At 60.7% G+C, this 57,671-nt stretch carries 47 protein-coding genes and 1 tRNA gene (1 of these 48 running past the window's edge); 30 read left to right on the top strand and 18 right to left on the bottom strand.

What is annotated here, in order from left to right; genetic code table 11:
* Nucleotides 1-584 carry the 3' portion of a DUF2130 domain-containing protein gene (locus AAAX72_RS07365; RefSeq protein WP_349129782.1) on the top strand. The gene continues 1,174 nt to the left of window position 1, outside the view, so the window shows 584 of its 1,758 coding nt (coding positions 1,175-1,758); its start codon lies off the left edge, out of view; it ends in the stop codon at nucleotides 582-584.
* 79 nt (nucleotides 585-663) lie between these two features.
* Here AAAX72_RS07365 and AAAX72_RS07360 read toward each other — a convergent pair whose 3' ends face one another.
* The 3 genes from AAAX72_RS07360 to AAAX72_RS07350 all read right to left on the bottom strand — a co-directional run bounded on the left by AAAX72_RS07360 (nucleotide 664) and on the right by AAAX72_RS07350 (nucleotide 5,485).
* Entirely contained in the window at nucleotides 664-3,345 is a 2,682-nt protein-coding gene (locus tag AAAX72_RS07360; RefSeq protein ID WP_349129781.1) for a DUF3516 domain-containing protein, read from the bottom strand.
* Nucleotides 3,346-3,654: 309 nt separating this feature from the next.
* Entirely contained in the window at nucleotides 3,655-4,494 is an 840-nt protein-coding gene (locus AAAX72_RS07355; RefSeq protein ID WP_349129779.1) for a methyltransferase, read from the bottom strand.
* 118 nt (nucleotides 4,495-4,612) lie between these two features.
* Entirely contained in the window at nucleotides 4,613-5,485 is an 873-nt protein-coding gene (locus AAAX72_RS07350) for a hypothetical protein (protein ID WP_055250686.1), read from the bottom strand.
* 267 nt (nucleotides 5,486-5,752) lie between these two features.
* Here AAAX72_RS07350 and AAAX72_RS07345 point away from each other — a divergent pair, with 267 nt between their 5' ends.
* The 4 genes from AAAX72_RS07345 (at nucleotide 5,753) to AAAX72_RS07330 (ending at nucleotide 10,256) form a co-directional block, all read left to right on the top strand.
* Nucleotides 5,753-6,475, top strand: coding sequence for a helix-turn-helix transcriptional regulator (locus tag AAAX72_RS07345; protein WP_349129778.1), 723 nt, complete (start codon nucleotides 5,753-5,755; stop codon nucleotides 6,473-6,475).
* On the top strand, nucleotides 6,475-7,371 hold the full coding sequence (locus AAAX72_RS07340) for a DUF4097 family beta strand repeat-containing protein (RefSeq protein ID WP_349129776.1): 897 nt from the start codon (nucleotides 6,475-6,477) through the stop codon (nucleotides 7,369-7,371). The genes AAAX72_RS07345 and AAAX72_RS07340 overlap by 1 nt, the downstream gene beginning before the upstream one ends.
* Nucleotides 7,372-7,469: 98 nt before the next feature.
* Complete coding sequence (locus AAAX72_RS07335) at nucleotides 7,470-9,377, top strand: tRNA uridine(34) 5-carboxymethylaminomethyl modification radical SAM/GNAT enzyme Elp3 (protein ID WP_349129774.1); 1,908 nt, start codon at nucleotides 7,470-7,472, stop codon at nucleotides 9,375-9,377.
* The gene (locus AAAX72_RS07330) at nucleotides 9,378-10,256 is read left to right on the top strand and encodes a fused MFS/spermidine synthase (protein WP_349129772.1); all 879 of its coding nucleotides are present in this window, start codon (nucleotides 9,378-9,380) and stop codon (nucleotides 10,254-10,256) included.
* Between the two features lie 26 nt (nucleotides 10,257-10,282).
* Here AAAX72_RS07330 and AAAX72_RS07325 read toward each other — a convergent pair whose 3' ends face one another.
* The 9 genes from AAAX72_RS07325 to AAAX72_RS07285 all read right to left on the bottom strand — a co-directional run bounded on the left by AAAX72_RS07325 (nucleotide 10,283) and on the right by AAAX72_RS07285 (nucleotide 20,029).
* Nucleotides 10,283-12,727 (bottom strand): DEAD/DEAH box helicase, encoded by a 2,445-nt coding sequence (locus tag AAAX72_RS07325; RefSeq protein WP_349129770.1) that lies wholly within the window; start codon nucleotides 12,725-12,727, stop codon nucleotides 10,283-10,285.
* Between the two features lie 116 nt (nucleotides 12,728-12,843).
* Nucleotides 12,844-14,148, bottom strand: coding sequence for an ATP-binding protein (locus tag AAAX72_RS07320; RefSeq protein ID WP_349129768.1), 1,305 nt, complete (start codon nucleotides 14,146-14,148; stop codon nucleotides 12,844-12,846).
* Nucleotides 14,141-15,901, bottom strand: coding sequence for a TerB N-terminal domain-containing protein (locus tag AAAX72_RS07315; protein WP_349129767.1), 1,761 nt, complete (start codon nucleotides 15,899-15,901; stop codon nucleotides 14,141-14,143). The genes AAAX72_RS07320 and AAAX72_RS07315 overlap by 8 nt, the downstream gene beginning before the upstream one ends.
* A gap of 87 nt (nucleotides 15,902-15,988) precedes the next feature.
* The gene (locus AAAX72_RS07310) at nucleotides 15,989-16,705 is read right to left on the bottom strand and encodes a DUF554 domain-containing protein (RefSeq protein ID WP_192923920.1); all 717 of its coding nucleotides are present in this window, start codon (nucleotides 16,703-16,705) and stop codon (nucleotides 15,989-15,991) included.
* A gap of 118 nt (nucleotides 16,706-16,823) precedes the next feature.
* A complete protein-coding gene (locus tag AAAX72_RS07305; RefSeq protein ID WP_349129766.1) occupies nucleotides 16,824-18,254 on the bottom strand; it encodes a hypothetical protein in 1,431 nt (476 codons plus the stop codon).
* 18 nt (nucleotides 18,255-18,272) lie between these two features.
* Complete coding sequence (locus tag AAAX72_RS07300; RefSeq protein WP_035137055.1) at nucleotides 18,273-18,554, bottom strand: hypothetical protein; 282 nt, start codon at nucleotides 18,552-18,554, stop codon at nucleotides 18,273-18,275.
* Complete coding sequence (locus AAAX72_RS07295) at nucleotides 18,538-19,137, bottom strand: hypothetical protein (RefSeq protein WP_349129765.1); 600 nt, start codon at nucleotides 19,135-19,137, stop codon at nucleotides 18,538-18,540. Before AAAX72_RS07295 ends, AAAX72_RS07300 begins: the two co-directional genes overlap by 17 nt.
* A gap of 89 nt (nucleotides 19,138-19,226) precedes the next feature.
* Nucleotides 19,227-19,736: a hypothetical protein gene (locus AAAX72_RS07290; protein WP_227790243.1), complete on the bottom strand. Its 510-nt coding sequence runs from the start codon at nucleotides 19,734-19,736 to the stop codon at nucleotides 19,227-19,229.
* On the bottom strand, nucleotides 19,733-20,029 hold the full coding sequence (locus AAAX72_RS07285) for a hypothetical protein (protein WP_035137058.1): 297 nt from the start codon (nucleotides 20,027-20,029) through the stop codon (nucleotides 19,733-19,735). The genes AAAX72_RS07290 and AAAX72_RS07285 overlap by 4 nt, the downstream gene beginning before the upstream one ends.
* Nucleotides 20,030-20,374: 345 nt before the next feature.
* Between AAAX72_RS07285 and AAAX72_RS07280 the strand changes: the two genes are divergently transcribed.
* The 3 genes from AAAX72_RS07280 to AAAX72_RS07270 are packed head-to-tail and all read left to right on the top strand — an operon-like array spanning nucleotide 20,375 to nucleotide 24,000.
* Nucleotides 20,375-21,976, top strand: coding sequence for an FAD-binding oxidoreductase (locus tag AAAX72_RS07280; protein WP_349129764.1), 1,602 nt, complete (start codon nucleotides 20,375-20,377; stop codon nucleotides 21,974-21,976).
* Between the two features lie 2 nt (nucleotides 21,977-21,978).
* Entirely contained in the window at nucleotides 21,979-22,794 is an 816-nt protein-coding gene (locus AAAX72_RS07275) for an electron transfer flavoprotein subunit beta/FixA family protein (protein ID WP_349129763.1), read from the top strand.
* Nucleotides 22,795-24,000: an electron transfer flavoprotein subunit alpha gene (locus AAAX72_RS07270; RefSeq protein WP_349129762.1), complete on the top strand. Its 1,206-nt coding sequence runs from the start codon at nucleotides 22,795-22,797 to the stop codon at nucleotides 23,998-24,000.
* On the opposite strand, the gene AAAX72_RS07265 is transcribed toward AAAX72_RS07270, so the two are convergent.
* A complete protein-coding gene (locus tag AAAX72_RS07265; RefSeq protein WP_349129761.1) occupies nucleotides 23,997-24,809 on the bottom strand; it encodes an HD domain-containing protein in 813 nt (270 codons plus the stop codon). The two genes, AAAX72_RS07270 and AAAX72_RS07265, sit on opposite strands and share 4 nt — an antisense overlap.
* A 126-nt stretch (nucleotides 24,810-24,935) precedes the next feature.
* On the opposite strand from AAAX72_RS07265, the gene AAAX72_RS07260 reads away from it, so the two are divergent.
* The 4 genes from AAAX72_RS07260 to AAAX72_RS07245 all read left to right on the top strand — a co-directional run bounded on the left by AAAX72_RS07260 (nucleotide 24,936) and on the right by AAAX72_RS07245 (nucleotide 28,446).
* Nucleotides 24,936-25,628 (top strand): AzlC family ABC transporter permease, encoded by a 693-nt coding sequence (locus tag AAAX72_RS07260; RefSeq protein ID WP_195521012.1) that lies wholly within the window; start codon nucleotides 24,936-24,938, stop codon nucleotides 25,626-25,628.
* A complete protein-coding gene (locus tag AAAX72_RS07255) occupies nucleotides 25,618-25,941 on the top strand; it encodes an AzlD domain-containing protein (protein ID WP_006234452.1) in 324 nt (107 codons plus the stop codon). Before AAAX72_RS07260 ends, AAAX72_RS07255 begins: the two co-directional genes overlap by 11 nt.
* Before the next feature lie 150 nt (nucleotides 25,942-26,091).
* Nucleotides 26,092-27,114, top strand: a complete 1,023-nt coding sequence (locus AAAX72_RS07250) for a 2-keto-3-deoxygluconate permease (protein WP_195521014.1) — start codon at nucleotides 26,092-26,094, stop codon at nucleotides 27,112-27,114.
* Nucleotides 27,115-27,303: 189 nt separating this feature from the next.
* Complete coding sequence (locus AAAX72_RS07245) at nucleotides 27,304-28,446, top strand: GGDEF domain-containing protein (protein WP_196032221.1); 1,143 nt, start codon at nucleotides 27,304-27,306, stop codon at nucleotides 28,444-28,446.
* Nucleotides 28,447-28,636: 190 nt separating this feature from the next.
* On the opposite strand, the gene AAAX72_RS07240 is transcribed toward AAAX72_RS07245, so the two are convergent.
* Together AAAX72_RS07240 and AAAX72_RS07235 are read right to left on the bottom strand one after the other, a co-directional pair.
* The gene (locus AAAX72_RS07240) at nucleotides 28,637-29,572 is read right to left on the bottom strand and encodes a DMT family transporter (RefSeq protein WP_349129760.1); all 936 of its coding nucleotides are present in this window, start codon (nucleotides 29,570-29,572) and stop codon (nucleotides 28,637-28,639) included.
* A 101-nt stretch (nucleotides 29,573-29,673) separates the two neighbouring features.
* Nucleotides 29,674-33,420 carry a phosphoribosylformylglycinamidine synthase gene (locus AAAX72_RS07235; RefSeq protein ID WP_349129759.1) on the bottom strand — a complete coding sequence of 1,249 codons (3,747 nt, stop codon included), beginning with the start codon at nucleotides 33,418-33,420 and terminating at the stop codon, nucleotides 29,674-29,676.
* Between the two features lie 184 nt (nucleotides 33,421-33,604).
* Between AAAX72_RS07235 and AAAX72_RS07230 the strand changes: the two genes are divergently transcribed.
* A complete protein-coding gene (locus AAAX72_RS07230) occupies nucleotides 33,605-35,167 on the top strand; it encodes a cation:proton antiporter (RefSeq protein WP_349129758.1) in 1,563 nt (520 codons plus the stop codon).
* A gap of 271 nt (nucleotides 35,168-35,438) precedes the next feature.
* Here the strand turns inward: AAAX72_RS07230 and AAAX72_RS07225 are convergent, their stop codons facing one another.
* A complete protein-coding gene (locus AAAX72_RS07225; RefSeq protein WP_346963605.1) occupies nucleotides 35,439-36,782 on the bottom strand; it encodes a homoserine dehydrogenase in 1,344 nt (447 codons plus the stop codon).
* A 250-nt stretch (nucleotides 36,783-37,032) separates the two neighbouring features.
* On the opposite strand from AAAX72_RS07225, the gene AAAX72_RS07220 reads away from it, so the two are divergent.
* From AAAX72_RS07220 to AAAX72_RS07185, 8 genes are all read left to right on the top strand, one after another.
* On the top strand, nucleotides 37,033-38,199 hold the full coding sequence (locus tag AAAX72_RS07220) for an ABC transporter substrate-binding protein (RefSeq protein WP_349129756.1): 1,167 nt from the start codon (nucleotides 37,033-37,035) through the stop codon (nucleotides 38,197-38,199).
* A gap of 271 nt (nucleotides 38,200-38,470) precedes the next feature.
* A complete protein-coding gene (locus AAAX72_RS07215) occupies nucleotides 38,471-39,658 on the top strand; it encodes an ABC transporter substrate-binding protein (RefSeq protein WP_138375195.1) in 1,188 nt (395 codons plus the stop codon).
* Nucleotides 39,659-39,797: 139 nt separating this feature from the next.
* Nucleotides 39,798-40,679 (top strand): branched-chain amino acid ABC transporter permease, encoded by an 882-nt coding sequence (locus AAAX72_RS07210; protein ID WP_349129755.1) that lies wholly within the window; start codon nucleotides 39,798-39,800, stop codon nucleotides 40,677-40,679.
* Between the two features lie 9 nt (nucleotides 40,680-40,688).
* Complete coding sequence (locus AAAX72_RS07205; RefSeq protein WP_117821257.1) at nucleotides 40,689-41,768, top strand: branched-chain amino acid ABC transporter permease; 1,080 nt, start codon at nucleotides 40,689-40,691, stop codon at nucleotides 41,766-41,768.
* Nucleotides 41,758-42,618 (top strand): ABC transporter ATP-binding protein, encoded by an 861-nt coding sequence (locus AAAX72_RS07200; protein ID WP_055310550.1) that lies wholly within the window; start codon nucleotides 41,758-41,760, stop codon nucleotides 42,616-42,618. Before AAAX72_RS07205 ends, AAAX72_RS07200 begins: the two co-directional genes overlap by 11 nt.
* A gap of 12 nt (nucleotides 42,619-42,630) precedes the next feature.
* A complete protein-coding gene (locus AAAX72_RS07195; protein WP_349129797.1) occupies nucleotides 42,631-43,332 on the top strand; it encodes an ABC transporter ATP-binding protein in 702 nt (233 codons plus the stop codon).
* Nucleotides 43,333-43,507: 175 nt separating this feature from the next.
* Entirely contained in the window at nucleotides 43,508-44,185 is a 678-nt protein-coding gene (locus tag AAAX72_RS07190; RefSeq protein WP_349129754.1) for a copper homeostasis protein CutC, read from the top strand.
* A 3-nt stretch (nucleotides 44,186-44,188) separates the two neighbouring features.
* A complete protein-coding gene (locus AAAX72_RS07185) occupies nucleotides 44,189-44,986 on the top strand; it encodes a DUF4931 domain-containing protein (RefSeq protein ID WP_349129753.1) in 798 nt (265 codons plus the stop codon).
* 30 nt (nucleotides 44,987-45,016) lie between these two features.
* Here the strand turns inward: AAAX72_RS07185 and AAAX72_RS07180 are convergent, their stop codons facing one another.
* A complete protein-coding gene (locus AAAX72_RS07180) occupies nucleotides 45,017-46,015 on the bottom strand; it encodes a bile acid:sodium symporter family protein (protein ID WP_349129752.1) in 999 nt (332 codons plus the stop codon).
* A gap of 275 nt (nucleotides 46,016-46,290) precedes the next feature.
* Between AAAX72_RS07180 and recJ the strand changes: the two genes are divergently transcribed.
* The 9 genes from recJ to rplT all read left to right on the top strand — a co-directional run bounded on the left by recJ (nucleotide 46,291) and on the right by rplT (nucleotide 57,231).
* Entirely contained in the window at nucleotides 46,291-49,578 is a 3,288-nt protein-coding gene (recJ, locus tag AAAX72_RS07175; RefSeq protein ID WP_349129751.1) for a single-stranded-DNA-specific exonuclease RecJ, read from the top strand.
* Nucleotides 49,579-49,593: 15 nt separating this feature from the next.
* Nucleotides 49,594-51,954 carry a bifunctional (p)ppGpp synthetase/guanosine-3',5'-bis(diphosphate) 3'-pyrophosphohydrolase gene (locus AAAX72_RS07170; RefSeq protein WP_349129750.1) on the top strand — a complete coding sequence of 787 codons (2,361 nt, stop codon included), beginning with the start codon at nucleotides 49,594-49,596 and terminating at the stop codon, nucleotides 51,952-51,954.
* Between the two features lie 84 nt (nucleotides 51,955-52,038).
* The gene (locus AAAX72_RS07165) at nucleotides 52,039-52,722 is read left to right on the top strand and encodes an MBL fold metallo-hydrolase (protein WP_349115232.1); all 684 of its coding nucleotides are present in this window, start codon (nucleotides 52,039-52,041) and stop codon (nucleotides 52,720-52,722) included.
* 195 nt (nucleotides 52,723-52,917) lie between these two features.
* The gene (gene fba / locus AAAX72_RS07160) at nucleotides 52,918-53,784 is read left to right on the top strand and encodes a class II fructose-1,6-bisphosphate aldolase (RefSeq protein ID WP_035137086.1); all 867 of its coding nucleotides are present in this window, start codon (nucleotides 52,918-52,920) and stop codon (nucleotides 53,782-53,784) included.
* Between the two features lie 255 nt (nucleotides 53,785-54,039).
* A complete protein-coding gene (locus AAAX72_RS07155; protein WP_349129749.1) occupies nucleotides 54,040-55,473 on the top strand; it encodes a transglutaminase-like domain-containing protein in 1,434 nt (477 codons plus the stop codon).
* A gap of 39 nt (nucleotides 55,474-55,512) precedes the next feature.
* Nucleotides 55,513-55,599: transfer RNA gene (locus tag AAAX72_RS07150), tRNA-Leu, on the top strand.
* A 432-nt stretch (nucleotides 55,600-56,031) separates the two neighbouring features.
* Nucleotides 56,032-56,601 carry a translation initiation factor IF-3 gene (gene infC, locus AAAX72_RS07145; protein ID WP_006234423.1) on the top strand — a complete coding sequence of 190 codons (570 nt, stop codon included), beginning with the start codon at nucleotides 56,032-56,034 and terminating at the stop codon, nucleotides 56,599-56,601.
* Nucleotides 56,602-56,633: 32 nt separating this feature from the next.
* Nucleotides 56,634-56,825 (top strand): 50S ribosomal protein L35, encoded by a 192-nt coding sequence (gene rpmI, locus AAAX72_RS07140; protein WP_006234422.1) that lies wholly within the window; start codon nucleotides 56,634-56,636, stop codon nucleotides 56,823-56,825.
* A 46-nt stretch (nucleotides 56,826-56,871) separates the two neighbouring features.
* Complete coding sequence (rplT, locus tag AAAX72_RS07135) at nucleotides 56,872-57,231, top strand: 50S ribosomal protein L20 (protein WP_006234421.1); 360 nt, start codon at nucleotides 56,872-56,874, stop codon at nucleotides 57,229-57,231.
* Between the two features lie 103 nt (nucleotides 57,232-57,334).
* On the opposite strand, the gene AAAX72_RS07130 is transcribed toward rplT, so the two are convergent.
* Nucleotides 57,335-57,671: hypothetical protein (locus tag AAAX72_RS07130; RefSeq protein WP_349129748.1), on the bottom strand; the 337-nt coding region annotated here is incomplete at its 5' end.

The raw sequence follows: 57,671 nt of genomic DNA, 5'->3' as shown, positions 1-57,671 counted from the left end.
AGCACAAAAACGAGGACTTCTTTAAGAAACTCGATCACGATCGTCGCCAGAAAAGCTGTGAGTACGCGGTGCTCTGCACACTGCTCGAGCCCGAAAGCGAGCTCTATAACGCAGGGATAGTCGACGTGAGCTATCGCTACGAGAAGATGTACGTGATTCGCCCGCAATTTTTCATTCCCATGATTACACTTCTTCGCAACGCCGCTATGGGTTCGTTGCGTTATAAGCAGGAGCTGGCGGAGTACAAACAGCAGAATATCGACGTCACGAACTTCGAAGCCAAGATGGAAAAGTTCAAGAATGATTTCGGTCGCAACTACGAGATCGCGAGCCGTAAGTTCCAAACGGCGATCGATGAGATCGACAAGACGATTAGCCATCTGCAGAAAACCAAGGAGGCGTTGCTGTCCTCCGAGAACAATCTGCGCCTAGCCAACAAGAAGGCCGACGATCTTACCATTCGCAAGCTCACGTGGGGCAACAAGACCATGAAGGCGGCGTTTGACGAGGCACGCGGGGCTGTGCCAGAGACAAACGATGAGCCAACCGAGGCGGATTCGTATGAGGTCGAGGATGCCGAGTAAGGCATAGCGTATAGTGCAAAAGTGGGGCCGCTGGCGATGTTGCCAGCGGCCCCACTCCGTTTCGTTCCGATAAGTTCGGCTAGTCCTCGAGCAGGTCCTCGATAAAGCCGACGCGGTAGTTTTTGAAGATGACCTCGCCGCCGTCTTGCGTGGCGTCCAGATCGACATCGCCCATGATGCCAAAATCGTGGTCGCCATCCTCGTCGGCAAAGATCTGGTGCACGTGCCATACGTGCGCGGTCTTCTCGTCGGACTCGTCAATGGAAAACATCGCGGCGCTGCGGGCATCTCCGTCGGTGAGGATTTCCTCGTGCTGCTCGTGGTAAGCGTCGAGTGCTTTTTGCCAGCGGATCTCGCTCATGCCCCAGTCGTCGTCGAGCTCGCCCAGGTCGCGAACGTGCTCGCGGGCGGCAAGGGTCACGCGGCGGAAGAGCGCGTTGCGCACCAATAGCGTGCAGCCGCGACGGTCCGCCACGACCTCGTCGATGCCCTGCGGCGGCGCAGCATCGAGGGCTGCCGGGTTGCCGGCGTTCTCCCACTCATCCACCAGGCTCGAGTCCACCGAGCGCACCACAAAGCCCAGCCACGAGATAATGTCGCGCAGGCGCTCGTCGCGCTTCTCGATGGGCACGGTGCGGTCGAGTGAACGGTAGGCCTCTGCCAGGTAACGCAGCAAAATGCCCTCGGAGCGGGCGATGCCGAGCTTTTGGATATAGCCCTTAAAGTCGCTCGCGCTCTCCAGCATGTCGCGCAGGACGCTCTTGGGCGAGAGCTGGTAGTCGTTGGCCCAAGGTACTTCTTGGCAGTACTTGTCGAAGGCGGCATCGAGCAAGTCCTCGAGCGGCTTTTCGTAGGTGACATCCTGGATGCGCTCCAGGCGTTCCTCATATTCGACGCCGTCAGCCTTCATTTCGGCCATCGCGCGGTCGCGCGCGGCGCGCTCCTGCGCGCGCAATACCTGCTTGGGGTCCTCGAGCGTTGCCTCGACCATCGAGATCAGATCCATGGTATAGGTCTCACTCTCGGGGTCGAGCAGCTCCAGCGCGGCAAGCAAAAACGGCGAGAGCGGCTGGTCGAGCGCAAAGTCCTCGGGCAGATCGACCGTCAGTGCATAGTCGATGTCTGGCGCGGCGTCAGTCGGGGCGTCGGGCGCGGGCGGCACCTCGGTGCGAACGACGACGCCGGAATCGATGAGCGTGGCGAAGATTTCGTCGGCGCGAACCTCGAGCTTGGCCTTTTCCTCGGGGGTCTGCAAGCTCGTCTCGATGAGGTCGTGTACGCGGGCTCGGGCATCGCCGCCCTGCTCGACCACGCTAATCACCATGGAGTGCGTGATGCGAAGGCGCGGCTTGAGCGTCTCGGGCTGCGTCTCGATCAGGCGCTCAAAGGTCTGCTTGTTCCAGGTGACAAAGCCCTCGGGGGCCTTCTTCTTTTTAATCTTGCGGAGCTTCTTGGGGTCGTCGCCCGCCTTGGCCATGAGTTTGGCGTTCTCGATCTCGTGCTCCGGGGCCTCGGCGATGACCATGCCCTCGGTATCGAAGCCCGAGCGGCCGGCGCGACCGGCAATCTGATGGAACTCGCGGGCGCGCAGGCGACGCATCTTGTAGCCGTCGAACTTGGTGAGCGCGGTGAGTACCACGGTGTGGATGGGTACGTTGATGCCGACGCCGAGCGTATCGGTGCCGCAGATGACGGGCAGCAGGCCCTGCTGCGCCAGGCGCTCCACCAGCAGGCGATAGCGCGGCAACATGCCGGCATGGTGCACGCCGACGCCGCATCCAAGCAGGCGTTTGAGAATCTTACCAAAGGCCGTGGAGAAGCTCGTCCCCTTTGCCGCTTCTTTGATGGCCTCGCGCTGCTCCTTGCTGGCGATGCCAAAATTGGCGAGCGACTGTGCCGTTGCAAGGGCGGCATCCTGGCTAAAGTGCACGATATAGAGCGGGGCCTCGCCGCGGCGCATGGCGAGCTCGACCGTGCCCTCGAGGGAGGTCGTCACGTAGTCGTAGCTCAGCGGCACGGGGCGCGGGGCATCGACGACCAAGTCGCAGGTAGCACCGGTGTGTTCCTCGAGTGAGGCGGCGATGGCAGTGACATCGCCGAGCGTGGCGCTCATGAGCATGAATTGCGTGTGGGGCAGGGTGAGCAGCGGCACCTGCCAGGCCCAGCCGCGGTCGGGGTCGGCAAAGTAGTGGAACTCGTCCATGGCCACGCAGCCCACATCGGCATCCTCGCCCTCGCGCAGCGCATCGTTGGCAAGGATTTCGGCCGTGCAGCAGATGACGGGAGCCTTGGTGTTGATATGCGTGTCGCCGGTGATCATGCCAACGTTATCGCGGCCGAGTACCTGTACCAGATCGAAGAACTTTTCGCTGACCAGAGCCTTGATAGGAGCCGTGTAGTAGCAGCGCTTGCCCTGTGCCATGCCCATAAAGAGCATGCCCAGCGCGACAAGCGACTTGCCCGATCCGGTCGGTGTTCCCAAAATGACATGGTCACCGGCGGCTAGATCCATGAGGGCCTCTTCCTGGTGGTCCCACAGCTCAATACCGCGATCGCTCGTCCATTCAAAGAAGCGCTCGAAGGCCTGATCGGGCGTGAGCCACGGTTCGGGCTCGCTGCCGTCCTCGGGCTCCCACCAGGTGGGGGAGAGCGCGCCGAGCGAGCCGAATTCGGCTTCGGTTCCCGTGCCGCCCGAGAATGAGCTGGCGGCGCCGGCGCCGGAGACGGTGCTGGCGGCGGTATCTGTCGTGGTCTGTGCCATGTGTTTGCTTTCTCTCGCGATTGTCCGCCAACTATTATGGCGTAGCGGCGGCGCGGGGTGCCAGCGCGCGAGAAAATGCAGGAAATGGGCGTTCTGTCCGGCCGTTTGGTGCGGTTGCCAGCTAAGTGAGTAGACTTTTTGCGATGTCGCGAGCACATGGCTTTTGCGCAAGGGCTCTACCTGCGGTTTAGTTTTCGTTATGCGGGTTGTGCTTGGCTATTGCAAAAAAGTCTACTCACTTAGGTTTGAGGGTCGTTCGCTGACGCCTATTTTCACTTGTTTGCCGACGCCGCGACCATCAGAAGCCCCCTAGGACTCCTGCGGCAGGCGCTTCTTGCCTTTGCGGGCGCGGTTTCTAAAGTTCTCGACGGCCTCTTCCATGCCCAGAGGTACATAGGTGAGCTCATCGAGGTTATCGGGCAGGTAGCAGGCAAGGCTTTGCTCCTGCGCTCGGCCTGCTGCGAGCTGTTCATCGCTGGGCTGCGCGCCGGGTGTGGCGCAAATGCCATAGACAGCGGCACCCATCTCGCGCGTGCGGCATTCATACTCGGTCTCGGGATGCTCGGGATGGTCGCGGCGAACGTCGTCACTTACCCAAAGTGTGTCGTAGCCGGCCGCGGCAAACTGCCCCAGGGCATAGTCGCGCAATGGCTTGCTGTCGGTTCGCAGCGTGACGGTGGCGCCGGCTGCAAAGAGCGGGCGGTAGAGCATCAGATGGTCGACATGGACGAGTCGTTTTTTGGCGTACTTGGCCTTGGGCTGTGGCGTGGGAAAGTTGATGGTGATGGCATCGAGCTCGCCTGCGGCAAACAGCTTTGGCAGCGATGCGGCGCCTCGGGGCAGGACGAGTGCGTTGGATAGCTCCTGCTCGCAGATTTTCTGTGCGGCATAGGCGATGCAGATGGGCTCCTGGTCCATGCCGATAAAGAGCGTGTTTGGCTCGTGGGCCGCGCGCTCTACAAGGTACGTTCCCTTGCCGCAGCCCAGATCCAGGTGAAGGTGCTCGAAGGGCTTGCCGCCTGCGGGCGCACAGGCCTTGCGCCAATCTCCGGCATAAGCCTCGGGGTTCGTCTCAATCGCATCGGCGTAGCGCTCCAGGCGCTCCTCGAGCACAAAGTTCTTAGGCGTGCGAACGTGGACGGCTCCCATGAGGCTCCTTGGTCATAAATATGGAACGCGTAGCTGCGCGTTCCGTCAATGGGTTGAAAAAGGGTGGGCATAGTTTGCCCGAAAGATGCGGTACGGCTCGACGGCGAGTCGTCGGTGCCTACAGGCGCTTGAGGATCACATAACGGTTGAGCTCGCCGCTGCGACCGTCGGCATGGAAGCGCTCAAGCTCGCGCACGGGGACCTCGCCGCTCTTGTAGAACGTACGGACGCCGCGCACCAGGTCGGTGATCTGCTGATCGTCAAAGTGATGGCAGTAGCGGTAGGCGTGGCGGTCGTTTTGCCAGCCAATGAGGTGGTCGCCGGCTTCAAACTGCGCGGAATCGTAACCCTCAAACGGCGGGGTGAGCTCGGCGCGGGCTTCGGCTCGAACGGCCTTGCGCGCCATGCGCTCGTCGTTCATAAACTCCCAAAAGCTGATGGCGATGATGCCGCCCGGGCGCGTTTGCCGCACCAGGGCGTCGAGCACGCGTACGCGGTACTCGCACGACGGCACGTGGTGCATAAAGCCAAAGCAGACCGAGATATCGGCGAGCGGGGCGTCGAAAAGCACGTCGGGCGTCTCGGCGGGGTTGAGCTTCATAAGGGCGTCAAGCACGTCGAGTTCCTGGAAGTGCAGGTTGGGAATGCGCAGGGCGTGGCCATGTGCATCGATAGCCAAATCTTGACACGAGTCGACACCATAGAACTCAAACGGGCAACTGGCATCTGCCGAGGGGTTTGCGCCGTCGACGCCCTTGGCGGCAAGTGCGCCGCCGGCGGCAAAGTTCTCGAATCGCATATTGCCGCAGGCAAGATCGAAGACGCGGACGGGATGCTCGATCGTGGCGACGTCGAGCTGCCCGAGTGCGATATCCATGGTGCGCACCCAGCCGGGCCACGGGGCCTGGCGCGTATCGGAGAAGGAGGCAGAGTGCTCGCGATAGAACGTGTTGTTGAGCTGGATGAGCGATGAGGCGAAATCGCGGTTCACGGCGCGGAACTCCTTCCGTTGGCGGTGCGGAATTAACAGTACGACCATACTACCGTTAACGCTGCAACGGGGACAACCGAGCTAGGTGCCATTGCTTTGTTTGGACACATTTCCGCAGCTCATATGTACCCGCAACCGGCGGTTGTCAAAAATCTCACTAGAATAGGTGGCATGCTTTTGGCGGTGGCGGATAGATTTTTAACTGTGCAAGGCGCCTTAAGAACAAAAGCGGTCCGGCGGCACGGCTGGCATCACATAGGAGGAACCATGAATGTAGAAACTGCGCAGCGGCTCGCCGACCTTCGCCGCAGCAAAGGCTTTAGTCAAGAAGGGCTGGCGCGAAAGCTGGGGCTGTCGCGCCAGGCGGTCAGTAAATGGGAGCGCGCGGAGAGTTCGCCCGATACCGAGAACCTGATCTCGCTTGCTAAGCTCTATGGCGTGAGCCTGGACGAGCTGCTCAATCCGAGCGATGAGATCGAGGACGATATCGAGTTTGAGAACGAGGACCGCGCTCGTCAGCGCGAGGCCGAGGCGGCAGAGCGTGCACGCACCCATGAGGCGGCGGCACGAGCTACCGAGGCGGCGACACAGGCGAGTGACGCCGCCGCCAAGGCGGCGCAAGCGGCAAGCTGGAGTGCACAGGCTGCCAATGCGGCGACGGCTCAGGCGACGAGTGGCGGCGTAGTGGGCTCGACTCCAGTGAAGGGCCCGTTCCAGTCGTTCCCGTATTGGGCCGTGTGTTGGCTGCTGTTCTTTTTGCTGATGTTCTCGTTTGGTGCCGGCCCCTTTGCCGCGCTGATCTTCTTTACGATTCCCATCTATCACTGGGTGGCACGTGCGCTCGATGGTGATTGGGCGCGCGGGGATATTCAGGTTGGTCCGGCACCGGTGGCGGTCAGGGCCCAGGGGAAGGATACTTCTGCGGAACCTGATGCTGACGTGGCTACCGCGGCCACCGCTGAGCCATGTGCCAAAGAAGGTGACGAATGATGAGGCTTTCGCATGAATCCAAGCTGCGCCTGGGCGTCGGCATCGGAGCGTTTGTGCTCATCATCGGACTTGTCTTTGGCATTTCGCGGGCTTTGATTCATTTTGATGGCCCGTGGGACCTCGACGATGTTGTATCCGGCTTGTCTGGTATGGACGATGCGGTTGACGAGGACGATCTTTTGGATGGCGGTAACTATTCCGCTCGGCCTCAGCAGCTTTCGAGCACGACTTTTGATGCCGATGAGTTCCGCTACCTCGATTTCGATATCAATGCGGCTTCGGTGGACGTCAAGGTTGTTGATGGCAACAAGGCTCGTGTTATCGAGCGGGGGTGCGTTGCCAAGGGTATGGATGCCTCCAAGGCCGCGACGCAAAACATCGCATCCGTCGAGGACTCGACGCTCAAGGTTTCCCAGTTTGGAAGTGATGACGATAAGGCAATCGATCGCTCAGTTACGGTCGAGCTGCCGCGCCGTGTTGCCGAACATCTGAAGGGAGTCAACGCGCACGTGGGCTCGGGTGATCTGCAGATTGTCGGTGTCATCTGTGACGGTTTCGACCTTTTCCTGGGTGCGGGAGATGTAGAGTTTACGGGCAGCGTGACTGATGCGCTCAGCGCTGAGGTCGGTTCGGGCGATGTGACGTTCGAGTTCTACCAGGCGCCCGCGAAGTCGATGGACGTGAGTGTGGGCTCGGGTGATGTGGAGATGACGGTTCCGAACTCGACGGGCTTTAAGGCGAGCCTCACCTTGGGCAGCGGCGACTTCGAGAGCGATTTCCTTCCGCTTGGCTACGACGGCGAGACCATTTTGAATTTTGAATTCGATAACGGCGATAAGTCTGCTACGTATCGTTTTGAGGTCGGTTCGGGCGACATGTCGTTTGATCCAGAGTGACATGCGGTTTTCGGAGATCGGTACATATAGGCATGCTCTTTGATGGAGGCGCCGGGGCCGTGGTCGGCTTCGGCGCCTTTGCCTTTACAATGGGGGGCATGGAACAGATTATCTTGAACATACTCGAGGCTCTGCGTCGCGGCGAGACCGTGGACGACAAAGCGCTCGTCAAATTGATACATGCCGAGGCGCGCCGTGAGGGTGCCGACAAACGCGATTTGGCCAAGCGCCGTTTGCTGCCGTTCTACCAGCGGGTTAAACGTGAGGAGCCGGCTCGGTGGGCTGCGTGGAATGTCGATTCCGATCTGGAACGTCAACTGCTGCAGGTGCTGCGTATGAAGCCGCGCCGAACGGCCTCGGGCGTGGCGACCATTACCGTCATCACCAAGCCCTGGCCGTGCTCGGGCGATTGCCTGTTTTGTCCCAACGATCTGCGCATGCCCAAGAGCTATCTGCACGCCGAGCCGGCGTGCGCCCGTGCGGAGCAAAACTGCTTCGACCCGTATCTGCAGGTGAGTGCCCGTTTGACGGCGCTTTCGCAGATGGGGCACGCAACCGATAAGATCGAGCTCATCGTGCTCGGCGGTACCTGGAGCGACTATCCGCAAGGGTATCAGACGTGGTTTATGTCGGAGCTTTTCCGTGCGCTGAACGATGACGCCGTTGCTGGTGTGGCGGCTAACCCCATGTTGGCGCGTCCGGGCATCAGCCGTGCCGAGGCGGGGCGCCTGCTCGATGACGCTCCCGCCGATGCCCTGCCGCCGGTGGTGGCGGAGCGTCGCGAGCGCTATCGGGCCGCCGGCATTGCGACCGACGAGGCCGAGCTTACGAGCGGTGTTGCCGGCGAACAGGAGTGTGTGGATGCTGCCGTGGGCGGCTACAGCCGTGCGGTGCGTCGGCTGTACGGCCCTGGTACGCCGTGGGGTGAGGTTGCCGAGTGGCAGACAGCAACGATGGAGGAGCTTGAGCGCCAGCAGCGCATCAACGAGACGGCGAAGCATCGCGTGGTGGGACTCGTTATTGAGACACGCCCCGATGCCGTGACGCCACAGGCGCTCACGCTCATTCGTCGCCTGGGCTGCACCAAGATTCAGATGGGCATCCAAAGCCTTGACCAGCACCTGCTCGATATCAACGAGCGTCGCATTTCGGTGGCGCAGATTGAACGGGCGTTTTCGCTTGCGCGCCTGTTTGGCTTTAAGATCCACGCGCATTTTATGCTTAACTTGCTGGGCGCCGCGCCCGAGGGGGACAAGCTCGACTACGAACACTTTATGACCGAGGGCGCCTTTATGCCCGACGAGGTCAAGGTCTATCCGTGTGCGCTCATCGAGGGCTCGCGTCTGGTGGGCTGCTATGAGCGCGGCGAGTGGCGTCCCTATACCGAGGAAGAGCTGCTCGATGTGCTGGCCGACGACATCGTGGTGACGCCGGCGTTCTGCCGTATCAGTCGCATGATCCGCGACTTTAGTTCCGACGACATTATGGTGGGCAACAAGAAACCCAACCTGCGTCAGCTCGTTGAGAACCGCCTAGCTGCTCGGGGTGACGGTGCGACGGTGCGCGAGATTCGCTATCGCGAGATCAGCACGGCGGGCGCCGACTTGGATGAGCTGACCCTTGACGAGGAGGTGGCGTACGAGACGCCGGTGACGCACGAGCGCTTTTTGCAGTGGGTGACGCCGCAGGGCAAGATCGCGGGCTTTTTGCGGTTGTCGCTGCCCGACCATTCGTTTGTTGCCGCGCATGCGGACGAGTTGCCGACGACGCCGGACGAGGCGATGATTCGCGAGGTGCACGTGTATGGCATGGCGGCACGCGTTGGTGATCAGGGCCAGGCGGCCCAGCACCATGGACTGGGTCGGTCGCTGGTGGAGCGTGCATGCCATATTGCTCGGGACGCGGGCTATACGCACATCAACGTGATCAGCGCAATTGGTACGCGCGAGTACTATCGTCACCTGGGTTTTTGCGACCATGGTCTCTATCTGCAAAAGGAGCTCTAGATGAACAAGCCAAGTGTTTCTGCCGGCGTCGTTGCCGGCGTTGCCCTGGGAGCCGCGGCGCTTGGTGCGGCCGCCGTTGCTGTTCGTGCTGCCTGTCTGCAGGTTGCGCGAACCCGCAATGGGTTGGCGCGTGTAAAGCGCGTGCACGATGAACGCGGCGATGAGATTCGCGTGTTGGTGCAAGGCGGCGTCTACCAAAGCGCAAGCTACGTTGGCGAGCGTTGGGCAGAGCCCATCTTTGCGTACTATCGTGCGTTTGACGATGTGTTTGAGGCCGAGGGCGCGATGCGTGACGCTTATGGTCACGGTATCGACCGCATGCTTATGATGGGCGGTGGTGGGTTTGCCTATCCCAAGTTCGCGCTGATGTCGCACGAGGGCTTGCGCATGGACGTCATCGAGTATGACGGAGAGATTACGCGCCTGGCGCGCCGCTGGTTCTACCTAGACGAGCTGGAGCGCGCGGCGGGCGATCGCCTGCGGGTGATAACCGCTGAGGCTCGCTCGTATCTGGGTGTGACGAGCGTGGGCCATCGTCGCTACGACGTGGTCGTGAGCGATTGCTTTGGCGGTGCCGAGCCCGTGCGCGAGCTGGCGACCGTTGAGGCGTTGCGTCTAGTGCGGGGCGGCCTGAACCCCGGGGGTATCTACGTGGCCAATATCGTGAGCGCAAACGAGGGGAGCGATGTGACGTTCCTGCGCGATTGCGTTGCCACGGCACTCGAGGTGTTCGCTCGCGCCTGGGTGGTGCCTTGTGGCGATACGGAGTTCGGCGGCGAGGAGAATTATCTACTCATCGCCAGCGACGGCGACTACGCCTTTGCCGAAGCTGTGCCCTTCGACACCGACTTCCTCGGCACCGTCCTTCACGACAAGTAAGTCTCCCCGTCCCAAAAAGACTGGTCTTAGGCGTGGTCGCGCCAGCTGCGGACACGCTGCTTCATGCCTTCGATGTCGAGCACACCTTCGGCGAAGCCTTTGCGCACGAGCTCTTCGGGAACAAACTCGTCGTACCGATCAAAGTAAGGTACCTCGCCGGGATAGACGAGCTCGATAGGGTCGAAGTCCTTTTCGGCCTCGGCTGCGAGCACCTCAAAGAACGTCTCCTTGTCGGCCTTCATCTTGAACTGCATAAAGTATGGACGCGACGGATCGAGCCCGCGAAGGCCCAGCTTTGCGGCGCATTTAATCTTAAGCAAGCGCTCGAGCGCCAAAAAGGCGTAGCTGCCCAGCCAGGGGAAGAGCGCCCAGGTGTCGCCGCCCAGGTTAATGAGCGGCTTGGCCCCCGCGCCCGAAATCTCGGCCGTATGGCGAGCCTGTGCAAGACGTGCCCGTGCGTTGCCCATGAGATACGGATATGCCGCATGCTCGTTGAGCGCTTTGCGCATGCGCTCGAGTACATGCGTATTGATGTCTCCGGGGCAGTCGCCAAAGTAGGCCGGCACCCGGCCCTTGACCTGCGTGGCAAAGACAGTGTGGCGCTTCCAGTCCACTTCCTCGACAATCCAGCAGTGTCCGGCGATGGCGATGCGCTCACCGGGCGGGGGCGGATTGACGATCGTGCCCAGCTCGGCCGACTCGCTGCGAACGGTGAACTCCTCGTTTTCCTGGAACACGGCGTAGAACTTAAAGTTGTTGATGATGCGCTCGCCCGCGAGACCCACGATCAGCCCGCCGCCCTCGGTGACCTGGATGTGGTCGATCTTGATGAGGTGGCGCAGCAGTACGCGATAGTCATCGGCTGAGACGCGGTGGAAATAACTGAGCGTGAGCACGCGTTGGGCAAGTTCGGCCGGCGTGAGCTCGCCGGTGCTGGCGAGGGTCGACATAGTCTGGTGATAGAGCAGACTGTAGGGGAGTCGATCGAGCTCGGGCGGCTCGACCCACTTTTCCTCGCGATAGAGTTGTACGAGCGCGATACCCTGCAGGAGCTTCCAGGGAATGGTTTCGGGCATCATCGTGCGCGGCTCGGGTTCTTCCTCGCGCATGACAAACCACATCTCGGGCGGAAGGTCGCGACGGCCTGTGCGCCCCATGCGCTGCAAAAAGGAGCTGACGGTAAACGGCGCGTCAATCTGGAAGGCGCGCTCCAGGCGGCCGATATCGATACCGAGCTCCAGCGTAGAGGTGGTGACGGTTGTCTGCGCCTGCTCCTCGTCGCGCATGAGCTCCTCGGCCGTCTCGCGCAGCGATGCCGAAAGATTGCCGTGATGGATGAGAAAGCGGTCGGGCTCGTGTCGACTTTCGCAGTAGCTGCGCAGCATGGAGCACACGGCCTCTGCCTCCTCGCGCGAGTTGGCAAAGACCAGGCACTTGCGGCCGCGCGTATGCTCAAAGATATAGCCCATACCGGGGTCGGCGTTGTCGGGCGCCGTGTCGGTGGGGTTGAGAAGCGCCTGTTCGGGTGCTCGGGGGATGTCGACTTCGCCCTCGGGGGCCGACGAAGTGCGGCGATCCCTGGAGGTAGCCTTGTCCCGTGCCCGCTCACGACGTTGACGTCGCTCCTCTTGTGTGAGCTGTCCGCTGTGACGCATGTCTTGGGCGCCGGCGGGCAGTGCCGCGGGTGCCGCTGCCTCAATGCGCTCGCACGCAAGCACTTCGGCCTCTTGAGGGCCCGTGCTCTCGAATCCTCGTTGCTGCGCCTGGGGACCCGAGTTGTAGAAGTGCTCCATGGAGATACGCCACACGCGGCGCGGTTCCTCAAAACGGGGGATAACGCAGTCTCGTCCCGTTCCCTGCGACAGGAAGGCACCCGTGCGTTCCGGGTCCCCGATGGTGGCCGAAAGACCAATGCGGCGGGGCTGCACGCCTGCCATGCGCGAGAGGCGCTCGATAAGACAGAGCGTCTGCCCGCCGCGGTCGCCGCGCATGAGCGAATGAACCTCGTCGATGACGACGTAGCGCAGGTCGCAAAACATGCGCGGGATCGCCATGTGCTTATGGATCAGGAGCGCCTCGAGCGATTCGGGCGTAATCTGAAGGATACCACTCGGCTTTTTGATGAGTTTGGCCTTGTGTGATTGCGAGACATCGCCATGCCAGTGCCAGACGGGGATATCGGCTTCTTCGCACAGGTCGTTGAGGCGGACGAATTGGTCGTTGATGAGCGCCTTGAGGGGGCCAATGTAGAGGGCGCCCACGCTTGCGGGTGGGTTCTCCCAAAACTCGGTCAGGATGGGAAAGAAGGCTGCCTCGGTTTTGCCGGAAGCCGTGGATGCCGTCAGGAGCACATTGTCCTGCGAGTTAAAGATGGCATCTGCCGCCGCAACCTGGATGGAGCGCAGGCTCTCCCAATCGTGGGAGTAGATGAAGTCTTGGATAAACGGGGCGTAGCGGTCAAAGGCGTTCACGAGGCCTCCTTTCAAAAGCGAATCTCTCAACGCGGCGGGCAGTGGCTTGCTGCATTACCGCTTCAACGTTTGCCCAGATAAAACCTACCAAAATAAACCTGTCCCTTTTTGGTAGGTTAGATGGTGAACTCGGCGAAGTTGCGGTCGCCGCCTGCGGTATCGGTGTCGCCTGTTGCTGCCGCCGGCACCAGCGCGTCGCCGCCGACGCTTTGCAGCAGCTCGGCTACGTTGGCGTCGGGGTTCTGGCATAGGATGTCGAGCAGCTCGATAAAGTCACGAATGACTTCACGCGGCGTCAGATGTGTGTCGGCTCCCACACGACCGAACTCGATCTTGAGAAAGTCCACCAAGTCGTTCTCGGTAAGCGTGGGCGTCCAGCCAAAGTATCCGGCATGGATCTGCATGAGTTTTTCGATCAGCACCAGCAGCTCCTCGTAGGTGAGTGGCTGCAGGCGGATGATGGGCGCGAGCATGTCCTTAAGGTCCTCGCGTGCAAAGCGGCCTTGAGCGAGTCGGCTGCGCAGGGCCTCGTAGGAGAACACGCCACGGCGGCGGTCTTCGATGGAGGTTGGCGTGCCGCCCATGATCATGCCCAGGTACTGCGCCTTGCCCTGGAGCGTGTCGTTGTACATGGTCAGGATCTTCTCGTAGTTGTATTGGCGTGTGATGGCGTTGGGAATCTTATATAGATTCACGAGCTCGTCGATGAGCACCAGCATACCCTTGTAGCCGCTGCAGACCAAAAAGCGCGCAATGAGCTTAACGTAGTCGTACCAGTCGTCATCGCTGATGATGGTCGAGGAGCCCAGCTCGGCGCGAGCCTCGCTCTTGGTACGGTATTCGCCGCGGATCCATTTGGTCACGCGGCTCATGGCTTCCTCGTCGCCCTCGGATGCGGCCGTGCGATAGCGGCGAAGCATGCGGGTGAAGTCGAAGCCGTGGACCATCTCCTCGAGCGGGGCCAGTTGGGCATTGACGACCGACTCGTCGACGTCGGCACACGAGGCAACCCAGCGATCCAGAATAAGGTTGAGCGCACCGCCCTCGGGGCGCGTCTTGGTCGATATATTGCGTATGAGCTCGCGGTAGGTGGCAAGGCCCTGCCCCTGCCCGCCCTGCAGACGGCGCTCGGGGGATAAGTCTGCATCGGCGACGACGAATCCCTCGCCCATGGCATGCGTTCGGATGGTTTGGAGCAAAAAGCTCTTGCCGGCGCCGTAGCGACCGACCAGAAAGCGGAAGCTTGCGCCGCCGTCGGCGATGAGACTCAAATCGGTGAGCAGGGCGCGAATCTCGACCTCGCGTCCCACGGTGATATAGGGAAGGCCGATGCGCGGGACCACGCCGCCCTTGAGCGAGTTGAGAATGACGGCAGCGACGCGCTTGGGCACGCGGGGTGCTGCGGGTGCGGTATCACTCATGGTCTAGGTATCCTCTCACGTCTGCTTCGTAGTCCTCGATAATTTGCGGTCCTGCCGCGCCAAATTCAATGACGGTGTCACCCACCAGGTCAAAGAGCGCCTCGTTGATGGTATCGACGAGCATGTCCTCGCTCTGCCCCGATTGCACTACCGCCGATTCCGCCTGTACTGCGTTGTGCTCGAGCAGTGCGCTGAGATAGGCGTTTGCGGCAGGCGCGAGTTCGTTCGTGGCGTCAGCGGGCGCTGCCGCTGCGAACGCGGGCGTCGGCGCGAGAAGCGGTGCCACGACACCAAACTGTTCGGTGGATATGGTCGGCTCGTCGGCCTCGTCCTGCCGAATGGGTGCCGCGACCGCCTCGACCGTCGCGTCGGCTACGGGCTCGGCTTCCGGTTGCCCAGAGTCCGCTGCCTCGGCTTCTGCGGACGCGCCGTCCTCGCGTTCCTCGTCGATCAAAAGCGCTTCGCGCGTTTGCGCAGCGGCGCTCCGAATGTGCCCCAGCTGACTCAGATCGATATCGATCTTGACAGGCTGGTGTGCAGCGTCCCACGAAAGCCATGCCACAATCTCGTCATCGATAATCTTGGCCAGATATTTGGGGACCTTTTCTTCCTTAAGGGGATGGGCGGGGTCCAGCGCCAGGCGCAGGCGTTGGTCGCAGGCGCGCATCATTTCACCGAGCTTGCTGCTCTTTTGCCTACTACCGTGGATACGCATGCATTCCCAAAAGCCGTTTTGGCAACGGTAGATATGGATAGGATCCAGGCGGTATTCGCAGTCCTCGTGGCGCTCGGGCGCAAAGAATACGGCCGAGGCAAACATGGTGTAGGGCATGGCCGTCTCCTCCCCAAACAAGCTCGCTACGATGCCGGTCTTTCGGTGCGTGTCATAGTAGCGCGCCATGCGGACATACACGGCGCATGCCACGTGGCGCAGATCGCGGTGGTGACTGCGGTCGAGCCGCGAGTTACTTAGGTTGTACGTGGAGAGGGCGTTGATGGCGGCTATGAGTCGCTCCTCGCGCACCTCATCGGGCGGAAGGGGGAGCGTGGGCTCGGAGGTTTTGCGACGCTTGGGGGTCTGGCCGGACGGTGCCGGTGCTGGTACAAGGTCTCGTGCCGCGCGTCGCAGCTCGATAAGGGCGTTATCGAACATGACGGTTTTAGAGTCGCGAAGCAGCTTGGGGTCGAGCCCATGGAATACGGCGTAATCCTGCAACCACACGCGTGCAAACCGATCGATGCCGGGCTCGAAGGCGCGATAGGCATCCCAAAAAGCCTTGATCTTGTTAAAACCATCGAGCGGGTCATCTACGCCAATGCCGCAAATCAGCTCATAGAGATACAGAAAGGCAAAGGACGTAGACGTTTCCTCGACAGTTCCGCGGCGCACTTGGGAGCGCCAGGTAAAATAGCCGCGCAGCTGCCGATCGCTCATGGCGTTGTAGGTGGGAAAGTACGACTTAAAGGTGCCGTTGTAGGGGCAGTCGTCTTCAAAGTCGGCCATCAGCAGGCCTTGGCGGTAGAAAAGCTCGGCTTCCGAAAGCCAACGGCCCGCGCCGCCCTTGGGGTCATCCTGCCAGCGCGATATCTCGCGCATTTTACGGTACTGATCGGGGAGGAAATTCTGCATCTGTCGGCCGGTTTTGAGAATCGGCTCGTCTGCGTAGACTTCGTTTGAGAAGCGGGCGGACTGATGGGTCCGGGCCTCGGCCATAATGCGCTCGATGAGCATCTTGATGTCCTGGTCGGCCACCGCTCCTCCTCTCGAACGCAGCTACGGTGACCTCATATCATAGCACAGCATCAAACAGATGTTCGAGATACCGCTGCGTTGATAGATTTAGAACAGGAGGGCGTAGATGACGGCGATGACGACGGAGGGGAGCATATTGGCCGTGCGGAAGGTCTGAGGACGGATGAGGTTGACGCCGACGCAGAAGATGAGCATGGAGCCTACGAGCGAAAGGCTGTTGAGGGCTGCCGTAGTCATGATGGGGGAGAGTGCGCCGGCAAACAGCGTGATCGTCCCCTGGAACACGGCGACGGGCAGGGCGGAGAAAATGCAGCCGCGGCCAAGCGATGCCGTCATGGTGCAGACGATGATGCAGTCCAATGCGCCTTTCAGGGCAAGCGTTGACCAGTCACCGAGCAGACCGTCCTGGATCGATCCCACAATGGCCATGGCGCCGATACACACGGTGAGTGAAGTCGAGACAAAAGCGTTGGTGAACTCGTTATCGCCCTCACTGCCAGTCTTGCGCTTGAGCCATTCGCCAAGGTTCTCGATGGCGGCTTCCAAGTTGATGGCCTCGCCGATGAGCGAGCCGAGGGCGAACGAGACGATGAGCATGGTGGTGCCGGTGGTCGCTAGCGCCTTCCCATCGATAAGGAGCATCTTTTGCATGGTGCCGCCAAGGCCGATAAACAGGACGCACAGCCCCGATGCTTTCATGAGCGTGTCTTGGATGCGCGGTGTAATGAAGCGGCCGCCCGCTAATCCCAAAAGACCGCCCGCAACTAAAAGCACAACGTTGATGATTGTTCCCAAGCCCGGCATGAGCCCTCCTGTATTGATGCCAACGTGGCAATCGTAGCAGAACGAAATGCGAGGCACATCGCGACTCATCTAATACGTTATATAAGCGGTGTTAGGAATGATGCGCAGCATTTAAGCCTCAGGTGGTTGTCGGGACATAGGGATAGTATTCAAAGCGCAGTGTCATAAGCCGCTGTGGGGATTCAATAGCCGCGGCGATGATATTGGCATCGCGGGCACGATCAAACCCTTCGAGTTCGATCTGATACGAGACGTCTTGCATAATGTCCAGACGTCGCCAGGCTAGGAGTGTGTCACCATCGAATTCCAAGGTCTTGCCTCCGTCTGGAGCAACGGCGTATAGACGCAGCTTGGCGGTGGTTGCAGGGTCGACAACCGTGACCTTTTTAATTTCGTTTCGAGTATTCTTGGCGCCCAACAAAGTGAGCAGTGTTGGGGCCACGACCTCGCCCGATGGCAAAAAGACGACTTCGATGGATTCAGGAAATGCGATGATGGCCGACTTGCGGACGGGCTGATTGGCGGCGGCAACTTCGATGTTCGCAGCGTCGATGACCTCTGTGTGGTCGAGCGCGGCAAGCACGCAGCAGTTACCTTCATCGATCTCTTGAGGATCAGCAAGCCCCAGGCTGTCCACGAGCTCGGGATCGTTTGGATCGGCAGCGGGCTCATTCGGTGCTTCGAAAGAAGCTGGGACGCCGTTTGTCGGCGACGGCGTGTCGCCCGCACCTGCTTCTTTGACCGCGCTCTCCTCTTGTATGGTTGCGTTGATGGGTTCGTTGTTTGGGGGGAGCGTCTTGGCGTCAAGCGCGGAGGGGAGAATTCCGATGGCTCCGGATCCGTTCCACTCCATTTCGAGAAGCGCCGGGTCGGCAAGAATGCGTTGCCTGCTTTGCGCGTGGGCATCGATTTCAATAGGGCCTGCCTCTATCCCTCGTGTAAGGCTGAGTGATCCGGCTGGCTTCTCGAAATGAGCGTCTGTGTCTTTGGTGCTGACGGCGTAGAACAGCAGGGACGCTTCTCCCGCCGCGATGGCATCGGTACCGGCTTTGGTCAGCCGCAACGATGCCGTGAATGAGAGGGTGGGCTGCGCATCGTCTGCATTCGCGGCGGCGCAGCCCAGACATATACCGCCTCCTTTCTCGAAAAACGTACCGTCGAAGGCGACCTTCGCTCCGTTCGCCGAGTCATCGACCGAAGCGATGTCGATGCGCAGCTCTAAATTGCATGGATCGCCATCTGCATCGAGCACAACCGAGCGCCACGTGCAGACGGCGCACCCCGCCTGGGAGCCGTTTGCCTTGTTCGAACGCTTGATATCCACGACTATCGAGCCGTCCGTATTACGACGAAGGCATCCCGAGGTTGAGATCGCGGCCTGTGCGATCGAAAAACGCTTGCACGCAATGGCGCTCGACGGATTTGGTGCGGAACTTAGGGCTGCTGGTAAGGAGTCTGCCATGACGGGAGTCGCCCAAGCGGCGACAGGCGTTCCGGTTGCGAGCGCGCCGCAGAGTGCGACGACGGGCAAAAGGTTCTTCGATGCCATGGGGTCTCCTTAGCTAATTTAGTGCGGCCTGTCCGTGTTTTGTTTCTGGCTGCGTTTGATGTGCAGACCGAGGCCGGCGGTGCCCGCGCCTGCTGCTGTGGCGCCTGCTGCCAAGAGCCATCGTCTGTCGCCTGTCTGCGCCAACGGTTCCTCGCGGTCGCCGCGGTCGAGCTCCGAGAGGTCGACCGTCACTTGCGTGGCGGCCTGCGCCTGTTCTTGCTGGGCAAAGGCCATGGCTGGCCCAAACGCTAGGATGCTGACGGCGGCGGCCAGGGCGACGGCCTTATGCCGTGTGCGCACCGGGCTCGACCGTCCAGGTGATCGTTGCAACCTGATCGCCTTCGCCGGTTACGCGGAAGATGTCGCGCGTGACGCGGGCGACGTTTCCGCTTGTCTTGAGCTTAATTTTGTCCGTGCCGCCGGCAATGCCCTGGTAGCCCATGTCGAAGGCTGCATTCTTGGAAAGATCGAGGCCCGTCCCCTGCATTGCGGTGCTGGCGTTCTGGAGCGCGCCGTCGGGGCCGACCTTAAAGTCGATGGAGTTCTGCGCGGTTCCGGCCTTGGCGTCGGCGGCAATGGTCCAGGTGTTCATGGCGTCGATCTTCATGTTGGTGACATGGATGCCGTAGGCCGAATGATTGTCGATGGTGGTCGCGTCTTCTGAGGGGCCCTGAAGCGTGCCGTCGGCCTTGGCGACGAAGGGAATAACCGTCGGAACTTTGAACTCAACGTTGTCGATCTCGGTCCTGACCATTACTTTCGTGGTTCCAACGCGCCCGGCTGCCATAGCTGGCGTCGGGGCGGCGCCCATTGCGAGCGCGAGCGCGAGCCCTGCGCCCACGACGAGCGCTCTGGCTCCGTTCATGTTCCTGGTGATGTCCATGGTCGTTCCTTTCTATTCGCCGCGGGCCGTCCCCGCGATGATTGGACGAATGCTGGTGAATTGCGTGCGGTGCCGCGTCGGCCGGAAAGCTAGTTCTCGGCTTGCTCAACCCGTACCTTGACACGTGTCGGATTGCCGTGGCTGTCGAGGGTCTTGGCATCGAGTGCCTGGATCTCGATGTACGCCTCGCCTTCTTTGATGTCGCCGGCGGGGCACGTCTCGATTGTCTTGCCGGTCTCGACCACACCGGATTCGTACATGGTCTCGTCGTTTTGGATGACGCGGAATCGCTGGGGAAATTTATTGTCTTGGACGTTTTGGACGTTGACGCGCAGCTTGCCGTCCTCCTGCAGCTGGGCGACCGGTGCGACCGAAATCGTCATCATGTTGTCGCGGACGATGGCGTCGAGCTCATCTTGGATTTCCTGACGCGTTTTGCCCTCCGCCGTCGTAACCGAAGCGCCCGCCTCGGGTACGGGCTGCGACTGCCAAACGTATAGTCCTACGGCGACAAGGGCACAGACGATGGCCAAGCAGGCAACGATGAGCTTCTTGCGACGACCCAGGCCTGCAAAGTGGGGTGGCTTCTTCGCGCTCATGCGGCATCCTTGGCGGTATAGACGCGCGCAAAGGTGGACGGGTCCGCTCCAAAGAGCATGTGAAGCATCAGACGGCGCGAGTAGACGAGCTCGTCGAAGTCGGGAGGGAGCTCGATGTCGTGGATATGCGCGATGTGGTGGGCGAGCGCCGAGAACGACTCGGGGTCGCAGATCACATCGGTGGTAACGTGGTAGACCGTCGTATCGGGGAATGCCTCTTCGTCGAAAGGCAGGAGATGGGGATCGTCGTCGACTTCGATGGCGATGCCGTACTGGGGCCAGTAATATGCCATGGGAACCTCCCTGCTTCTGGGCCAAAACTTCTATCGGTTTTGGCTGTCGACGCCGACCTTATCAGCCGCTACTTGACCAATTTCTGACCAAATGCTTGACGGATTGGCGTCTCCGCAGGTAAAAGGCGGCAAAAAATACTCCAACTTTTTTCGAGCGACAATCGCGCGGTCGGCGACGGCGGGGCCATATGTGTCAAAAGCATCGTCTGCCGAGGAAATCAAGCCGCTCGCCGAATTGCACGAACGTAAAAAACGCCAATTATGGAGACGGTCTCGAACACGTCGACGAAACGATGCGGTAACATCTCCCTGCAAACACTGTAGTTAGCTAAAGGGGGAGTTCGCGTGTCTGCAACCATCAAACCCTTCACCGACGAGTTCGAAGAGTATGGCCGCGATGAATCTCGCGCATCGGGCGAGGCCTCGAGCATCTCGTTTCCGACAACGGAAAACGAGGTCCGTGCCATTTTGGAAAAGCTCCATGCCGAGCGTGTTCCGGTAACGGTTCAGGGCGCCCGAACCGGCCTTGCCGCCGGCGCCGTGCCCCACGGCGGGCATATCCTCAATACTTCCCGTATGAATCGCTATTTGGGCCTTCGCCGCGATGAACAAGGCCAATTTCTGCTGCGCGTGGAGCCGGGCGTTGTGCTCTCGGAGCTGCGCAAGCAGCTGAGCAAGAAGGTGCTGCCGACCGCTGGTTGGGACCAGGCATCGCTTGAGGCCTACGAGGAGTTCCAAGAGGCTCCCGAGCAGTTTTTTCCCACCGATCCCACCGAGGCGTCTGCCTGTCTGGGCGGCATGGCGGCATGTAACGCCTCCGGTGCCCGCAGCTACGCCTACGGCCCCATGCGCCCACATATCACGGGACTCCACGTCGTGCTGGCTGATGGCGATTTGCTTGAGCTTCGGCGCGGCGAGGCTTTTGCCCAGGGCCGCCACCTGTCGCTCGTGACGGCAGCGGGCCGTACACTCGAGCTCGATCTTCCCGGCTATACCATGCCCAAGACAAAAAATGCTTCGGGCTATTTCGTTGCTGACGATATGGATGCCATCGATCTGTTTATCGGTGCGTGTGGCACAATCGGCGTCATCACCGAACTCGAGATTGCCCTGCAGGTGGCACCCGCGGTCGTTTGGGGCGTGAGCTGCTTCTTCGACAGCGAAGACAAGGCCGTGTCCTTCACCGATTCTGTGCGTCCCGTCCTGTCCCATGCGGCTGCCATCGAGTACTTCGATGCTGGCGCCCTGGATATTCTACGTCGCCAGCGCGAGCAGTCGACGGCGTTTGCCTCGCTGCCTGCGCTCGACAAAGACGCCAAGGTCTGTGTCTACGTGGAGCTCGACTGCGACGACGAAGCCCAGGCGACTGAGGAGCTGTATCACTTGGGGTGGGTACTGGAGCTTGCGGGCGGCAGTGACGATGCGACATGGGTCGCGCGCACCGAGGTCGATCGCGAGTGTCAGCGATTCTTCCGCCATGCGGTGCCCGAGAGCGTCAACATGCTCATCGACGAGCGCCGCCGCATGGATCCCACCATCACCAAACTGGGTTCGGACATGTCGGTGCCCAACGCGCACTTGGCCGATGTTATCGCCCTCTATCGCCGCACGCTGGCGGAAAGTGGGCTTGAATCTGCCGCCTGGGGGCATATCGGTAACAACCATCTGCATGTGAACATTCTGCCGCGCGATGCACAGGATTATCGCCGCGGCGGAGAACTCTTTGCCCAGTGGGCTTCCGAGGTCACGGCCATGGGCGGTGCCGTCTCCGCAGAACACGGCGTCGGCAAGATCAAGGCGGGCTTCTTGGAGACGATGTACGGTCACGAGGCCATGGTCGAGTCGGCGCGGCTCAAGCTCCAGCTCGATCCTGCCGGGCAGCTGGGTCGCGGTAACCTGTTTTCGGAGAAGCTCTTGGATGAGCTCGTCCAGAAAGGGGGCGCGTGAAGATGAGCGATTTCCATATGGTGGTGTGCGTCAAGGCCGTGCCGGGCAGCACCGAGGTCAAGATGGACCCCAAGACCAATACCATCGTGCGCGATGGCAAGCAGGCGGTCATTAATCCCTTTGATGCGAGCGCTTTGGAATGCGCGCTGGCGCTGAAGGACGACTTTATCGGCTTTGGCATGGATGTGCGCGTGACGGTGGTGTCGATGGGCATCCCCGCGACCGAGTCGCTGCTGCGCGACTGCATCGCTCGAGGCGCCGACGATGCGCTGCTGCTGACCGATCGCGCCTTTGCAGGTGCCGATACCCTGGCAACCACCTATGCCCTCAAGTGCGGCATCGAGGCGCTCGACGAGGACTTCGACCTGCTCATCTGCGGCAAGATGGCGGTGGATGGCGATACGGCCCAGATTGGTCCCGAGCTTGCCGGTGCCTTTGATATTCCCTGCGTGACCGACGTGAGCTGCGTGCAGAGCGCGGGCTTTACGACCTGTGGCTCGCTGGCGCTCGTTCACGGTTGCGATGCCGGCGAGGAGACGGTCTATCTTGAGATGCCGTGCGCGATGACGACTGCCAAGGAGATTGACCAGTTGCGTATGCCGAGTATTGCCGGTATTCGCGCGGCGGAGGAGGCGGACGTGCGCGTGGTCAGTGCCGCCGACGTGAACGCCGACCCCGCGCGTTGCGGTCTTGCCGGGTCGCCGACACAGGTCGTGCGCTCGTTTGTGCCCGACCGTGACCAAACGTGCGAGGCCGTTGAGGGGACGGCGTCCGAGCAGGCGGCAAAGCTTGCCAAGATTATCGAGGGGATGGCATAGATGGGCGGACTGATTATCGATAGCGAAGCCTGTATCGGCTGCGGTCGCTGCGTTCGCGCCTGTGCCTCGGGCGGCATCGTAGTGGAAGGCGAGCGACCCAGCCGATGCGCCCGCGTAACCGACGGCTGCATCCTATGCGGTGGGTGCGTCGACGCCTGCCCTGTCAACGCTATCTCGATCGAGCGTGACGAGGCCGCTGGTGCGGTGGACCTTGATGCATATCGAGACATTTGGGTATTCGCGCAGACCGACGAGCACGATACGGTGACTCCCGTTGCCTATGAGCTTATGGGCAAGGGCCGCGAGCTTGCCGATGCTCGCGACTGCCGTCTGGTGGCACTGATCGGTATGGGTCCCGAGGGTTCTCTCGGCGACCTGGAGCATCTGGTTTGCGCGGGCGCCGACGAAGTCCTGGCCTGTCGCGACGAGCGCCTGCGCCAAAACGATGCGGAGGTCTACGCCCGCTTGATCTGCGATTTGGTAGCCGAACGCAAACCCGAGGCCATCCTATACGGTGCGACCGCTTTTGGCCGCGAACTGGCACCCGGCGTTGCCGTGCGCTTGCAGACGGGCCTTACGGCTGACTGCACCGTACTTTCGATGGATACGGAGACGGGGCTGCTGCAACAGACGCGTCCGGCGTTTGGCGGCAACCTGATGGCCACCATCGTCTGCCCCAATCATCGTCCCCAGATGGCAACGGTTCGTCCCGGCATCTTTAAGGCGCCCGACTTTGACTACGACCGCTCCGGCACGATCACCCAGATATCGCTTGCGGATGATGCTAAGGCTCGTGTCGAGATCTCGATTCCCGCCGAGGAGTGGAGGCAGCAGGCCTCGATCGCCGATGCCGAGCGCTTGGTCGTGGTGGGCCGCGGCATTGGCTCCAAGAAGAATCTGCCCCTGATGCGAAGGCTCGCCGAGGCTCTGGGAGCCGAGCTTGGTTGCACGCGACCTGTCGTGGAGGCCGGCTGGTTGGAGTGTCGCCATCAGATTGGCCAGACCGGCGTATCGGTTTCGCCCAAGCTTCTCGTGAGTATCGGTGTTTCGGGCACCATCCAGCATCTTGCCGGCATCGGTGGGGCAGAGTGCATTATCGCCATCAACGAGGACCCGGATGCCCCCATCTTTGGTGCTGCCCAGTACAAGGTTGTCGGCGATGCCGTCGAGGTCGTCGAGGAACTGCTGGCCCAGCTTGAGCGCTAGGCGCGCGCCAGCCAGTCGCGCATCTCGTCCTTAAGGCGGCTCCAAGTCGCCTGCGTGGCGGGGTCGGTAAAGGGCCGCGTAATGCCAAAGGGCGCGTCGAGCAGGCGGTAGATATCGCCCTGCTCGCGCGCCAGCGTGCGGCTCGCTGGATAGACGAGCTCAAACATAAAGCAGATGAGTCCCACCAGGTAGTCCGCCGGCTCGTTGCGCTCGTCGCGCGCGACGCACCGATGCTCGTCAAAGGCGGCAAGCGTCGGTACCGAGAAGCGACTGGCTAGAAACGCGTCCTCATCCACCTTGAGGATGGTATCGACGGTGCTGTCGGAGATGGTGCGCATAATGTCGATCTTGTCGCCATCGCGCACGATATCGCAGAAGCACCGTGTACGCTCGTCGAGTTGTGCCGGCAGGCGAAAGTCGCTGTGATAGGCGATGCTCGCTCGGATGAGCTCGTCATGCGCACCGGTTTCGATAAAGTCACGGATGTTTGTCGTGGCGGGTGCATCGGCGGGATTCTCGCCAAAGAGGACCTCGATGCCCAGCGCCGCATGGCTCATGCTCTCGGCGTCCTTAAAGGTGTCCCAGCGTCGCAGCTGCTCAAAGCGGCCCATATCGTGTAGCAGGCCGCAAAGCCATGCCAGGTCAATATCTTCTGACGACCAGCCCTGCTCGCGCGCTACGGCATCGCATGCCTCGGCCACGTGGTACGTATGCTCGATTTTGAGCGCGATGCGTGGGTTGGTGGCGTCGTAGGCATCGGTGTAGCTTTTGAAGGCCGCGCGCGCCCGGTCTCGATCGATAGCTGTCATAATGACTTCCTAAAAAGTTGTGTCTTTCGATCCGGTGGCAATTGTAGGTGAACTCGGTTGCTGTCGGATGATGATTCTGCCGTATCGCTACATGCGGCTCGGAGACCTTGTCAGGATGAGAAGCGTATGGTGTTCAAAATCGTTAGAACCGTCTGGCCGGTGATGCTTACCTATGTTGCAATAGGCGCGCCGTGCGGAATGATCATGGGGCAGACAGGAATGGAGCCCTGGATGGTCTTTGCCCTGAGCAGCACGTTTGTGACGGGCAGCGGCCAGTTTATGATCTGCAATCTTTGGCTGGCGGACGTGCCGGCACCTTCGATTATCGCGAGCGTTGCCGCCATCTCCTCGCGTTTTGCGCTTTACTCGGCATCGATCGCGCCGCATCTGACGGGTGCCTCGAAGCGTCAGACGCTGGCTGTTGCCGCGACACTTACCGAGGAGGCATATGGCATCTCGCTTGCCAAGTTGGTTGAAGGGGAGGATTGGGGCCCGCGCGAGTCCTTTGTGCTCAACGTGATCCTCATCGCAACATGGGGCGTTTCGTGTACGATGGGCACCATCGTCGGCGCCGTTGTCGATGTTCCCACCGCCATTGCAGCCTTTGTCTGCACCTCGCTCTTTATCTGCCTGCTCTTTTCGCAGCGGCTGTCGCGCGGCAACGTTGTCGCGGCGGTTTCGGGCGCGGTGTCCGTCGCCGTATGCAAGTTCTTGGGCCTCACGAATATTGCCGTGCCGGCAAGCGTCGTGGCCGGCATTGCCATTGCGTTGGCGTGCGATGCTGTATTTGACGGAAGAGGTGCCCGCGATGCCCGTTAACGAGTTCTTGGTTCTGTGGCTGTCGTCGTGGGCTGCTATCGCGTTCTTTCGCATCGCGCCGGCGTTCGCCTTGCGCGGGCGGACCCTGTCGCCCCGCATTACCGAGGCCCTGGGCTATATCCCGCCCGCTGCCTTTGCCGCGCTGGTCGCCAACGACTTGGTGAGCCCCGGCGCGTTCGACGCGGGACTCTGGCCTGCCTTGGTTCCCTGGATTGCGGCCGTCGGCGTCGTGGTCGTGGCGGTCAAGACAAAATCGATGCTGTGGTGCTGCGTCTCGGGCATCGTACTCTATATTGTCTTGAGCCTTATATAGGGGTGGCGTCGCGGGCGCCGAATCTCGTTCCATCCCAACTTGTCGAATTTTTCACCGAGCTGGTCTATTTCTTCTGGTACCATGGTCAAACTTTACTGTAGCAAAGCATGACGTGGGCTTTTGTTCCGCGTCAGCGGAAATGGGGGTTTCATGGCACAGGAAGCGACTGCCAACGAGCAAAAGAAATTCAAGGTTCCGCGCATCCCGGGCGACATCATGATCTATCCGATGATCGTCGGTCTTTTGCTCAACACCTTCTGCCCGCAGGTTTTTGAGATCGGCGGCTTCTTTACGGCTGCCTGCCGCGGTGGCTCCAATACCATCGTCGCCGCGATCCTGCTGTTCGTGGGCGCCGGCATCAGCTTTAAGTCCACGCCGGGCGCCATCAAGACCGGTATCGTCGTGCTGATTCCCAAGCTGGTCGTCGCAGCGGCTCTCGGCCTAGGCGTGGCATATTTCTTTAACGACAACTTCCTGGGTCTGAGCTCCGTGTCTATCATCGGCGGCATTACGTTTTGCAACATGGCGCTCTATACGGGCATCATGGGCGAGTTCGGCGATGAGTCCGAGCAGGGCGCCGTCGGTATCCTGTTCTTTACGGCCGGCCCCGCCGTCACGATGATCATCCTTGGTGTTTCGGGTCTTGCCAACATCCCTGTCGGTACTATCATCGGCTCCATTTTGCCGCTCGTTATCGGCATGGTTCTGGGCAACCTGTTCCCGTTTATCAAGAACCTGCTGGTTCCCGGCGCCAATCCCGCGATCGCTGTAATTGGTTTTCAGCTCGGTGCGTCCATGAGCCTTTCGAGCTTCATCGCCGGTGGTATTTCCGGCATCTTGCTGGGCCTTGTCACGCTGTTTGTCGTCGGTCCCATCACCTTTGCGTTCGAGCGCCTGTGCGGTGGTAACGGCAAGGCTGCCGTGGCTTGTTCCACCATCGCCGGCACGGCTATGACCACGCCGGTTGCTCTCGCCGAGGTCGCGCCGCGCTACGCCGAGCTTGCGCCCACCGCGTACGCCCAGATCGCCACTGCCGTTATCATCACGGCAATCATGGCTCCGATTCTGACCGGCTGGGTCGACAAGAAGTTCTGCCAGGGCAAGGAGGACCTGTCGCCTGCCGGTGTCGAGGCCATCGAGGAGGCCGTCGCGACCGACATCGATGGCGAGTAACGGCCGTTACCGATAATTGATTCCGGCGTGCAATTCGCGTCGTCCGAGCGCCCGAACAGAAACTGTTTTGCAGTGATGTTCGGGCGCTTTGCTATGATTCCCTTTACCCCTGCGGAGTAAAGGGGTGTTTATTGCCCTGATTCGAATTGGGCGATTCTGACCATTCGGATATTGAAGGGATGGCGTCTAGTGGTTAAGGCACTCAAGATTGAGATATTCCTGCTATGCATGATTGTTCTTATCGGGCTTGCCGCGCGAAGTCGTCGCTCCTTGTTCTCGAGCACCCTGCAGCTATTGTTTAGCATGCTTGGCTACACCTCTGCCGCGTACATATTATTCGATATGATCTGGACGCTTTCGGATGGTGCGGACGGCACGTTGGGTATTGCTGCCAACTGGATTTCCAACGCGGTTTCGTTTTCGCTCTTTGCCATCGCGTGTCTCATTTGGTTTATCTATTCCGAGACGATGCAGGGCTCTCGCCTTGTGACCTCGCGCTATAGGGTGGTGCTTGTAACGTTGCCTACGGCTCTGGTGGTCGTGCTGGCTTTTACCAGTTACTGGACGCACGCCTTGTTCTATATCGATTCGCAGGGCGTGTATCGTCGCGGCTTTGCCTATATGATCCAGCCCATTGTCAGCTACTGTTACGTTATACATACGTCCCTGCATGCGTTTGTGCAATCTCGCAGGGTCGAGAGCCTGCAGACGAAGGCTATCTATCGAACCTTGGCATTTTTCGCCATTCCGGCCCTGGTGGGCGGTACCTTTCAGATCGTATACTCGGTGCCTGGCCTTTGTGTCGGCATAATGATTAGCATGTTGCTGCTCTACATTATCTGCCAGGAGCAACTCATCTCGACCGACCCGTTGACTGGCCTCAACAATCGCAACCGTTTTGAGACCTATATGCTGTCGCTCTTCTCAAATGTGGATCAGGCCGAAGATGTGTATCTGCTCATGATGGACGCCGACGGCTTTAAGCAGATTAACGATCGCTATGGGCATGTGGAGGGCGACCACGCTCTTCAGGTCATATCCGCTGCGCTCAAAGAAGTCTGCTCGGCGTCTGGTGGCTTTATTGCACGTTATGGTGGCGATGAGTTCGTGGTGCTCCAAAAGGCAGCAGCGGAACAGGACATCATAGATCTGTGTTCGGCGATTAACGACGAGCTCGCGCGCGCCGAGGTTCCGTATCTGTTGCGGATGTCCATCGGCTACGCACGGGTTGGTGATGGCGTCGATACCTGGCAAGACTTGCTTCGCGCTGCCGACGCGGAACTCTACCGCGTCAAGGCCGAGAAAAAGAAAGCCGGCGCCCAGATACGCTAGAAAAAAGGGCGCACGACCGTTGCGATGGTCGTGCGCCCTTTTTGCGTTTGCGGGGGCCACCGGCCATAACGCCCAGGCGCGGTGCGGCAAGACGAGCGTCTGCCGCCGCGGCTCGGTACGAAATCAACGAGAATCAGTGTGCTCCATTGAGCTAAAGTGTGCGAACGCCCTCTTTAAAAAGGTGAGCTCGCTAGGCTTTTTTGGGTTTGTTGACGATGATGATGCCGCCGCAGACCAACAGCAGGGCAACGATGACGGTAATGGGGCTCGTGCCAGCGCCCTCGCCGAGCAGCAGCGCGCTCAGCAGCACACCAAAGACGGGGTTCATAAACCCAAAGACCGAGACGCGGCTGACGGGGTTGACGGCAAGCAGGCGCGACCACAGCGAGTAGGCGACCGCGGAGATAAGCGCCATGTAGATGATGAGCGCGATGGCGGGGGCAATCGCCGTGGGGGAGAGCGCGCCACCCATCAAAAAGCCGATGGCGGTGAGGACCAGGCCGCCGACCAAGAACTGCCACCCGGCAAGCAAGACGCCGTCGTGCTCACGCGAGAAGATACCGATCAGGCAGGTCGAAAGGGCACCCGCGACGGTGGAGGCTAGGATAAAACCCTCGCCGTCGAGCGTAAAGCCAAAGGTGCCGTCCGCGCCCGAAAGGTTGACGAGCGCGACGCCGGCAAAGCCCAGTACGCAGCCGAGCACTTTGGCCGCATTGAGCTTCTCGGTGTGAAATGCCAGGGCGGCAAAGAGGATTGCGAGGAAGTTGGCGCTGGCCTCGATGATGGAGCTCGACATGGCGCTGGCGCGCGAGAGGCCCAGGTAGAAAAAGAAGTACTGCCCGATAGTCTGGAAGAGCGACAAGATGCAGATGGGCTTGATATCGCGCGCTTGCGGAACGAGCGGTCGGCGCTGGGCCACGCTCATGCCAACAATGACCAGCATGCCGGCAAGGGTGAAGCGCAGGCCCGCGAAGAGCAGCTGCGAGGCGCTGTCGTGCGCGGGAATACCAAAGAGTGCGTAGCCGATCTTGATGCAGGGGAAGGCGGAGCCCCAGAGCGCGCAGCAAACGAGACAGCCCAGGATGAGTCCGGGCAGGGTGGCGAGATACGGCTTGCGGCTTTCCATGATGTCCTTCTCCTATACGCGCAAAGCAAAAAAGAACCCGCCACCGGGGGTGCCGGTGGCGGGCGTTGTTACCCGAGGGGATTGTACCCGATGGAAACGTATTAAGCGAAGTAGGCTACGCCGCTCTCAAAGATCGGCATGAATTTGTCGCCGGGGACATGCTCGGGCACGTTGCAGTACAGGTTGTCGCCGCGACGCTCGGCATGGCCCATCTTGCCCAGGACACGGCCGTCGGGGCTCGTGATGCCCTCGATGGCGAGTGCGGAGCCGTTGGGGTTGACGGAAAGGTCCATGCTGGGTTTGCCGTTCTCGCCCACGTACTGCGTGGCGACCTGGCCGTTGGCGATCAGCTGGGCGAGCACTTCGTCATTGGCGACAAAGCGGCCCTCGCCGTGGCTGATGGCGACGGTATAGGGGTCGTCCAGGCTGCACTGCGACAGCCACGGGGACAAGTTGGACGAGATGCGGGTGCGCACCAGACGGCTCTGGTGGCGACCGATGGTGTTGAACGTCAACGTGGGCGCATCGGGCGTGGCGTCGACGATGTCGCCGTAGGGCACCAGGCCGAGCTTGATCAGGGCCTGGAAGCCGTTGCAGATGCCCAGCATCAGGCCATCGCGGGCCTTGAGCAGGTCGCGGACTGCCTCGGTGACCTCGGGAGCGCGGAAGAACGCCGTGATGAACTTGGCAGAGCCGTCGGGCTCGTCGCCGCCCGAGAAGCCGCCGGGGATCATAACGATCTGGCTTGCACGGATGCGGCGGGCAAGCTCGTGGGTGCTCTCGGCGACGGCCTCGGGCGTGAGGTTGTTGATCACGAAGGTGTCGGCCTCGGCACCGGCGGCACGGAAGGCGCGGGCGCTGTCGTACTCGCAGTTGTTGCCGGGGAACACGGGAATGATCACGCGCGGGCGGGCGATCTTGGCGCCGCCGTACACGTGGATATCCTTGGCGCGGAAGTCGATGGTCTCGACCTCGGGGGTCTCGCCGGCGCTGCGGTAGGCGAAGACGCCCTCGATGCCGCTCTCCCAGGCCTCCTGGAGCTCGGCGAGCTCGATGACCTCGGAGCCGGTGTCGATGACATAGCCCTCGACGGTGGTGCCCAGGGGCTCGACGACAACGCCGTCGGCGACCTCGGGCAGCTCGGCGTCCTCGGCGAGCTCGACGATAAAGCTGCCGTAGAGCGGGGTGAAGAGGCTCTCCACGTCTACATCCTCGGCAAGCTCGATACCGATCTGGTTACCGACGCACATCTTAAAGAGGCTCTCGGCGCCGCAGCCGTAGCCGGGCGTGGATATGGCCAGGGCGTTGCCGGTAGCAGTGAGCGCCTCGACGGCGTCAAACGCGGCGAGCAACTGCTGGGCGTCGGGACGGTAGTCCTCGCCATAGGTGGCGGGGGCGATGCGGACGACGCGGTGCGTGAGGCCCTTGAACTCGGGCGAGACGGCGCGGGCGGCCTTGCCCACGGCGACGGCGAAGCTGATCAGGGTCGGCGGAACGTTGAGCTCGCCGGTCTCGTCCTCAAACGAACCGCTCATGGAGTCCTTGCCGCCGATGGCGCCGGCACCCAGGTCGACTTGGGCCATGAGGGCGCCCAGGACGGCTGCCGTGGGCTTGCCCCAGCGCTCGGCCTCGGTGCGCAGACGCTCGAAGTACTCCTGGAAGGAGAGATAGGCGCGCTTGTGCTCAAAGCCGGCAGCCACGAGCTTGGCGATGGACTCGACCACGGACAGGTAGGCGCCCGCAAACTGGTCGGCCTCCATCAGATAGGGGTTGAAGCCCCATGCCATGGCGCTCGCCGTGGTGGTCTCGCCGTCCACGGGGAACTTGGCGACCATGGCCGAGCTTGGGGTGAGCTGCGTCTTGCCGCCAAAGGGCATGAGCACGGTCGCGGCGCCGATGGTGGAGTCGAAACGCTCGGAAAGACCCTTGTTGGAAGCGACGTTGAGGTCGGTGACGAGCGAGATCATGCGCTCGGCGAGCGTGGTGCCGGCCCAGCTGGGCTGCCACACGCTGCGGGCACAGACGTGGGCGACCTGGTGCTTGGGTGCGCCGTTGGAGTTGAGGAACTCGCGGGACAGGTCGACGATAGCGACGCCGTTCCAGGCCATGCGCATGCGCGGCTCGGCGGTAACCTCGGCGATAACGGTAGCCTCCAGGTTTTCCTCGGCGGCGTAGCCCATGAACTCCTCGACGTCACCGTCGGCGACGGCGCAAGCCATGCGCTCCTGGGACTCGGAGATAGCGAGCTCGGTGCCGTCCAGGCCGTCGTACTTCTTGGTCACGGTGTCCAGGTCCACGTACAGGCCGTCGGCAAGCTCGCCCACGGCGACTGAGACGCCGCCGGCGCCAAAGTCGTTGCAGCGCTTGATCAGACGGCAGGCGTCGCCGCGGCGGAACAGACGCTGCAGCTTGCGCTCGACAGGGGCGTTGCCCTTCTGGACCTCGGCACCCGAGGTCTCGATGGACTCGGTGTTCTGGGTCTTGGAGGAGCCGGTGGCGCCACCGATGCCATCGCGGCCGGTGCGGCCGCCCAGCAGGATGATCTTGTCGGTGGGGGCGGGGCACTCGCGACGAACGTGGTTTGCCGGGGTAGCGCCCACGACGGCGCCAACCTCCATGCGCTTGGCCACGTAACCGGGGTGATAGAGTTCGTTGACCTGACCGGTGGCAAGGCCGATCTGGTTGCCGTAGCTGGAGTAGCCGGCGGCGGCAGTAGTCACGAGCTTGCGCTGCGGCAGCTTGCCCTCGAGCGTCTCGGAAACCGGGACGGTGGGGTCGCCGGCGCCGGTGACGCGCATGGCCTGGTACACATAGCTGCGGCCCGAGAGCGGGTCACGGATAGCGCCGCCCACGCAGGTGGCGGCACCGCCGAAGGGCTCGATCTCGGTCGGGTGGTTGTGGGTCTCGTTCTTAAACAGGAACAGCCAGTCCTGGTCCTCGCCGTCGACATCGACCTTCACCTTGACGGTGCAGGCGTTGATCTCCTCGGACTCGTCGACATCGGTCATGACGCCGGTCTTCTTAAGGTACTTGGCGCCGATGGTGCCCATGTCCATGAGGCAGACGGGCTTGGCGTCGCGGCCGAGTTCGTGGCGCATCTCCATGTAGCGGTCGAAGGCTTGCTGCACCACGGCGTCGTCGATCGTCACGTCGTCCAGGACGGTGCCGAAGGTGGTGTGGCGGCAGTGGTCGGACCAGTAGGTGTCGATCACGCGGATCTCGGTGATGGTGGGGTCGCGGTCCTCATCGCGGAAGTACTGCTGGCAGAAGGCGATGTCTGCCTCGTCCATGGCAAGGCCGCGATCGGCGATAAAGGCGGCAAGGCCGGCCTCGTCGAGCTCGCGGAAGCCGTCGAGCACCTCGACGGGCTGGGGCTCGGGGGTCTCCATGTACAGCGTCTCGGGCAGGTCGAGCGAGGCGATGCGTGCCTCGACGGGGTTCACCACGTAGTGCTTGATGGCATCGATGGCGGCCTCGTCCAGAGCGCCCGAGATCATATAGACCTTGGCGGAGCGCACGGCGGGGCGCTCGCCCTGGCTGATGAGCTGCACACACTCGCTGGCGGAGTCGGCGCGCTGGTCAAACTGGCCAGGCAGGAATTCGACGGCAAAGACGGCGCCATCGCTTGCGGGGAGTTCGTCGTAGGTCACATCGACCTGGGGCTCGCTAAAGACGGTCGGCACGCAGGAGCGGAAAAGCTCCTCGTCGATGCCCTCGACGTCGTAGCGGTTGATGATCCTCAGGGCCTCGATGCCCTTGATGCCGAGAATTTCGGTCAGCTCACCCTTGAGCTGCTGAGCCTCGACGTCGAACCCGGGTTTCTTCTCCACGTAGATACGAGAGACCATTGGTTCCTGCCTTCCTGATCGGTTGGGCGTACGGTACGGTATGCGGCAGCGGTCGGTTTGCGGGGTCTGCCCTGCGGTCGCCTTGAGCCACATGTTTGTAAACCTCACTATGATACGACAGCTCGCGGCGCGTTGAGGACGGCGAGGGTGCTACAGTGAAGCGCAAACAAGAGAAAGGCATCACATGGCATTCGTTTCGCTCGCCATCATCGCACTCGTGGCCTTTGCGAGTCCTTTTATCGCCTCGGCGATTCCCGGAAAACCCGTTCCCGAGACGGTCTTTTTGCTCGTGCTCGGCGCGGTGCTGGGACCCCATATGCTCGGCGTCATCCATGTAGATGCCGAGGTCTCGCTTGTGTCCGAGCTGGGCCTGGCCTTCTTGTTCCTGCTTGCCGGCTTTGAGATCGACCCCAAGAGCATCACGGGCGTCGAGGGGCGCTACGGCTTGGCGACGTGGGTCGTCACGTTTGGTATCGCCTGGCTTGCCGTGCGCTTTACCCCGTGGTTCTCGGTCAGTCATTTCGACGGTATCGCCGTGACGCTTGCCCTCACTTCGACGGCGCTCGGTACGCTCGTGCCCATCATGCGTGAGCGCTCGCTCACCGGCACGCGCGTGGGCGACTCGATTCTCGCGTATGGCACCTGGGGTGAGCTCGGCCCTGTGCTTGCCATGTCGGTGCTGCTGTCTGCCCGCACCGGCATCCAAACGCTTGTAATCCTTGGCTTGTTTGCGGTGGTCTGCGTGTTGCTTGCCGTGGTCCCGAGCCGCTCCAAGCGCGTCGGCAGCCGCTTCTTTGCGTTTGTCGAGGAACGCGCCGATACCACGTCGCAGACCTTCGTGCGCCTGACGGTGCTCATCCTGGTCACGCTCGTGGCGTTCTCGGCTGTCTTTGATCTCGACATCGTGTTGGGTTCTTTTGCCGCCGGCTTTGTCTTGCGCTACATCATCCCCGAGGGCAACCATACGCTCGAGACCAAGCTCGATGGCCTGGCCTACGGCTTTTTGATTCCGGTGTTCTTTACCGTATCGGGCGCAAAGATCGATCTGACGGCCGTGGCGTCGCGCCCGGGTCTGCTCGTGGGCTTTATCGTGGCGTTGTTGATTATTCGTGCCGTGCCCATTCTTATTTCCATGAGCATTTGTCCTGCGACGCGCGATGTGTCGGCGTATGGTCGCATTACCGTGGCCCTGTACTGCACCACGGCCCTGCCGATCATCGTTGCCGTGACAAGCGTTGCCGTCAACGCGGGCGCGCTGTCGCAAGATATTGCGTCGGTCATGGTTGCCGCCGGTGCCATCACGGTGTTCTTGATGCCATTGCTCGCGCAGCTCTTCTACCGCGTGGTGGATGCCGCACCGGTCACCGCCGTGGCAGAGGTTGCCGAGCATCCATCCGATGCGCTCGACATCCTGCGCGCCCACCACGACCTAGCGAGCTTGCTCGCGCGCGAGCATGAGCTGCTGACTTCGCATGGCCATGGTCGCGTATTCGAGGGCCTGCCTACGCTCGATACGATTGCCGAGCGTCTTTCCGCCGAGGCGGCGAGCGGCCACATCGATGCCCGCATCGTGGACGCTGCGCACCTGCTTGCCGATAAGACCTATGGTGATGAGGTCGACCCGTCCGAGCTGACCCCGCGCGAGCGTCGCCGCCTGGAGCGCGCCAAGCTCGCCGTGCACGAATACCGCCGCCGCATGCTGGAGCTCTATGCGCGCGATGAAGCCCAGGACGACGACGGCAGGTAGCCAACGCCGTCGCGGAAAATGCATCCCAGAATCCGCGTCCAGAGTGGGACGCGCTTTCCGCGAAAGGCCCGTTACGGAAAGCGTGTCCCAGAATCCGCGCCCAGAATGGGACATAGTTTCTGAAAGAAGGTCCTGAGGGAAACTGCGCCCCGTTCTGAGCTGAAATACCGGGACGCAGCTTCCCCTGCAAGCAGAACAAGGCGCGCTGCCTGCGGTTGATGCAGACAGCGCGCCTTTTGCGTTGGGCCTCGTTGAGGTTCGAAGTAGTGGACTAGTTGGCCATGACGCCTTCGGTCCAAGCCTCAACGTCCTCGATGCGCAGGACGTTGGCGACCTCGGCCACACAGCCGACGCTGGCAAGCTCGGCCGCGGCAGCCTGGACGTCCTTCTCGAGCGCGCGATGCGTCAGGAAGATGACCGAGCAGGCATCGTTGACGCCCGACTTGCCGTCCTCGACCTGGTTGATGAGCGAGATCGAGATGTTGTGCTTGGCAAAGATGTCGACCGTCTCGGACAGGGCGCCCACGCGGTCGGCGACCTTCAGGCGCACATAGTACTTGGTCTGGAGCTCGTCCATGGGCTTAAAGGCGAGGTTGTGACCATAGGGCTCAATCTCGGGCAGCGGAGCCACGCCGCGGCTGATCTGCTCGGAGAGCGACAGGATGTCGCCCACGACGGCGCTCGCGGTGGGGAAGGAGCCTGCGCCGGCACCGTAGAACATGGTCTCGCCCACGGCGTCGCCTACCACGTAGACAGCGTTCATGGCGCCGTTGACCTTGGCGAGCATATGGTCTGCCGGGATGAGCGTGGGATGCACGCGGACGTCGACGCCGGCGTCGGTGTTGCGTGCGATGCCCAGCAGCTTGATGGTGTAGCCGAGCTCGCGGGCCTGGGCGATGTCCTCGGCGCCGATGGTACGGATACCCTGCTGGTAGACATCGTCGGTGGTCACGCGGGTGCCAAAGCCGATGGAAGCGAGGATTGCCGTCTTGCTGGCGGCGTCGAAGCCGTCGACGTCGGCGGACGGGTCGGCCTCGGCATAGCCCTTTGCCTGGGCGTCGGCGAGCACGTCAGCGTAATCGGCGCCCTCGGCGTCCATGCGCGACAGGATGTAGTTGGTGGTGCCGTTGAGAATGCCAGCGATGGTCAGGATCTTGTTGCCCACCAGGTCGTGCTCGAGCGTGCTGACAATGGGGATGCCACCGCCGCAGCTGGCCTCGCACTTAATCTGCACGCCGCACGCGCGTGCCTTCTCGGCGAGCGTCTCGACATGACGGCCCAACAGGGCCTTGTTGGCAGAGACGACGTGCTTGCCGTTCTCGAAGGCGGTGGTGAAGATTTCGGTCGCGGGGTGCTCGCCGCCGATGAGCTCGACGACGATATCGACGGCGGGGTCGGTGACGACGTCGTGCCAGTCGCTCGTAAAGGCCTCGCGCTCAATACCGGCAGCTTCGGCCTGCTCCCAGGCAAGCGCGCAGGCGCGGGTCAGCTTAAGGTCGATGCCGTAGGCGGCCAGGTACTCATCGTGGTGGCTCTTGATCAGACGGGCCACGCCGCCGCCGACGGTTCCAAGACCGATCAGACCGACGTTCACGGTGCGCAGGGGTTCGCTCATAGATAGCTCCTTCGTGCATCTTATGGATGGATTAACCGCTTAAAGGTTGAGTGCATTCTAGCGTGAACCGAGGGCGCGTGCTCGCCAGGCAACAGGAGTCGCACAAAACGGCACCCCCGAAACGCTGCGGAAACATTGGAAACATGCTCGCTACAAACGGAACTCCGTAACAAACTGTCAACGTTTGCACCATAAGGTTTGCCCTGTACCGCAAGACGGCCGCACCGCGGCCAGCGAAAAGGGGGACACCATGTTTAGCATCAACAACGTACTTAACCGCAGGAGTTTCTTGGCTGGCGCCGCGGCGCTCGGTGGCACCGCGGTGCTCGCTGGTTGCTCGTCGGGTGGCTCGGACGGCGGCTCCGCCGATGACGGTAAGACCTTCAAGATCGGTGTCATCGGCCCTCTGACCGGCGCCGCGGCAACCTATGGCGTTTCGGCCGAGAAGGGTGCCAAGCTCGCCGCCAAGGATTTCTCGACCAAGGACCTCAAACTCTCGCTTAAGTCCGAGGATGACGTCGCTGACGGCGAGAAGGCTATCAACGCCTTCAATACCCTGTGTGACTGGGGCATGCAGGCGCTCGTCGGTCCGGTCACCACCGGTGCTGCCGCCGCTGTCTCGGGCGAGATTGCCGACGACATGCTCATGGTCACGCCCTCGGCCTCGTCTCTCGATGTCACCAAGGATAAGACCACGGTCTTTCAGGTTTGCTTCACCGATCCCACTATGGGCGCCAGCGCCGCGAAGTTCTTGGCCGAGAAGTACGCGGACGCCAAGATCGCCTTGTTTTACAACTCCGGCGATACGTACAGCTCGGGTGTTGCCGATGCCTTTGCCGAGCAGGCCAAGGAGTCCAAACTTGATATCGTCGATACCGAGACCTTTAAGGACGATTCCTCCACGAGCTTTACCAACCAGCTCACCAAGGCCAAGGAGGCCGGCGCCACGCTCATCTTTGCGCCGATCTACTACACGCCGGCGTCCGTTTTGCTCAAGAACGCCAAGGACATGGGCTACGACATGACGCTCATGGGTACCGACGGCATGGACGGCCTGCTCTCTGTGGAGGGCTTCGATACCTCTCTTGCCGAGGGCGTACTGCTCATGACCCCGTTTTCGGCTGACGATGAGAAGAATGCCGACTTCGTCAAGGCCTATAAGGATGCCTACGACGAGACGCCCAACCAGTTTGCCGCCGACGCTTACGATTGCGTCCACGCCATCGCCGAGGCTATCGATAGGGCGGGGATTGACATTTCGGCCGACGGTGCCGACATTGCCGGCGACCTTGCCAAGGCCATGCGCAAGATCAAGATCGAGGGCCTGACCGGCGAGCTGACGTGGAATGACGAGGGCCAGGTCGAAAAGCCCGCCACAGCCTATGTGATCCAGGACGGCAAGTACATCGCCGCCTAAGTGCGCATAAAGCGCGACCGGTGAGGCCGTTTTATTCAGGGCAGGGACGCCTGTAACAGAACGGAAACATTACTTTCACACAATAAAGTGGCATTACTGCATAAAGTAATAGAAATACGCAGAACTATGGATAAATGAACAAATCCAAAGAAAAGTTGAAATAATCGCCACTTTCCTTAACTAAAGCGTCTAGTATTTTGCGAACGCCGAACACGGCGAAGGATGGCCTGTCGGGTAACCGAAACCCGACGAGATTTGAGAGGAGAGCCGCATGTCGAGCCTCACCGGTAAGTCATTGAACCCTGTTATGAATCGCAGGAGCGTTATCGCGAGCGCAGCAGGTCTGGGGGCGATGTCCATTCTAGCTGGTTGCTCCTCCAACGGCGGCGACAGCGGTTCCGCTTCGAGCGACGCTTCGTTTAAGATCGGTACCATCGGCCCGCTGACCGGCGCCAACGCGTCCTACGGCAAGTCCGTTACCCAGGGTGTCGAGCTTGGCTGTAAGGATTTCTCGACCAAAGAGCTGCCGCTTGCCAGCAAGGCCGAAGATGACCAGGCCGACGGCGAGAAGGCCGTCAACGCCTTCAACACCCTGCTCGACTGGGGCATGCAGGCCCTCGTCGGTCCGACCACCACGGGTGCGTCGGTTGCCGTTGCCGCAGAGTGTGGCAACGACCCCAAGACGTTCATGATCACCCCGTCCGCGTCCTCCGAGGACGTCACCGACGGCAAGGATTGCGTCTTCCAGGTTTGCTTCACCGACCCCAACCAGGGCGTCAACGCTGCCAAGTTCCTGGCGCAGAAGTATGCGGACGAGAAGTTCGTGCTGTTCTATAACTCCGGCGACGCCTATTCTTCGGGCATCGCAGATTCTTTTAAGGCCCAGGCCGCTGAGTCCAAGCTCGAGATTGTTGACGAGGAGACCTTTAAGGACGACTCCGCCACGAGCTTTACCAACCAGCTGACCAAGGCCAAGCAGGCCGGCGCCACCATGATCTTTGCGCCGATATACTACACGCCGGCGTCCGTCCTGCTCAAGAACGCCAAGGACATGGGCTACGACGTCAAGATGATGGGCTGCGACGGCATGGACGGCATCCTGGGCGTTGAGGGCTTCGACACCTCTCTTGCTGAGGGTCTGCTGCTCATGACTCCGTTCTCCGCCGACGACGAGAAGAACGCCGACTTCGTCAACGCTTACAAGGATAAGTACGGCGATACCCCCGACCAGTTTGCCGCCGACGCCTACGACGGCGTGCACGCGGTGGCCGAGGCCCTCAAGGAGGCCGGTCTTGGAGTCGACGCCGATCCGACCGAGGCCGCCGAGAAGCTGTCGAAGGCTATGCTCAAGATTACCGTTGACGGTTTGACCGGCAAGCTCACCTGGAACGATAAGGGCCAGGTCCAAAAGGAGCCCACGGCTTACGTCATCACCGACGGCAAGTACGTACAGGCCTAATTGGCCGCCTTACATAGAGCGGTTTTGATCCCAAGCAGGGGAGGTTTTGGCCTTCCCTGCTTGCTTGGTATCTAGGGACGATGTAACGTCCCTGTTTCATACATCAACTGGAAACCTATTCGAAAGGGGGATGTGGAACATGGCGGTCTTTATCCAATACCTGGTCAACGGCCTGTCCATGGGCAGCGTCTACGCCATCATCGCGTTGGGCTACACCATGGTCTACGGTATCGCCAAGATGCTGAACTTCGCTCACGGCGACGTCATCATGGTCGGTGCCTATGTCTCGTTCTGCGCCACGTCGTATCTCGGCCTCCCGGGCTGGGCATCTGTAGTTCTCTCTTGTGTGGCCTGCACGGTTCTCGGTGTTCTCATCGAGGGTCTGGCCTATAAGCCGCTGCGTCAAGCAGGCCCGCTGGCTGTTCTGATCACGGCCATCGGCGTGTCTTACTTCCTGCAGAACGCCGCGCAGCTTCTGTGGGGCGCCACGCCCAAGAACTTCACTTCGCTCGTCACCTTCCAGGTGCCGGAGTTCTTGGCCAAGTTCAACGTAAGCGCCGTCTCGCTCGTCACCATCGTCGCCTGCCTGGTTATCATGGCCGGCCTGATGTTCTTTACAGGTAAGACCAAGATGGGCAAGGCCATGCGCGCCGTGTCCGAGGACAAGGCTGCCGCTCAGCTCATGGGCATCAACGTCAACCGCACCATTTCGATGACGTTTGCCATCGGCTCTGCCCTTGCCGCCATCGCCGGCGTGCTGCTGTGCTCCTACTCGCCGGTGCTGCAGCCCACGACGGGTGCCATGCCTGGCATCAAGGCCTTCGACGCCGCCGTTTTCGGTGGCATCGGCTCCATCCCCGGCGCCTTTGTCGGTGGCATTCTCATCGGCATCATCGAGGCGATGGCGCAGGCCTACATTTCCACGAGCCTTGCCAACTCCATCGTCTTTGGTGTTCTGATCATCGTCCTGCTCGTCAAGCCTGCCGGCCTCTTGGGCAAGTACGTCCCCGAGAAGGTGTAGGTGAGCGGTATGAAGTTTCTTAAAGACAAGCAGACGCGTCACGACTTTGTTACGTACGCCATGTGCCTTGTGGCGTTCGCCATCGTGTTCTTTATGCAGTCTAACCACATGATACCGCGCATGATCGCCGGTCAGCTGGTTCCCATCACGGCCTATATCGTCATGGCCATCTCCCTTAACCTCGTCGTCGGCATCGCGGGCGACTTGTCGCTGGGCCACGCGGGCTTTATGAGCGTCGGCGCCTATACGGGCATCGTTACCGCTGTCGCGCTGGAGAGCGCCGTTCCCTCCGATCCGGTGCGCCTGATCATCAGCATTGTGGTCGGCGCTATCGCCGCTGCCATCTTGGGCTTCTTGATTGGTATCCCGGTCCTGCGCCTGAGCGGCGACTATCTGGCCATCGTGACCCTGGCTTTTGGCGAGATCATCAAAGAGATCGTCACCTGCCTCATTGTGGGCGTCGACTCCCGCGGCCTGCACGTGATCTTTAACATCACGGGCAACTCTACGATCGACGACCTGCACCTGCTCGAGGACGGCACCGCCATCATCAAGGGCGCCCAGGGCGCCTCGGGCGTGTCGACGTACTCGACCTTCCTCGCCGGTGCCATCCTGGTCATGGTCGCACTCGTGATCGTGCTCAACCTGGTTCGCAGCCGTACCGGCCGTGCCATTATGGCCGTGCGCGATAACAAGATTGCAGCCGAGTCCGTAGGCATCTCCGTCACCGAGTACCGCATGATCGCCTTCGTGGTTTCCGCTGCCCTCGCCGGTGCTGCCGGAGCCCTCTTCGGCGGTAACTTCTCGCAGCTCTCCGCCACCAAGTTCGACTTCAACACGTCCATTCTCATCCTGGTGTTCGTGGTCCTGGGCGGTCTGGGCAATATGCGCGGCTCCGTCATCGCGGCGGCGTTGCTTACGGTGCTTCCCGAGCTGCTCCGTCAGTTCTCGGACTACCGCATGCTCATCTACGCCATCGTGCTGATCCTGGTCATGATTTTTACCAACAACCCGCAGCTCAAGGCGTTCTTCGGTCGCGTCAAGGACCGCTTTGCTTCCAAGAAGGAGGTGGCAGCCGATGCCCAGTAAATTTGAGTTCAAGAAGGGCAAGATGGTTCCGTATCCTTCTGGCGCCATCGTTCCCGACCGCGACCTGGGCGAGCGCCCGGCGCTCGAGTGCATCCACCTGGGCATTGAGTTCGGCGGTCTTAAGGCAGTCGACGACTTTAGCCTGACCATCGGCAAGACCGAGATCGCCGGTCTCATCGGCCCCAACGGTGCCGGCAAGACCACGGTCTTCAACCTGCTCACCAAGGTGTATCAGCCTACGCACGGCACCATCCTGCTCGACGGCGAGGACACCTCTGGCAAGTCGGTCTATCAGGTCAACCGCATGGGTATTGCCCGTACATTCCAGAACATTCGCCTGTTCAACACCATGACGGTGGAGGATAACGTTAAGGTTGGCCTGCACAACCAGGAGCGTTACTCCGGCTTTGAGGGCGTGCTGCGCCTGCCGACGTATTGGAAGCACGAGAAGGCCGCCCACGAACGCGCCATGGAGCTGCTGTCTATCTTTGATATGGAACATCTGGCAAACGAACAGGCCGGCTCGCTGCCTTACGGCGCTCAGCGCCGCCTGGAGATCGTCCGTGCACTTGCCACCAATCCCAAGCTGCTGCTGCTCGACGAGCCTGCCGCCGGCATGAACCCGTCCGAGACCGCGGAACTCATGGAGAACATCGTTAAGATCCGCGACACCTTCGGCATTGCCATCATGCTTATCGAGCACGACATGTCGCTCGTCATGAATATTTGCGAGGGTATCTGCGTGCTCAACTTTGGTAAGGTCATCGCCAAGGGCACGGCCGAGGAAATCCAGAACAACGACGCCGTTATCGAGGCATATCTGGGCAAGCAGGATAAGGGGGAGAACTAAATGGCAGAGCCGATGCTTTCCGTCTACAACATCAACGTCTGGTACGGCGCCATCCACGCCATCAAGGACATCTCCTTTAACGTCAACGAGGGCGAGATCGTTGCTCTGATCGGTGCGAACGGTGCCGGCAAGTCCACGACGCTCAAGACCGTCTCGGGCCTGCTGCGTTCCAAGACCGGCTCCATCAAGTTTATGGGCGAGGACATTACCCATACGCCCGCCGATAAGCTGGTGGGTAAGGGCCTGGCTCAGGTCCCCGAGGGCCGTCGCGCCTTTTTGCAGATGACGGTCGAGGAGAACCTTGAGATGGGCGCCTATACACAGCTCAAGTCCACGGTCGCTCCGGGCCTTGAGCGTGTCTACGAGCAGTTCCCGCGCCTTAAGGAGCGCCGTCGCCAGGTCGCCGGCACCCTTTCGGGCGGCGAGCAGCAGATGCTCGTTATGGGCCGCGCCCTTATGAGCAACCCCAAGCTGCTCATGCTCGACGAGCCTTCCATGGGCCTGGCGCCGATTCTGATCGAACAGATCTTCCAGATTGTCGAGGACCTGCACAAGGCCGGCACCACGGTGCTTCTGGTCGAGCAAAACGCACAGATGGCTCTTTCCATCGCCACGCGCGGCTACGTGCTCGAGACCGGCAAGATCACCATGACCGGCACGGGCCAAGAACTCCTGCACGACGATAACGTGCGTAAGGCCTATCTGGGCGGTTAATTCATTCAACGAAGGGGCACTGACTATCCCGGTCAGCGCCCCCTTTTTAAGTTGCGGTGGAATAGGGACTAAATGGGAGTCTAAGAGGCCAAAACAGTCCCTATTCCACCGCAACTTCATGGGGATGTGTGACAATGCCCGTCGGAAAACATCTGCTGTCTTTGGGGGCCTATCTATGCTGTACGAGTTTTGTGCCGAGAACTTTGAGCGAGTGCCGGCGGCAATTGATGCCGGTGCGGGGCGCATCGAGCTGTGCGACAACCTCGCCGTCGGTGGCACCACGCCTTCCGCCGGCGTTATTAGCGCTACAGTCAGCTACGCTCACGAGCACGACGCGCGAGTGATGTGCATGATTCGCCCGCGCGGTGGCAACTTTCATTACAACCAGGACGAGCTGCGCATGATGGAGATGGACCTGGGCCTTGCCGTGAGCGCCGGCGTCGATGGCCTGGTCTTTGGCTGCTGCAAGCCCTGTGCCGGCGGCTGGGCGCTCGACGAACTCACCCTCGGCGCCCTCGTTATGGCTACGGGCTGCGCGACCGAGGAGTGCAAGCGCGAGTCCCTTGACATCACCTTCCACATGGCATTTGACCAGCTCTCGCCCGAAGCTCAGCTGGACGCCATTGACACGCTCGCCGACTGCGGCGTCACGCGCATTCTTACGCACGGTGGTGCTGCCGGTACGCCGATCGAGGACAACTTCGAAAACCTGGCTCGTTTAATCGAGTATGCGGGCGATCGTTTGACCATCCTTCCCGGCGGCGGCATCACTACGGCAAATCGCGACGCGGTCACGGCGGCGCTAGGCGTCTCCGAGCTCCATGGCACCAAGATCGTGCCGCTGGGGGTATAACCCGTGGCGCTGGTATTTGACGTTCAGCAGGCGAGCAGCAAGCCCGACGATAATCGTCGCCCTGGCACCGCGTGCCCTTTTTGCGACACGGAGGGGCTCGCCAACATCATCCAGCGCGATGGTGACTGCATCTGGCTCGAGAATAAGTTCAAGACCTTGCGGGCCACCCGTCAGACCGTATTGATCGAGTCGGCCAATCACGACGCCGACCTGGTGACCTATGAACCGGATGAGCTGCATCATGTGATGAGGTTTGCCCTGGGCTGTTGGCAGCAGATGATCGATTGCCAACAGTACCGCAGTGTGCTCATGTACAAGAACAAAGGCCCGCTTTCGGGCGGCAGCCTCGTCCATCCACACATGCAGATTGTGGGCTTGGAACAGGAGGACGGCTATGCGGCGCTGACCTCAGCAAACTTTGAAGGCATCGATGTTTGGCGGCGGGGGAGAATCTCGGTCAACATCTCAACCGAGCCGATCATGGGATTCTTTGAGGTCAACATCTCGGCTCCACAGGGAATCGCCGCCAGCGACGACGCCCGCGACCAAGTCGAAGCAGACCTGTTTGCCGATGCGACCCAGGTGGCCCTGCGCTATATCCTGCACGAACACCACGGCGGTCGCGCGGAGTCGTACAACTTGTTCTTCTACCACATGGACGGCCGGACCATTGCCAAGGCGCTGCCACGTTGGGTGGTTTCGCCCTACTTTGTGGGCTATCGTTTGGCCCAGGTCAATGCCGAGACCACGCTCGATATCGATGCTGAGCGCCTACGCGCGCATCTGGAAACGCTCGTATAGCAAGGTTAACACCCGCGTAATGCGGACAGTCTAGCGTGCCATCGCGTCGCGCCCGGCCTTGACCCGCTTGCGCTGTTTGGCGCGCTCCTCGCCGGTTAGGCGCTCAAAGAGATGTCCGATAATCGAGGCCAGCACCTGTTGAAACAGCGTACCGCACATGACGGGGAATACGACCTCGCCGGGAAAATACTGCGTGGCGATGACGGCGCCCGAAGAGATATTGCGCATGCCGCAGGTAAAGCACATGGTAGTCGTCTCGCTATACGGCAGATGCAGCGCACGGGCGACCAGGATGCCGATGATAAAGCCACTGATGGCGAACGAAAGGATAAAGAGGGCGACTTCCAGGCGCACCGTGTTCATGTGCAGCACGTACTCGCTCATGGCGGTGGAGTTGGACGCGATGACCCCCATCATCATGAACTTGCAGGCGGGCGAGAGCGCGGGGGAGAGTTTCTCATGACCCCAGCCGCGCGTGAGTTCGTTAATGACGATACCGAGTACGGCGGGGATGGCGATCATAAAGGCCATGTCTTGCATCATGCTCGGCACATCGATCGAGACGGTGGCGCCCAGCAGGAGCTTGAGCGTAAGAGGAATCGTCACAGGCGAGATAACCGAGGACGTCAGGATAATGGTGAGCGCGAGCGGGCCGTTGCCGCCGAACATGCTAATCCACATAAAGGCAGTGACTGCCACGGGTACGCTGTACTCGAGCACGATGCCGCAGACAAGGTTGGGGTTGGAACCAAAGAACAGTGAGCCCATGGCATACGCCGCGATGGGGATGAGCACAGCCGAGACAATTAACGCCAAAATCAGATGCAGGGGACGGCGGAGCACCTCGGCCACCTGATGGAAGGTGTTGCTCAGCGCACCTTGGAACGTCATAAAGGCGAAAAGGGCGGGAACGATGGGCTTGAGAACGCCGATCTGCTGGGGAAAGAGCACGCCGAGCGCCACGCAAATCGGAACGATGACCTGCATGTGTCCCGCGAGAAATTTGCCCAGTCCAACCCATTGCTTCATATGCTCTGTGACTCCCTTTGCTCGTGAATCCGTTTTGAATGGATATGCTAGACGCTCGCATGCGTCCGTGCGTCAGAAACGCTCGAATATTTCGAGGCTATTACCGGCAGCGTTTACCGAAACCGCGGCGTGCTGCGGCGATTGGCGTCCGCGCTGCACGGTATAATAAATCCGTTCAACAGATCTGCCTGCCGAAGCGGGCATACACAGAGGACTCATCGCTATGAACCGTGAGAGGTATCGCGGCGACCTGCCCCTATCGAGGGTGGGTGCCTATGTCATCGCTTAAGACGACGCATCGCTGGGCGGTCGCTCAGCAAAACCCCGAGCTCGAAAAGGAGCTTTCGGCTGGCCTGGGCATACCCGGGCTGGTGGCGCGCATTATGGTTGCGCACGGCATTACATCCATCGAAGAAGGTCAGCTGTTTTTGACGCCTTCACTCGATCGCGACTGGGCCGACCCACTCATTATCCCGGGCATGTCGGTCGTTGCCGACCGCGTCGAGCGTGCTATTCGTAACCACGAGTACATCGCGGTCTTTGGCGATTTTGACGTTGACGGTATTACGTCGACCTGCCTGTTGACCGAGGCGCTGCGCACGTTTGGCGCCGATGTCACGCCGTTTATTCCGCATCGCTTTGACGAGGGCTACGGTCTTTCGCGCGCGGCGCTCGACCGCGTTAACGAGCTCGCTCGCCCCCAGCTGATCGTGACTGTCGATAACGGTATTGCCGCCAAGGAAGAGGTTTCCTATCTGGAGAGCCTGGGGATCGATTTGGTGGTCACGGACCATCACGAGCCCTCCGATCAGGTGCCGCAGGGCGTGCCCCTGACCGACCCTAAGCTCGAGGACGAGGGTCCTTCGCGTGAGCTTGCCGGTGCCGGCGTGGCACTCAAGCTGGTGCAGGTCCTGGGCGAGCGTCTGGGCAAGCCGTCGTATTGGCGTTCGCTGATCGAGGTTGCGGCGCTGGGCACCGTGTCCGACATGATGCCGCTGACGCCCGAGAACCGCGCGCTGGTCGCCGAGGGCATCCAGCAGATGCGCGTGACCGCCCGCCCCGGCTATATCGCGCTGGCCGCGCTCGCCAAGGCCGACCTCTCTAGCATTACGGCCGATGGCCTGTCGTTTTCGCTCATTCCTCGCTTGAACGCCGCCGGCCGCATGGCCGATCCCAAGCTGGCGCTCGACCTGCTGCTTGCCCGCGATCCTATCGAGGCAAGCGCGCTGGCGGCCGAGCTCGAGGAGATCAACCGTCAGCGTCGCGAGACCGAGGCGGAGCTCACGCGCGATGCCATGGCAAAGGTCGAGGAGACCTATGATGGCGGTCGCGCAATCGTCGTGGGTGGCGAGGGCTGGCACGAGGGCGTCAAGGGTATCGTGGCGAGCCGTCTGACCAACCGTTATCACGTGCCGGCGCTGCTGTTCTCGATCGAAGACGGTATTGCTCGCGGTTCGGGTCGCTCGGTGGGCAAAGTCAACCTGTTCGACGCTGTCGAGCGCTGCTCCGATCTGCTGATTCGTCGCGGCGGGCATGCGGGTGCGGTGGGCGTGACCATCGAGGCGTCCAAGCTCGACGAGTTCCGTCGTCGCCTTTCCGCCGTGCTGTCCGAGCTTCCCGCCGAGGACTTTGAGGACACCGACGAGGTTGCCGCCACGGTCGACCTCTCCGAGCTGAATATTGAGACCATCGAGCAGATCTCCCGCCTTGAGCCGTTTGGCCAGGGCAATAAGGTGCCGCTGTTGGCGGCCGAGGGCGTGACAATGTGCGATCGCGCCGTGGTGGGCAAAACCGGCGAGCACATGCGCTTCGTGGCGACCGATGGCGCTGCGAGTGTGCCGGCCATTATGTTCCGCGTGCCGCAGATCGATAAGCTCATCAATTGCGATAGCGCCGTCGATTTGGTGTTCGAGGCCGTGGCCGAGCATTGGCAGGGTCGCGTAAAGCCAAAGCTCATGATCAAGGATGTCTTGGTCCGCGATACCACGGTGCCCAGCGTTGACGACCCGGCATGTGAGCTTCGCCGCGGCGTGGAGCCTGCAGACGCTGGTCTTCGTCTGGAGTCCCGCAAGCGCCAAACGCTCGCCCAGCTTTCCTATACCGAGCTGACGCGCTCGCTTATTCATAGCTTTATCGGCTCGAACCAGCCGCACCGTGCGCAGGTCGAGGCGCTCGATGCCCTGGCCGATCACCAAAGTGTTCTGGCCGTTATGGGAACAGGGCGCGGCAAGTCTCTTATCTTCCATGTGCATGCCGCGCGCGAGGCGGTCCTTCGCGGGCGTGCGAGCATCTTTGTCTATCCGCTGCGCGCGCTCGTTGCCGACCAGGCCTATCACCTCTCGTCGACGATGGCCGCGCTCGGCATTGGCGTGGGCGTGCTGACCGGCGAGACCGTGGAGGCGGCGCGCGATGACGTGTTTGCCGGCTTGGCTTCGGGCCGCACCGGCATCGTGCTCACGACGCCCGAGTTCCTGTCCATTCACCGCGACCGCTTTGCGCGTTCGGGACGCATCGGTTTTGTCGTTATCGATGAGGCGCATCATGCCAGTCTTGCCAAGGGCGGTGACCGCAGCGCCTATCTCGACATGCCCGATATCCTCAAGGCCCTGGGCGACCCGGTCGTTCTGGCCACGACTGCCACCGCAACGGCTCCGGTTGTGGCCGAGCTTGCCCGCGTGCTACCGATTACCCGCACGGTGGTCGACGAGACGGTGCGCGAGAACTTGCAGCTCGAGGATGACCGAGATCTTGCGAGCCGCGAGAACCGCCTGGTGTCAATCGTGGCGACGGGGGAGAAGACCGTCATCTACGTCAACTCGCGCGACCAGTCCGTGGCGCTTGCCAAGACGCTGCGCAAGCGGGTGCCCGATTGCGCGACCCGCATCGCGTTCTATAACGCGGGGCTTGCACGCTCCGATCGTCGCCGTGTCGAGGAAGCGTTTCGAGACGGCAGCCTCAGCTGCATCGTTTCGACCTCTGCCTTTGGTGAGGGCGTCAACCTGCCCGATATTCGCCATGTCGTGCTCTACCACATGCCGTTTGGCAGCATTGAGTTCAACCAGATGAGCGGACGCGCCGGTCGCGACGGCCAACCTGCCGTGATTCACTTGCTCTATTCGTCGCGTGACGCTCGCATTAACGAGCGCCTGCTCGACTGCTACGCGCCCGAGCGCGATGAGCTCGTCACGCTCTATCGCGCGCTGCAGACCATGTGGCGCTCCAACCGCGGCAAGACCGGAGACGACTCGTTTAGTGCGAGCGATATCGACATCGCGCAGATGTGCCTCGCCATCGATGCCCGCACGCCGGTTGACGAGCGCTCGGTGGCAAGCGGCCTGGGAATCTTCGAAGAGCTTGGTTTCTGTCGCGTTTCGGGGTTTGACGACACCCGTCGCATCGCGATGGCAGAAAACCCCGGCCGTGTGCAATTGAGCAGGTCAATCCGCTATTTGGAGGGCTTGCGCTCGCGCATGGAGTTCTCGGCTTTCCGGAGTTGGGCGCTCGATTCGTGCGCTTCTGATATGCTAGCCAAAGTTAACCGCCCGATCGTTCCGCGGGCCTAGGGGAAGGGGACCTCGATGGATGCCGCAGCCCGTACCGCCCATGATTCCACCCTCCAGCCGTTTTCGGAGATGGAGCACTATAAGCATGCCGATGAGCTGCCACCCGAGATTATGGCGGACAGCTACGACAAGCTGGAACGCCTGTGCCTCAAATATATGAATGAGGAGGACTTCTCTAAGGTGGAGCAGGCCTACTGCTTTGCCGCCGAGAAGCACTGCAACCAAAAGCGCCGCTCGGGCGAGATGTACATTAACCATCCCGTCGAGGTGGCCATCATTTTGGCCGACCTCAAGATGGACTGCGATGTGGTGTGCGCCGCGCTGCTGCACGATACCGTCGAGGATACCGAGACCTCGCTTGCCGATGTGTCCGGCCTGTTTGGCGATACGGTAGCCGAGCTCGTCGATGGCGTGACCAAGCTCACCAACATCGAAGTCGACAGCATGGACGAGAAGCAGGCCCTCACGCTGCGCAAGATGTTCCTCGCCATGTCCAAGGACATCCGCGTCATTATCGTTAAGCTTGCCGACCGCCTGCATAACATGCGTACGCTGGCGGCCCTTCGCGAGGACCGTCGCCTGTTTAAGGCTCGCGAGACCATGGACGTGTATGCGCCCCTGGCCGACCGTCTGGGCATGAGCTCCATTAAATGGGAGCTCGAGGACCTGTCCTTCTTCTACCTGGAGCCCGATGCCTACCAGCGTATCGCGCGCATGGTGGCTGAGTCACGCGAGGTTCGCGAGCGCTATCTGGCCGAGACCATCAAGACGCTCACCGACGAGCTCAACCGCATTGGCCTGGAGGGCTTCCAGATCAACGGCCGCTCCAAGCACTATTGGTCCATCTACCAAAAGATGAAGCGCAAGGGCAAGGAATTCTCCGAGATCTACGACCTGGTGGCACTGCGCGTCATCACGCATTCGGTGCGCGATTGCTACTCCACGCTCGGCGCGGTGCATACGTTGTGGCACCCCATGCCCGGTCGCTTTAAAGACTATATCGCCATGCCCAAGGTCAATAACTACCAGTCGCTCCATACGACGGTTATCGGCCCCACGGCCCGCCCGCTCGAGATTCAGATTCGAACCTATGAGATGCATGAGCAGGCCGAGTACGGCATTGCCGCCCACTGGCTCTATAAGAAGTCGGGCGGATCGTCTGCTTCCAAGACCAATGACGCCCAGCGTCTGGACGACCAGATTAACTGGCTCAAACATTCGCTCGATTGGGCGGCTTCTGACGAGATTACGGACGCCAAGGAATACCTGCACTCGCTGAAGGTCGATCTGTTCGACCAGGAGATCTTCGTCTTTACACCCAAGGGCGAGGTCATGGCGCTTCGTGCCGGCTCCACGCCGCTCGACTTTGCCTACGCCGTTCACACCGAGGTGGGCAACCACTGCGTCGGCGCTAAGATCAACGGTGCGGTGGCCCCGCTCACGCACGAGATCAAGACGGGCGACCGCGTTGAAATCCTGACCAACAAGAGTTCCAAGCCGTCGCGTGATTGGCTCAAGATCGTCAAGACACCTTCGGCCAAGTCAAAGATTCGCCGTTACTTCGCCGCCGCGACCAAAGACGATGACGCCGCTGCCGGCCGCGATATACTGGCCAAGGACCTGCGCAAGCGCGGGTATGGCATCTCTACGCCGCGATCCACGCGTGCGCTCAACGCCGTGGCGGAGCAGTTTAACTACAAGCAGCTCGAGGACCTGTTTGCCGCCGTCGGCGCCGGCAAGGTTGCCCCGCGCGCTGTGGGTAACAAGGTCGAGCAAATCTTGGACCCCAAGCCCGAGGAACAGGTCACCAAGGCCGAGGCTATCGCCGAGGTTGTCAAGCAGCCTGCCCGCGGCTCCAACCGCAAGCCGCAAAAGCGCGGCAAGAGCGCCAGCAACGGCATTATCGTCAAGGGCGAGAGCAACAGCGGACTGCTGGTCCGTCTGGCGCATTGCTGCAATCCGGTGACGGGCGACGATATCGTCGGCTTCATCACGCGCGGCCGCGGCGTTTCGGTGCATCGCGCCAACTGCCCCAACGTCAAGGGTCTTATGGAGCATCCCGAGCGCATGATCGAAGTGGAGTGGGACGGCGCTGCCGACACCCTCTTCCAGGTCGAGATCGTGGTCGAGTGCCTGGACCGCATGGGTCTGCTCAAGGATGTTACCATTGCCATTGGCGATGCGGGCGGCAATATCCTTTCTGCCGCCACCTCGACCAACCGCGAGGGTATTGCAACCCTGCGCTTTATGGTCGAGATCTCGGACGCGAGTGGCCTGGATCCGCTGCTGGCCTCTATCAGCAGCGTTGACTCGGTCTACGACGCGCGCCGCCTGATGCCCGGCGAGGGTGGAGCCCAACTTAAGCGCCGCGTTTAGTCGCGACGAACGTGCCACATTATCGATATTCGCTACACTCGAGGCATCGTTTGATGCCTCGAGTTCTATAGAGAGGAGAGGGACATGAGTGCTGTGTCCTTGGATGTAACTCCCAAGGGAACGGTCGAGATCGAGACACTCGTAAACGGTCCCATTCAGACCAATAGCTATGCTGTTATTTCGGACAATGAGTGCGTGATTGTCGACCCCGCATGGGAAGGCGAGCGCCTGGTGGAGCATATTCGAGCCAAGCATCCCGGCGTACGCATGCTTGGCGCCGTATGCACTCATGGCCATGCCGATCATGTTGGTGGTGTTGCCGGCGTGCGAACCACCGTTGGCGAGGGTTGTCAGTATGAGCTGTGTGCTAAGGATGTGGCGGTGCCGCATGCGAACATCGAGGAACAGCGAGCTATGTGGGGCATTGAGACGCCCGACCCTGGGGAGCCGACGCGCCTGCTCGCCGAGGGCGATACTCTCGAGGTGGGCGATATCTGCCTGCAGGTGATCGAGGCACCAGGGCATACGCCGGGCGGAATCGTCTTGTTTGCCGCCACCGAGCAGGGGAACATTGCCTTTGTGGGCGACACCCTGTTTCCGGGTGGGCACGGCCGCACCGATCTTTCTGGAGGAGACGAGGCGGCGATTCTGCGCTCGCTCTCCAAGCTCGCCCGGCTTCTCCCGCCCGATACCGTTTGCCTAACCGGCCATGGCGATTCGACCACCATGGCACGCGAGCTCATGCAGAACCCTTTCATGCAGGTGTAGCTTAATAGTCGGCTTTTTGAAGCACGAGAAGCGTCCAAACGTCAAGCTATTTTTCCCCAACGGGTCAATTTCGTAGGGCAAACGGTCAAAAAAGTCTGTTTGGACGATATTCGTGAACAAACGAACGTTTATGCTCGGGTGCGCCGTGGTAAAATCACAGGCGTTATCGGAGCAACCTTACAGGAGGTTTCTTTTATGCTCGTCAACGCAGCAGACATGCTCAAGAAGGCCGAGGCCGGCAAGTACGGTCTCGGTGCCTTCAACACCAACAACCTCGAGTGGACCCTGGCTATTCTCCAGGCCGCCGAGGAGGCCAAGTCTCCGCTGATCCTTCAGTGCACCGCTGGTGCCGCTAAGTGGATGGGCGGTTTCAAGGTCTGCGCCGACATGGTCAAGGCTGCCGTCGAGGCCACGGGTGTTACCGTTCCCGTCGCCCTTCACCTCGATCACGGTTCTTACGAGGACTGCTTCAAGTGCATCGAGGCCGGCTTCACGTCCATCATGTATGACGGCTCTCACGAGGAGACCTTCCAGCTTAACCTCGACCGCACCAAGGAGCTCGTTGAGCTTGCCCACTCCAAGGGCATGTCCATCGAGGCCGAGGTCGGCGGCATCGGCGGCACCGAGGACGGCGTGACCTCCAGCGGCGAGCTCGCTGATCCTGCTGAGTGCAAGCAGATTGCTGACCTGGGCGTTGACTTCCTCGCTTGCGGTATCGGCAACATCCACGGCGTGTACCCTGCCGACTGGGCTGGCCTTTCCTTCGAGCGCCTGGGCGAGATCAAGGCTCAGACCGGCGACCTGCCCCTCGTCCTGCACGGTGGCACCGGCATCCCCGAGGATCAGATCAAGAAGGCCATCTCCCTGGGCATCTCCAAGATCAACGTCAACACCGATCTGCAGCTCGTCTTCGCCAAGGGCGTTCGCGAGTACATCGAGGCCGGCAAGGATCAGCAGGGCAAGGGCTTTGACCCCCGCAAGCTCCTCAAGCCTGGTCGCGACAACATCGTTGCCCGCACCAAGGAGCTCATGGAGGAGTTTGGCTCCGTCAACAAGGCGTAAGTAGCGGTTTAACTTCCCGCCGGAGGCCCCGTTCACCCTACGCTTTTCCCTTGCGCTCACCTGGCTTTGCCAGAAGTCGCGCAATGGGAAAAGCTCCGGGTGAACGGGGCCTCCTTTGTTAACTCGCTACAGGGTTACTGGGCTGAATTCATTTTTAGAGGTACCGTTTATCGGTGTTGAGGGTTCCTTTATTGGGGCTTTCTTTTTTATCTCGCTACAATGGGCTTCAAGCGTTCTAGTGACTTGGAGTTTGGTATGGCTGTTATTAATGTGCTGCCTTCGGATGGGAAGGTTATTGACGAGGGTCCTGTTGGTTGCTCTGTTGATGTTTGCTGCGATGACTTTCGCCATCTCGATATTGGGCTACCGCCTGAGATTCTTCGTCTTAAGGATGCCGGGTATTTGACGCAGGCTGTTGCCGCCTGCGATCGCCTTTTGGAGCAGAACCCTGAGCCTTCGCTGGCTGCCTGCGTTCGTGCCGAGCGGTATCGCATGCTTGAGACGCCGCTTCATTTTTCGGTGTCGCGCGATCGAGCTATTGCGATGATCCGCGAGGAGTGGCCTGGGTTTACCGAGGAGCAGTTTGACGATCTGATTGACCGTAAGCGTATTGACTGGCGCTTTATCGATGGCGAGCTGTTCGTTCTCGACAACTTCCTCGATTCGCTTCGCGTATATCCCAAAGAGGTTCCCGGCATGCGTCCCGATCCTACGGACGGAATTGCACTGCGCAACGAGATGCTCAAGGAGATGGAGTCACAAAACGGATTGACTCGCGTTATTACGCTTAAGGCGTCCTTGTCTGTCCCCGGCGCTCTAGAGGGGGAGACCGTTCGCGCTTGGCTTCCCGTAGCCGCCACCTGCCGCCAACAGTCTCAGGTCGAGATTCTCGACATGACGCCGGAGGGTGCTGTTGCTCCCGCGAACGCTTCGGCGCGTACCGCCTCGTGGTCTTCTTCGAGTGAGCGCTCATTCTCGGTGACTTATCGCTATCAAATCAATGCCGCTTATCGCGATATTTATGGGGGTGCGCTTCCGTCGCATCCGTGTATGGACGCGCCGTTGCCCGAAGATATTTCTGAGGACCGTCCGCACATTGCATTCACGCCGTATCTGCAGCAGCTGACGGCCGGTGTTGTTGACGGACTCGAGGATCCGCTCGATCGCGCTCGTGCTATCTATGATTATCTGACGCAACATATCGACTATCGCTATCAGCCGCCGTACTTGCTTTTGGGATCTATTGCCGATGACTGCGCGCATTCGCTCCGCGGCGATTGCGGAGTTATGGCGCTCACGTTTATCACCATGTGCCGTATCGCGGGCGTGCCTGCCCGTTGGCAGAGCGGCCTGTACGTTGCGCCCGATTCGGTGGGGTCGCACGACTGGGCAGAGTTCTATACGCCGCAGACCGGTTGGCTCAACGCCGACGTGTCATTTGGATCTTCTGCTCGCAGGATGGGGGAGGAGTGGCGCCGCCGTCACTACTTTGGCAATCTCGACCCGTGGCGTATGGTGGCCAACAATCGATTCCAGGCAGAGTTTGAGCCCTCTTTCGACGGCATGCGCGAGGACCCTTACGATAACCAGATGGGTGAGGCTTCGGTCGACGGTCGCGGATGCCGTCAGCGCGAGATGCTCCGCACAGTCGAACTCATCGAAATGCTCGAAGTTCCATTTTCGGACTAATCGGTAGAAAGCTGTGATAAACTAACTCACGCATTACGTGCCCGAGTGGCGGAATTGGCAGACGCAGTGGACTCAAAATCCACCGTTGGCAACAACGTGCGAGTTCGAGTCTCGCCTCGGGCACCATACATGCAAGTGAGCGTTCAAGGGGGTTGCGGCCCCCTTTTTCGTGCCGAACTCGCGTGAGCGCGCGAAGCGTTAAGCAAACAGGCCTGCGGCCTGTTTGTAGCGGCGCGTGGCGAGGGCGCCGCGCGTCCGAAGCCCGGGGCTTCGCGAAGCGAAGGCCCTTCGAGTCTCGCCTCGGGCACCATACATGCAAGTGAACGTTCAAGGGGGTTGCGGCCCCCTTTTTCGTGTACGTAATGTGATAACGCGCTGTACGTGTTATTATTCGCAAGGCGTTGTTCCCGCAATGCCCTAAAGAGGAACCCGAGGGTTCCCACCTTTTGGCGCCAATGAGCAGCTGACTGGTCATACAACTTAGATTCCCTTCCTCAAATCGAGGAACTCTATGTGTACGACCTGGTTGCTGAGAAGCGCCGGGTTATTTTTTTATGAATGGAGGTAGGGAAAATAGCTAAGTCTGATGACACCCGCATCAACGACGAGATCACTGCATCTTCGTGCCGTTTGATTGGCGTCGATGGCTCTCAGCTCGGCCTGTTCGCCATCCGCGATGCCCAGCGCGTCGCCGACGATCAGGGTCTCGACCTAGTCGAGATCGCTCCCAACGCGGAGCCGCCGGTCTGCAAGGTCATGGACTACGGTAAGTTCAAGTACCAGCAGGCCATGAAGGCCAAGGCTGCTCGTAAGAACCAGTCCAAGGTCGAGGTCAAGGAAATGAAGTTCCGACCCAAGATCGACGTTGGCGACTACGAGACCAAGAAGGGCCACGTTCTGCGTTTCCTCAAGAAGGGCGCACGCGTTAAGATCACCATCATGTTCCGCGGCCGTGAGATGGCTCACCCGGAGCAGGGCCTTAACGTTCTCGAGCGTCTCGCCGAGGATCTCAAGCCTTACGCTACGGTCGAGTCCAAGCCTAAGATGGAAGGCCGTAACATGCTTATGCTGCTCGCCCCGATTAAGGGCGCCTTCGATGAGGATAAAGCGGCAAGCGATACCAAGTAACTAGTGTTCTGTAACCGATTAAGGAGTATTTCATGCCTAAGATGAAGTCCCACAGCGGCACCAAGAAGCGTTTCCGCAAGACTGGTACCGGCAAGCTTATGCGCGCCAAGGCTTTCAAGAGCCACATCCTGAGCAAGAAGTCCACCAAGCGTAAGCGTGGCTTCCGTCAGGAGACCGAGATCGCCGCTGCCGACCGCAAGGTCATCAAGTCGCGTCTCGCCTAAGTTCGCGTTCCCGTTTTTCGTTTTACCGTCTAGGAGTTGATAGAACATGGCACGTATTAAGCGCGCTGTTGCCGCCAAGAAGAAGCGCCGTACCGTTATGCATCGTGCGAAGGGTTACTACGGTGCCGCTTCGCGTACTTACAAGCATGCTAAAGAGCAGGTCCAGCACTCCCTGCAGTATCAGTATCGTGATCGCCGCAACAAGAAGCGCGAGATCCGTTCTCTCTGGATCACCCGTATCAACGCTGCTGCTCGCCTGAACGACATCTCTTACTCTCAGTTCATGCACGGCCTGAAGGTTGCCGGCATCGAGCTCGACCGCAAGGTCCTGGCTCAGATGGCTTACGAGGACATCGAGTCCTTCAACGAACTGGCTACCATCGCCAAGAAGGCTCTCGAGGCCTAATAGATTCTCTTGAATCGCTAGGGGAGTGTCGCGTTGTGCGCGGCGCTCCCTCTTTTTATCTGAAGCGCTGGTTTATATAGCAAAAGCGCGGGTAGATAGACACTTACAGGTGACCGATCTTTATATATCTCTTAACCGAAGGGTCATCATCTGATACGTGCAGTATTTCTGCACCAGCCTTTCTATGACTTATATAGGAAGCAATGTATTGTGTAGGACTTGTGAAGAGTGGAATTGACGTCCCACGGGGCCCCTCCGGTCTGGCAATATATCTCCTTGCCGCGCGGCCCGGTCGGACCGGATCAGCCGCGCAGGCGTGCACCTTGAGAACCGGATACTGCGAGGATGGACACACCAGATGTGTCGCATCCGGGCAGACATCGAACCATTTGAAATGGTCTAACTTGGATTTGTTTTTCGCAAGGCCGCCGAGAGGCGGC

The sequence above is a fragment of the Collinsella sp. CLA-ER-H8 genome (assembly GCF_040092335.1).
Taxonomy (GTDB): Bacteria; Actinomycetota; Coriobacteriia; order Coriobacteriales; family Coriobacteriaceae; genus Collinsella.
Note: the sequence above shows the minus strand (reverse complement) of the source record. Positions and strands in the feature narration are given on the sequence as shown.

Excerpts from the sequence above, each read along its gene's own strand:
- AAAX72_RS07190 (WP_349129754.1), top strand. The coding sequence starts at position 43,508 with ATGCTGTACGAGTTTTGTGCCGAGAACTTTGAGCGAGTGCCGGCGGCA.
- AAAX72_RS07225 (WP_346963605.1), bottom strand. The coding sequence starts at position 36,782 with ATGAGCGAACCCCTGCGCACCGTGAACGTCGGTCTGATCGGTCTTGGA.
- fba (WP_035137086.1), top strand. The coding sequence starts at position 52,918 with ATGCTCGTCAACGCAGCAGACATGCTCAAGAAGGCCGAGGCCGGCAAG.
- AAAX72_RS07270 (WP_349129762.1), top strand. The coding sequence starts at position 22,795 with ATGGGCGGACTGATTATCGATAGCGAAGCCTGTATCGGCTGCGGTCGC.
- AAAX72_RS07260 (WP_195521012.1), top strand. The coding sequence starts at position 24,936 with ATGGTGTTCAAAATCGTTAGAACCGTCTGGCCGGTGATGCTTACCTAT.
- AAAX72_RS07250 (WP_195521014.1), top strand. The coding sequence starts at position 26,092 with ATGGCACAGGAAGCGACTGCCAACGAGCAAAAGAAATTCAAGGTTCCG.
- rplT (WP_006234421.1), top strand. The coding sequence starts at position 56,872 with ATGGCACGTATTAAGCGCGCTGTTGCCGCCAAGAAGAAGCGCCGTACC.
- AAAX72_RS07355 (WP_349129779.1), bottom strand. The coding sequence starts at position 4,494 with ATGGGAGCCGTCCACGTTCGCACGCCTAAGAACTTTGTGCTCGAGGAG.
- AAAX72_RS07285 (WP_035137058.1), bottom strand. The coding sequence starts at position 20,029 with ATGGCATATTACTGGCCCCAGTACGGCATCGCCATCGAAGTCGACGAC.
- AAAX72_RS07230 (WP_349129758.1), top strand. The coding sequence starts at position 33,605 with ATGGCATTCGTTTCGCTCGCCATCATCGCACTCGTGGCCTTTGCGAGT.
- AAAX72_RS07320 (WP_349129768.1), bottom strand. The coding sequence starts at position 14,148 with ATGAGTGATACCGCACCCGCAGCACCCCGCGTGCCCAAGCGCGTCGCT.
- AAAX72_RS07360 (WP_349129781.1), bottom strand. The coding sequence starts at position 3,345 with ATGGCACAGACCACGACAGATACCGCCGCCAGCACCGTCTCCGGCGCC.
- AAAX72_RS07290 (WP_227790243.1), bottom strand. The coding sequence starts at position 19,736 with ATGAGCGCGAAGAAGCCACCCCACTTTGCAGGCCTGGGTCGTCGCAAG.
- AAAX72_RS07330 (WP_349129772.1), top strand. The coding sequence starts at position 9,378 with ATGAACAAGCCAAGTGTTTCTGCCGGCGTCGTTGCCGGCGTTGCCCTG.
- AAAX72_RS07220 (WP_349129756.1), top strand. The coding sequence starts at position 37,033 with ATGTTTAGCATCAACAACGTACTTAACCGCAGGAGTTTCTTGGCTGGC.
- infC (WP_006234423.1), top strand. The coding sequence starts at position 56,032 with ATGGAGGTAGGGAAAATAGCTAAGTCTGATGACACCCGCATCAACGAC.
- AAAX72_RS07335 (WP_349129774.1), top strand. The coding sequence starts at position 7,470 with ATGGAACAGATTATCTTGAACATACTCGAGGCTCTGCGTCGCGGCGAG.
- AAAX72_RS07180 (WP_349129752.1), bottom strand. The coding sequence starts at position 46,015 with ATGAAGCAATGGGTTGGACTGGGCAAATTTCTCGCGGGACACATGCAG.
- AAAX72_RS07240 (WP_349129760.1), bottom strand. The coding sequence starts at position 29,572 with ATGGAAAGCCGCAAGCCGTATCTCGCCACCCTGCCCGGACTCATCCTG.
- AAAX72_RS07205 (WP_117821257.1), top strand. The coding sequence starts at position 40,689 with ATGAAGTTTCTTAAAGACAAGCAGACGCGTCACGACTTTGTTACGTAC.
- AAAX72_RS07210 (WP_349129755.1), top strand. The coding sequence starts at position 39,798 with ATGGCGGTCTTTATCCAATACCTGGTCAACGGCCTGTCCATGGGCAGC.
- AAAX72_RS07155 (WP_349129749.1), top strand. The coding sequence starts at position 54,040 with ATGGCTGTTATTAATGTGCTGCCTTCGGATGGGAAGGTTATTGACGAG.
- AAAX72_RS07200 (WP_055310550.1), top strand. The coding sequence starts at position 41,758 with ATGCCCAGTAAATTTGAGTTCAAGAAGGGCAAGATGGTTCCGTATCCT.
- AAAX72_RS07345 (WP_349129778.1), top strand. The coding sequence starts at position 5,753 with ATGAATGTAGAAACTGCGCAGCGGCTCGCCGACCTTCGCCGCAGCAAA.
- AAAX72_RS07235 (WP_349129759.1), bottom strand. The coding sequence starts at position 33,420 with ATGGTCTCTCGTATCTACGTGGAGAAGAAACCCGGGTTCGACGTCGAG.
- AAAX72_RS07255 (WP_006234452.1), top strand. The coding sequence starts at position 25,618 with ATGCCCGTTAACGAGTTCTTGGTTCTGTGGCTGTCGTCGTGGGCTGCT.
- AAAX72_RS07170 (WP_349129750.1), top strand. The coding sequence starts at position 49,594 with ATGGATGCCGCAGCCCGTACCGCCCATGATTCCACCCTCCAGCCGTTT.
- AAAX72_RS07195 (WP_349129797.1), top strand. The coding sequence starts at position 42,631 with ATGCTTTCCGTCTACAACATCAACGTCTGGTACGGCGCCATCCACGCC.
- AAAX72_RS07215 (WP_138375195.1), top strand. The coding sequence starts at position 38,471 with ATGTCGAGCCTCACCGGTAAGTCATTGAACCCTGTTATGAATCGCAGG.
- AAAX72_RS07265 (WP_349129761.1), bottom strand. The coding sequence starts at position 24,809 with ATGACAGCTATCGATCGAGACCGGGCGCGCGCGGCCTTCAAAAGCTAC.
- AAAX72_RS07305 (WP_349129766.1), bottom strand. The coding sequence starts at position 18,254 with ATGGCATCGAAGAACCTTTTGCCCGTCGTCGCACTCTGCGGCGCGCTC.
- recJ (WP_349129751.1), top strand. The coding sequence starts at position 46,291 with ATGTCATCGCTTAAGACGACGCATCGCTGGGCGGTCGCTCAGCAAAAC.
- AAAX72_RS07340 (WP_349129776.1), top strand. The coding sequence starts at position 6,475 with ATGAGGCTTTCGCATGAATCCAAGCTGCGCCTGGGCGTCGGCATCGGA.
- AAAX72_RS07295 (WP_349129765.1), bottom strand. The coding sequence starts at position 19,137 with ATGGACATCACCAGGAACATGAACGGAGCCAGAGCGCTCGTCGTGGGC.
- AAAX72_RS07165 (WP_349115232.1), top strand. The coding sequence starts at position 52,039 with ATGAGTGCTGTGTCCTTGGATGTAACTCCCAAGGGAACGGTCGAGATC.
- AAAX72_RS07310 (WP_192923920.1), bottom strand. The coding sequence starts at position 16,705 with ATGCCGGGCTTGGGAACAATCATCAACGTTGTGCTTTTAGTTGCGGGC.
- AAAX72_RS07275 (WP_349129763.1), top strand. The coding sequence starts at position 21,979 with ATGAGCGATTTCCATATGGTGGTGTGCGTCAAGGCCGTGCCGGGCAGC.
- rpmI (WP_006234422.1), top strand. The coding sequence starts at position 56,634 with ATGCCTAAGATGAAGTCCCACAGCGGCACCAAGAAGCGTTTCCGCAAG.